This is a genomic window from Methylobacterium isbiliense (assembly GCF_022179325.1).
In the GTDB taxonomy this organism is placed as follows: Bacteria; Pseudomonadota; Alphaproteobacteria; order Rhizobiales; family Beijerinckiaceae; genus Methylobacterium; species Methylobacterium isbiliense.
In genome coordinates this window covers 1-53,714 of the sequence record NZ_BPQQ01000009.1, presented here as the reverse complement: position 1 = coordinate 53,714, position 53,714 = coordinate 1, and the positions used below count along the sequence as shown (strand labels likewise).

Annotated in this window: 58 protein-coding genes and 4 pseudogenes; 38 read left to right on the top strand and 24 right to left on the bottom strand. The window is 70.5% G+C overall.

Annotation, left to right across the window (positions count from 1 at the left end):
• Positions 1-67: 67 nt before the first annotated feature.
• Positions 68-307 carry a mechanosensitive ion channel domain-containing protein gene (locus MFF61_RS04320; RefSeq protein WP_170267753.1) on the top strand — a complete coding sequence of 80 codons (240 nt, stop codon included), beginning with the start codon at positions 68-70 and terminating at the stop codon, positions 305-307.
• Positions 308-655: 348 nt separating this feature from the next.
• On the opposite strand, the gene MFF61_RS04315 is transcribed toward MFF61_RS04320, so the two are convergent.
• Positions 656-1,426: a potassium channel family protein gene (locus tag MFF61_RS04315; protein ID WP_147025456.1), complete on the bottom strand. Its 771-nt coding sequence runs from the start codon at positions 1,424-1,426 to the stop codon at positions 656-658.
• A gap of 229 nt (positions 1,427-1,655) precedes the next feature.
• Here MFF61_RS04315 and nhaA point away from each other — a divergent pair, with 229 nt between their 5' ends.
• The 3 genes from nhaA (at position 1,656) to MFF61_RS04300 (ending at position 4,813) form a co-directional block, all read left to right on the top strand.
• The gene (nhaA, locus tag MFF61_RS04310; protein ID WP_147025455.1) at positions 1,656-2,873 is read left to right on the top strand and encodes a Na+/H+ antiporter NhaA; all 1,218 of its coding nucleotides are present in this window, start codon (positions 1,656-1,658) and stop codon (positions 2,871-2,873) included.
• 89 nt (positions 2,874-2,962) lie between these two features.
• Positions 2,963-3,442, top strand: coding sequence for an MgtC/SapB family protein (locus tag MFF61_RS04305; protein WP_017486776.1), 480 nt, complete (start codon positions 2,963-2,965; stop codon positions 3,440-3,442).
• Positions 3,443-3,508: 66 nt separating this feature from the next.
• Positions 3,509-4,813 carry a DUF2254 domain-containing protein gene (locus MFF61_RS04300; RefSeq protein ID WP_147025454.1) on the top strand — a complete coding sequence of 435 codons (1,305 nt, stop codon included), beginning with the start codon at positions 3,509-3,511 and terminating at the stop codon, positions 4,811-4,813.
• A gap of 448 nt (positions 4,814-5,261) precedes the next feature.
• Here MFF61_RS04300 and MFF61_RS04295 read toward each other — a convergent pair whose 3' ends face one another.
• The 6 genes from MFF61_RS04295 to MFF61_RS04275 all read right to left on the bottom strand — a co-directional run bounded on the left by MFF61_RS04295 (position 5,262) and on the right by MFF61_RS04275 (position 9,919).
• Entirely contained in the window at positions 5,262-5,927 is a 666-nt protein-coding gene (locus MFF61_RS04295; RefSeq protein WP_147025453.1) for a response regulator transcription factor, read from the bottom strand.
• 18 nt (positions 5,928-5,945) lie between these two features.
• Positions 5,946-8,018, bottom strand: a complete 2,073-nt coding sequence (locus MFF61_RS04290) for a sensor histidine kinase (protein ID WP_147025452.1) — start codon at positions 8,016-8,018, stop codon at positions 5,946-5,948.
• Positions 8,002-8,337, bottom strand: a complete 336-nt coding sequence (locus MFF61_RS04285; RefSeq protein WP_238233860.1) for a hypothetical protein — start codon at positions 8,335-8,337, stop codon at positions 8,002-8,004. Before MFF61_RS04285 ends, MFF61_RS04290 begins: the two co-directional genes overlap by 17 nt.
• Before the next feature lie 140 nt (positions 8,338-8,477).
• Positions 8,478-8,675: a ribosome modulation factor gene (locus tag MFF61_RS33975; protein WP_306421681.1), complete on the bottom strand. Its 198-nt coding sequence runs from the start codon at positions 8,673-8,675 to the stop codon at positions 8,478-8,480.
• A 204-nt stretch (positions 8,676-8,879) separates the two neighbouring features.
• Positions 8,880-9,377, bottom strand: coding sequence for a PRC-barrel domain-containing protein (locus MFF61_RS04280; RefSeq protein ID WP_147025450.1), 498 nt, complete (start codon positions 9,375-9,377; stop codon positions 8,880-8,882).
• A 119-nt stretch (positions 9,378-9,496) separates the two neighbouring features.
• Complete coding sequence (locus tag MFF61_RS04275; RefSeq protein WP_147025449.1) at positions 9,497-9,919, bottom strand: hypothetical protein; 423 nt, start codon at positions 9,917-9,919, stop codon at positions 9,497-9,499.
• Between the two features lie 873 nt (positions 9,920-10,792).
• Here MFF61_RS04275 and MFF61_RS04270 point away from each other — a divergent pair.
• The 4 genes from MFF61_RS04270 to MFF61_RS04255 all read left to right on the top strand — a co-directional run bounded on the left by MFF61_RS04270 (position 10,793) and on the right by MFF61_RS04255 (position 12,838).
• A complete protein-coding gene (locus tag MFF61_RS04270) occupies positions 10,793-10,960 on the top strand; it encodes a hypothetical protein (RefSeq protein WP_170267751.1) in 168 nt (55 codons plus the stop codon).
• Positions 10,961-11,082: 122 nt separating this feature from the next.
• A complete protein-coding gene (locus tag MFF61_RS04265) occupies positions 11,083-11,829 on the top strand; it encodes a MauE/DoxX family redox-associated membrane protein (RefSeq protein ID WP_147025447.1) in 747 nt (248 codons plus the stop codon).
• Positions 11,826-12,575 carry a DUF4396 domain-containing protein gene (locus MFF61_RS04260; protein WP_147025446.1) on the top strand — a complete coding sequence of 250 codons (750 nt, stop codon included), beginning with the start codon at positions 11,826-11,828 and terminating at the stop codon, positions 12,573-12,575. Before MFF61_RS04265 ends, MFF61_RS04260 begins: the two co-directional genes overlap by 4 nt.
• A 44-nt stretch (positions 12,576-12,619) precedes the next feature.
• Positions 12,620-12,838 carry a hypothetical protein gene (locus MFF61_RS04255; protein ID WP_147025445.1) on the top strand — a complete coding sequence of 73 codons (219 nt, stop codon included), beginning with the start codon at positions 12,620-12,622 and terminating at the stop codon, positions 12,836-12,838.
• 18 nt (positions 12,839-12,856) lie between these two features.
• Here the strand turns inward: MFF61_RS04255 and MFF61_RS04250 are convergent, their stop codons facing one another.
• Positions 12,857-13,468, bottom strand: coding sequence for a GSU2403 family nucleotidyltransferase fold protein (locus MFF61_RS04250; protein ID WP_174804895.1), 612 nt, complete (start codon positions 13,466-13,468; stop codon positions 12,857-12,859).
• Between the two features lie 36 nt (positions 13,469-13,504).
• A complete protein-coding gene (locus tag MFF61_RS04245) occupies positions 13,505-13,714 on the bottom strand; it encodes a hypothetical protein (RefSeq protein WP_238233859.1) in 210 nt (69 codons plus the stop codon).
• 393 nt (positions 13,715-14,107) lie between these two features.
• Between MFF61_RS04245 and MFF61_RS34015 the strand changes: the two are divergent.
• Positions 14,108-14,578, top strand: a pseudogene (locus MFF61_RS34015) (NAD(P)-binding protein); the annotation flags it as partial.
• A 72-nt stretch (positions 14,579-14,650) separates the two neighbouring features.
• On the opposite strand, the pseudogene MFF61_RS04235 reads toward MFF61_RS34015, so the two are convergent.
• From MFF61_RS04235 to MFF61_RS04225, 3 genes and pseudogenes are all read right to left on the bottom strand, one after another.
• Positions 14,651-14,875 (bottom strand): annotated as a pseudogene (locus MFF61_RS04235) (LexA family protein); the annotation flags it as partial.
• A gap of 593 nt (positions 14,876-15,468) precedes the next feature.
• Positions 15,469-15,666: pseudogene (locus MFF61_RS04230) on the bottom strand (response regulator); the annotation flags it as partial.
• Between the two features lie 157 nt (positions 15,667-15,823).
• Positions 15,824-16,069 (bottom strand): hypothetical protein, encoded by a 246-nt coding sequence (locus MFF61_RS04225; RefSeq protein WP_003604877.1) that lies wholly within the window; start codon positions 16,067-16,069, stop codon positions 15,824-15,826.
• A 308-nt stretch (positions 16,070-16,377) separates the two neighbouring features.
• Here MFF61_RS04225 and MFF61_RS04220 point away from each other — a divergent pair, with 308 nt between their 5' ends.
• The 3 genes from MFF61_RS04220 to MFF61_RS04210 all read left to right on the top strand — a co-directional run bounded on the left by MFF61_RS04220 (position 16,378) and on the right by MFF61_RS04210 (position 22,046).
• Positions 16,378-18,795 carry an MASE4 domain-containing protein gene (locus MFF61_RS04220; RefSeq protein WP_238233858.1) on the top strand — a complete coding sequence of 806 codons (2,418 nt, stop codon included), beginning with the start codon at positions 16,378-16,380 and terminating at the stop codon, positions 18,793-18,795.
• Positions 18,796-18,912: 117 nt separating this feature from the next.
• Positions 18,913-20,391: an HWE histidine kinase domain-containing protein gene (locus tag MFF61_RS04215; protein ID WP_283205964.1), complete on the top strand. Its 1,479-nt coding sequence runs from the start codon at positions 18,913-18,915 to the stop codon at positions 20,389-20,391.
• A gap of 119 nt (positions 20,392-20,510) precedes the next feature.
• Complete coding sequence (locus MFF61_RS04210; RefSeq protein WP_238233857.1) at positions 20,511-22,046, top strand: sensor domain-containing diguanylate cyclase; 1,536 nt, start codon at positions 20,511-20,513, stop codon at positions 22,044-22,046.
• A 249-nt stretch (positions 22,047-22,295) separates the two neighbouring features.
• On the opposite strand, the gene MFF61_RS04205 is transcribed toward MFF61_RS04210, so the two are convergent.
• Positions 22,296-23,132 (bottom strand): HWE histidine kinase domain-containing protein, encoded by an 837-nt coding sequence (locus tag MFF61_RS04205; protein WP_238233856.1) that lies wholly within the window; start codon positions 23,130-23,132, stop codon positions 22,296-22,298.
• A 540-nt stretch (positions 23,133-23,672) separates the two neighbouring features.
• On the opposite strand from MFF61_RS04205, the gene MFF61_RS04200 reads away from it, so the two are divergent.
• From MFF61_RS04200 to MFF61_RS04170, 7 genes are all read left to right on the top strand, one after another.
• Entirely contained in the window at positions 23,673-23,915 is a 243-nt protein-coding gene (locus MFF61_RS04200; RefSeq protein ID WP_003604884.1) for a hypothetical protein, read from the top strand.
• Positions 23,916-23,930: 15 nt separating this feature from the next.
• A complete protein-coding gene (locus MFF61_RS04195; RefSeq protein ID WP_238233855.1) occupies positions 23,931-24,806 on the top strand; it encodes a type 1 glutamine amidotransferase in 876 nt (291 codons plus the stop codon).
• 109 nt (positions 24,807-24,915) lie between these two features.
• Positions 24,916-25,620, top strand: a complete 705-nt coding sequence (gntA, locus tag MFF61_RS04190; protein WP_238233853.1) for a guanitoxin biosynthesis heme-dependent pre-guanitoxin N-hydroxylase GntA — start codon at positions 24,916-24,918, stop codon at positions 25,618-25,620.
• Entirely contained in the window at positions 25,610-26,281 is a 672-nt protein-coding gene (locus tag MFF61_RS04185; protein ID WP_238233852.1) for a DUF1989 domain-containing protein, read from the top strand. Before gntA ends, MFF61_RS04185 begins: the two co-directional genes overlap by 11 nt.
• A gap of 45 nt (positions 26,282-26,326) precedes the next feature.
• Positions 26,327-27,328, top strand: coding sequence for an SDR family oxidoreductase (locus MFF61_RS04180; RefSeq protein ID WP_238233851.1), 1,002 nt, complete (start codon positions 26,327-26,329; stop codon positions 27,326-27,328).
• Between the two features lie 83 nt (positions 27,329-27,411).
• Entirely contained in the window at positions 27,412-28,590 is a 1,179-nt protein-coding gene (locus MFF61_RS04175) for a zinc-dependent alcohol dehydrogenase (RefSeq protein ID WP_238233850.1), read from the top strand.
• 47 nt (positions 28,591-28,637) lie between these two features.
• Positions 28,638-29,714 (top strand): patatin-like phospholipase family protein, encoded by a 1,077-nt coding sequence (locus MFF61_RS04170; protein WP_238233849.1) that lies wholly within the window; start codon positions 28,638-28,640, stop codon positions 29,712-29,714.
• Between the two features lie 65 nt (positions 29,715-29,779).
• Here MFF61_RS04170 and MFF61_RS04165 read toward each other — a convergent pair whose 3' ends face one another.
• From MFF61_RS04165 to MFF61_RS04150, 4 genes are all read right to left on the bottom strand, one after another.
• Positions 29,780-31,525, bottom strand: coding sequence for a methyl-accepting chemotaxis protein (locus MFF61_RS04165; protein ID WP_238233848.1), 1,746 nt, complete (start codon positions 31,523-31,525; stop codon positions 29,780-29,782).
• Entirely contained in the window at positions 31,522-31,884 is a 363-nt protein-coding gene (locus MFF61_RS04160) for a hypothetical protein (RefSeq protein ID WP_238233847.1), read from the bottom strand. Before MFF61_RS04160 ends, MFF61_RS04165 begins: the two co-directional genes overlap by 4 nt.
• 82 nt (positions 31,885-31,966) lie before the next feature.
• Positions 31,967-34,354 carry a bifunctional diguanylate cyclase/phosphodiesterase gene (locus MFF61_RS04155; RefSeq protein ID WP_238233846.1) on the bottom strand — a complete coding sequence of 796 codons (2,388 nt, stop codon included), beginning with the start codon at positions 34,352-34,354 and terminating at the stop codon, positions 31,967-31,969.
• A 170-nt stretch (positions 34,355-34,524) separates the two neighbouring features.
• The gene (locus tag MFF61_RS04150; protein WP_238233845.1) at positions 34,525-34,728 is read right to left on the bottom strand and encodes a hypothetical protein; all 204 of its coding nucleotides are present in this window, start codon (positions 34,726-34,728) and stop codon (positions 34,525-34,527) included.
• Here MFF61_RS04150 and MFF61_RS04145 point away from each other — a divergent pair.
• Entirely contained in the window at positions 34,721-34,867 is a 147-nt protein-coding gene (locus tag MFF61_RS04145; RefSeq protein ID WP_238233844.1) for a hypothetical protein, read from the top strand. The two genes, MFF61_RS04150 and MFF61_RS04145, sit on opposite strands and share 8 nt — an antisense overlap.
• Positions 34,868-34,891: 24 nt before the next feature.
• Entirely contained in the window at positions 34,892-35,197 is a 306-nt protein-coding gene (locus MFF61_RS04140) for a DUF892 family protein (RefSeq protein ID WP_210161463.1), read from the top strand.
• Between the two features lie 127 nt (positions 35,198-35,324).
• Here MFF61_RS04140 and MFF61_RS04135 read toward each other — a convergent pair whose 3' ends face one another.
• Positions 35,325-35,798 (bottom strand): hypothetical protein, encoded by a 474-nt coding sequence (locus MFF61_RS04135; protein WP_043765999.1) that lies wholly within the window; start codon positions 35,796-35,798, stop codon positions 35,325-35,327.
• 539 nt (positions 35,799-36,337) lie between these two features.
• On the opposite strand from MFF61_RS04135, the gene MFF61_RS04130 reads away from it, so the two are divergent.
• Positions 36,338-36,610, top strand: coding sequence for a hypothetical protein (locus tag MFF61_RS04130; RefSeq protein ID WP_147025442.1), 273 nt, complete (start codon positions 36,338-36,340; stop codon positions 36,608-36,610).
• Between the two features lie 88 nt (positions 36,611-36,698).
• Here MFF61_RS04130 and MFF61_RS04125 read toward each other — a convergent pair whose 3' ends face one another.
• The 3 genes from MFF61_RS04125 to MFF61_RS04115 all read right to left on the bottom strand — a co-directional run bounded on the left by MFF61_RS04125 (position 36,699) and on the right by MFF61_RS04115 (position 38,380).
• Positions 36,699-36,887, bottom strand: coding sequence for a hypothetical protein (locus tag MFF61_RS04125; protein ID WP_109951700.1), 189 nt, complete (start codon positions 36,885-36,887; stop codon positions 36,699-36,701).
• A 160-nt stretch (positions 36,888-37,047) separates the two neighbouring features.
• Entirely contained in the window at positions 37,048-37,932 is an 885-nt protein-coding gene (locus tag MFF61_RS04120; RefSeq protein ID WP_238233843.1) for a serine/threonine-protein kinase, read from the bottom strand.
• Positions 37,925-38,380 carry a hypothetical protein gene (locus MFF61_RS04115; protein ID WP_091882029.1) on the bottom strand — a complete coding sequence of 152 codons (456 nt, stop codon included), beginning with the start codon at positions 38,378-38,380 and terminating at the stop codon, positions 37,925-37,927. The genes MFF61_RS04120 and MFF61_RS04115 overlap by 8 nt, the downstream gene beginning before the upstream one ends.
• A 364-nt stretch (positions 38,381-38,744) precedes the next feature.
• Here MFF61_RS04115 and MFF61_RS04110 point away from each other — a divergent pair, with 364 nt between their 5' ends.
• On the top strand, positions 38,745-39,410 hold the full coding sequence (locus tag MFF61_RS04110; protein ID WP_147025441.1) for a hypothetical protein: 666 nt from the start codon (positions 38,745-38,747) through the stop codon (positions 39,408-39,410).
• Positions 39,411-39,532: 122 nt separating this feature from the next.
• On the opposite strand, the gene arsH is transcribed toward MFF61_RS04110, so the two are convergent.
• A complete protein-coding gene (gene arsH / locus MFF61_RS04105) occupies positions 39,533-40,279 on the bottom strand; it encodes an arsenical resistance protein ArsH (protein ID WP_091882023.1) in 747 nt (248 codons plus the stop codon).
• A 50-nt stretch (positions 40,280-40,329) separates the two neighbouring features.
• Between arsH and MFF61_RS04100 the strand changes: the two genes are divergently transcribed.
• The 4 genes from MFF61_RS04100 to arsB are packed head-to-tail and all read left to right on the top strand — an operon-like array spanning position 40,330 to position 42,714.
• Positions 40,330-40,689 (top strand): ArsR/SmtB family transcription factor, encoded by a 360-nt coding sequence (locus MFF61_RS04100; protein WP_147025440.1) that lies wholly within the window; start codon positions 40,330-40,332, stop codon positions 40,687-40,689.
• The gene (locus MFF61_RS04095) at positions 40,682-41,209 is read left to right on the top strand and encodes an arsenate reductase ArsC (protein ID WP_147025439.1); all 528 of its coding nucleotides are present in this window, start codon (positions 40,682-40,684) and stop codon (positions 41,207-41,209) included. The genes MFF61_RS04100 and MFF61_RS04095 overlap by 8 nt, the downstream gene beginning before the upstream one ends.
• Positions 41,209-41,634: an arsenate reductase (glutaredoxin) gene (gene arsC / locus MFF61_RS04090; RefSeq protein ID WP_147025438.1), complete on the top strand. Its 426-nt coding sequence runs from the start codon at positions 41,209-41,211 to the stop codon at positions 41,632-41,634. The genes MFF61_RS04095 and arsC overlap by 1 nt, the downstream gene beginning before the upstream one ends.
• Positions 41,635-41,643: 9 nt before the next feature.
• A complete protein-coding gene (gene arsB, locus MFF61_RS04085) occupies positions 41,644-42,714 on the top strand; it encodes an ACR3 family arsenite efflux transporter (RefSeq protein WP_238233842.1) in 1,071 nt (356 codons plus the stop codon).
• A 1-nt stretch (position 42,715) separates the two neighbouring features.
• Here arsB and MFF61_RS04080 read toward each other — a convergent pair whose 3' ends face one another.
• Positions 42,716-43,303 (bottom strand): hypothetical protein, encoded by a 588-nt coding sequence (locus tag MFF61_RS04080; RefSeq protein ID WP_147025436.1) that lies wholly within the window; start codon positions 43,301-43,303, stop codon positions 42,716-42,718.
• Between the two features lie 100 nt (positions 43,304-43,403).
• Between MFF61_RS04080 and MFF61_RS04075 the strand changes: the two genes are divergently transcribed.
• On the top strand, positions 43,404-43,721 hold the full coding sequence (locus tag MFF61_RS04075) for an ArsR/SmtB family transcription factor (RefSeq protein WP_147025435.1): 318 nt from the start codon (positions 43,404-43,406) through the stop codon (positions 43,719-43,721).
• A 321-nt stretch (positions 43,722-44,042) separates the two neighbouring features.
• Entirely contained in the window at positions 44,043-45,239 is a 1,197-nt protein-coding gene (locus MFF61_RS04070; RefSeq protein WP_147025433.1) for an MFS transporter, read from the top strand.
• Between the two features lie 31 nt (positions 45,240-45,270).
• On the opposite strand, the gene MFF61_RS04065 is transcribed toward MFF61_RS04070, so the two are convergent.
• Positions 45,271-45,540, bottom strand: a complete 270-nt coding sequence (locus tag MFF61_RS04065) for a hypothetical protein (protein ID WP_238233841.1) — start codon at positions 45,538-45,540, stop codon at positions 45,271-45,273.
• A 148-nt stretch (positions 45,541-45,688) separates the two neighbouring features.
• Here MFF61_RS04065 and MFF61_RS04060 point away from each other — a divergent pair, with 148 nt between their 5' ends.
• The 9 genes and pseudogenes from MFF61_RS04060 to MFF61_RS04020 all read left to right on the top strand — a co-directional run.
• Positions 45,689-46,165 (top strand): DUF411 domain-containing protein, encoded by a 477-nt coding sequence (locus tag MFF61_RS04060; RefSeq protein WP_147025491.1) that lies wholly within the window; start codon positions 45,689-45,691, stop codon positions 46,163-46,165.
• A gap of 221 nt (positions 46,166-46,386) precedes the next feature.
• Positions 46,387-46,599 (top strand): heavy-metal-associated domain-containing protein, encoded by a 213-nt coding sequence (locus tag MFF61_RS04055; protein ID WP_147025431.1) that lies wholly within the window; start codon positions 46,387-46,389, stop codon positions 46,597-46,599.
• Positions 46,600-46,691: 92 nt separating this feature from the next.
• The gene (locus MFF61_RS04050) at positions 46,692-47,165 is read left to right on the top strand and encodes a hypothetical protein (RefSeq protein WP_147025430.1); all 474 of its coding nucleotides are present in this window, start codon (positions 46,692-46,694) and stop codon (positions 47,163-47,165) included.
• Between the two features lie 85 nt (positions 47,166-47,250).
• Positions 47,251-48,990, top strand: coding sequence for an efflux RND transporter periplasmic adaptor subunit (locus tag MFF61_RS04045; RefSeq protein ID WP_147025429.1), 1,740 nt, complete (start codon positions 47,251-47,253; stop codon positions 48,988-48,990).
• 13 nt (positions 48,991-49,003) lie between these two features.
• Positions 49,004-52,153 carry an efflux RND transporter permease subunit gene (locus MFF61_RS04040; protein WP_238233840.1) on the top strand — a complete coding sequence of 1,050 codons (3,150 nt, stop codon included), beginning with the start codon at positions 49,004-49,006 and terminating at the stop codon, positions 52,151-52,153.
• A 21-nt stretch (positions 52,154-52,174) separates the two neighbouring features.
• Positions 52,175-52,540: a hypothetical protein gene (locus MFF61_RS04035; RefSeq protein ID WP_147025427.1), complete on the top strand. Its 366-nt coding sequence runs from the start codon at positions 52,175-52,177 to the stop codon at positions 52,538-52,540.
• Positions 52,541-52,566: 26 nt separating this feature from the next.
• A complete protein-coding gene (gene copM / locus MFF61_RS04030) occupies positions 52,567-52,956 on the top strand; it encodes a CopM family metallochaperone (RefSeq protein ID WP_147025426.1) in 390 nt (129 codons plus the stop codon).
• Positions 52,957-53,136: 180 nt separating this feature from the next.
• Complete coding sequence (locus tag MFF61_RS04025; RefSeq protein WP_238233839.1) at positions 53,137-53,469, top strand: four-helix bundle copper-binding protein; 333 nt, start codon at positions 53,137-53,139, stop codon at positions 53,467-53,469.
• Positions 53,470-53,524: 55 nt separating this feature from the next.
• A pseudogene (locus tag MFF61_RS04020) lies at positions 53,525-53,714 on the top strand (DUF305 domain-containing protein); the annotation flags it as partial.

Below are 53,714 nucleotides of genomic sequence, written 5' to 3'. Positions count from 1 at the left end.
GCCCGTGCGACGGGTATGCCGAGTTGCAAGTATTCCCCGCACGGGTTGGTTCCTGGCGGGATGGGAAGTGAACGACGCGCTGCATAACCTGCTCGCCGACATCCTGAACCTGCTGACGCAGCCCTTCGTCATCGGCGACCAGATCCGGGCGGGCAGCCACGAGTACACTGTCGAGGACGCCTGTGTGCGGGCCACAGTGCTTCGCACCTACGACAACCAGCGTGTGCTGCCCCGAACGCGACGCTGTTCGTGGACAAGATCACGGTCATCACCGCGCACGAGAGGCGACACCTCGCCTTCCCGCTGACTAACCGAGGGCGTGCTGGCCGACCCGCCGCCCGAGGCCCAGGTCTGGGGGCTGGGAGCGGCCAGCGTCGACATGACCGCCCGGCTGTAAATCGATCCGCCCCGGCGTCGCGACGCGGTCGATGCCCTCGACCATGCCATCGCCGAGGAAGCGCCGAACGCCGCCGGCATCGACCTGCCGTACCCGACCAGCCAAGTGCTGTTCCACGACCAGGTCGAGGAGACCTACGGAAACCGCTCTCGTCTGTGCGAGGGCTTGCCCGCCGGCCGGAATCCCCCGCTCGGCCGCTGACAGGTCACATGGGAGCGAAGAGAGGCCGACGGGTAGGAACGCGCTTGAGCGCCCGCCTTAGTAGGCGCCCTCGTCAGGGATGTTCAGGCCGGTGCCGCAGGCCTTGCAGTGCACGGCGTCCGTCTCGTGCCGCTGCAGGCCGCAGGTCGGGCAGGGGAAGCGTACCTTGTAGGGCCGGAACAGCACCTGGGCGAGGCGCAGGAACAGCGTCACCCCGCAGATCATCACCACCACCGAGACGAGGCGACCGCCGGTCCCGTGCAGGGTGACGTCGCCGTAGCCCGTCGTCGTCAGCGAGGTGACCGTAAAGTAGAGCGCGTCGACGTAGTTGCCGATGGCCGGGTTGCGCCCGTGCTGCGTGGCGAAGACGATGCCGGTCATCACGAACACGAACACCGCGAGGTTCACCGCCGCGATGATCACCTCCTCGTTGCGGCGGAAGAACGGGAAGTCGGCGCGCAGCCGGTCGAGCAGCTGGTAAGTGCGCAGCAGCCTCAAGGTCCGCAGGATGCGCAGGAAGCCCGCGCCCTCGCCGACGATGGGCGCGAGGAACGAGGCGATGGCCGCGAGGTCGGCCCAGGTGGTCGGACGCAGGAACTCGCGGCCCGGCCGCGGGCAGATGGCCAGCCGCGACAGGAAGTCCGCGGTCACCGCCGCCCCGATCAGCACGTCGACGCCCTCCACGAGCGGTTCGCGCGGCATGAAAGAGGAGACGATGATGAACAGCAGCGTGGCGAGGTCGAAGGCGAGCAGGCCGTAGCGGAAGCGGTGGGCGCGGTCGGTGTCGCCTTCGTACAGGGCTCGAAGCCTCTCTGTCAGGTGTGGCATGCGCCTGGAAATGCTCACTCGCGGGGCTCGGAGGCCGAAACCCGTACACCGGACACGGTTCCGGCCACCTGAACGGGGTGCCGCCCGTCGCACCCGCCGTGTGTAGTCACCGGGGCCGGGTTGTGCCTGCGGCACGCCGATGCGATAGCCCGCACGAGGGTGCGCGGTCCGTCGGTCGGACCGGCAGGACGAGCGCTGGTCGGGCCGCCAGCGCCGGAGACCCGTGCCCGTGTCGTCCTCCCCCCATGCCGTTGCGCGGCCTCGCCGCCGTCCCATCTCGGCCCTGCGCGACACGCTCGTCAGCGAGGCCGGCGGCGGCCTCGTCCTGATGGCCAGCGCGGCGCTTGCGCTCGTGGTGGCGAACTCCGCCCTTGCGGACACCTACTTCGCCGCGCTCAAGGCCTATCTCGGCCCGCTCTCGGTCCTGCATTGGATAAACGACGCCCTGATGGCGGTGTTCTTCCTGCACGTCGGGCTGGAGATCAAGCGCGAGATGCTGGACGGGCGCCTGCGGACCTGGCCCGACCGTGTGCTGCCGGGGCTGGCCGCGGCGGGGGGAATGGCCGCCCCGGCCCTCGTATACGCCGCCGTGAACTGGTCCTCGCCCGAGACGTTGCGGGGCTGGGCGATCCCGGCCGCCACAGACATCGCCTTCGCCCTCGGCGTCCTGGCGCTGCTGGGATCGCGGGTGCCGGTATCGCTGAAGGTGTTCCTGACGGCGCTCGCCATCATCGACGACCTCGGCGCGGTGCTCATCATCGCGGTGTTCTACACCGCCGACCTGTCGCTGCCGATGCTGGGCGGGGCCGCTCTGGTCCTCGCCGTGCTGTACGGGCTGAACAAGGCCGGCGTGGCCCGCCTCTGGCCCTACCTCCTGCTCGGCGTGGTCCTGTGGGTCCTCGTACTCAGGTCCGGGGTCCACGCCACCGTCGCCGGGGTGCTCCTGGCGATGACGGTTCCGTTGCGGCTGAGCGTGGGCAAGCCGGACGACCCGACCTCGCCGCTGCACCGCCTCGAACACGCGGTGCAGCCGTGGTCGGCCTACCTGATCCTGCCGGTCTTCGGCTTCGCCAACGCGGGCGTGTCGCTGGCCGGGTTCGCCCCGCACATGCTGCTCGACCCGGTCACGCTCGGCGTGGCGCTCGGCCTGTTCGTCGGCAAGCAGGCCGGCGTGTTCGGGCTCGTGCTGGCTGCGGTGAGGCTGGGGCTGGCGCAGCGCCCGGCCCACGCGACCTGGGCGCAGGTCTACGGCGTCTCGCTCCTCTGCGGCGTCGGCTTCACCATGAGCCTGTTCATCGGCCTGCTGGCCTTCGCGGACGCGCCAGCCTTGGAGGCCGAGGTCAAGATCGGCGTGCTCGCCGGCTCGGTCGCGTGCATGGTGGCCGGGGCGCTCGTCCTCCTGGTCGCCACCCCGAGGGAACAACGTGCGCGGCCAAGCCCGGCCTGAACCGAGCGGGCCAATCCGGGAAAGGGGGCGGCCGGCGCGTGTTGAACCCTCGACACTCGCCAAACCTCCCGGGGGGACCGGACCCGTTCATGCTTCTCGACGCCACCGCCATCTCGTTGACGGACATCCTCCTCCGGCTCGGCTCGGCCACGGTCTGCGGGCTGGCGCTCGGCTTCGAGCGGGAGCGCAAGGGCAAGGACGCCGGCATCCGTACGCACGCCCTCGTCGCCTTGAGTTCCGCGGTCATCACCACCTCGGCCCTGAGCCTCTACGCCGAGGTGCAGGCCCGCGGCGGTGACGCCGATCCCCTGCGCGTCATTCAAGGGCTTGCGCAGGCCATCGGCTTCATCGCGGCCGGTATGATCTTCGTCGCCCGGGGCGACGCGGAGCGAACCGTCCGCAACCTCACGACGGCCGCCAGCGTGTGGCTCGCGGCCTCGGCCGGCATCGTGGCCGGCGCCGCGCAGTTCACGCTGCTCGCGGCGGCGATGGGCTTCGGGCTGGCCATCCTGGTGCTGATCACCGCGCTCAAGCGGGTCGGTCTCGCCCGGGAGGAAGCGGAGGATTGAGCCGATGTCGATGAGCGGGAAAGTGGCACCCGCCCGGGTTCGGGCGGCGGAACGGGAGGGGCGCCGGTGAGGGCGAGGATACGGGCCTGGATCGAGTTCCTGGGCGACCAATTCTGGCTGCGGCCGGCCCTCGTCGTGCTCGCCTGCATCGGTCTGGCGCAGGTCGCCGTGGGGCTGGAGACCGCGCACATCGCCGGTTACGACCCGTCCTCCCCGGACGCGGACTGGGGCTGGACCGGCGGCGCCGAGGGCGCGCGGGCGCTGCTCAGCGCGGTGGCTTCCTCCACCATCGGGGTGGCGGGCACCACCTTCTCCATCACCATCGCGGCGCTGACGCTGGCCTCGAACCAGATGGGACCGCGGCTGCTGCGCAACTTCGTGCGCGACGCCCGCAACCAACTCGTGCTCGGCATCTTCCTCGGCACCTTCGCCTACGCGCTGATGGTGCTGCGCACGGTGCGCACCGTCGAGGAGGAGACCTTCGTCCCGCACCTCGCCATCTCGGGTGCCGTGCTGCTGGCGCTGGTCTCTCTCGGGACGCTGGTGTGGTTCGTCCACCACGTCGCCACCAGCATCAACGTCGAGACGGTGGTCGACGCCGTCCACCGCGACCTCTGCGCGGCCGTCGAGGCTCGGACGCGCGACGAGGCCGATGTCCAGCCACCGACGGAAGCCCTGCGCGGCGGCCCGGTCGCGCCGGCGGACGGCGGCTACCTGCAGGCGGTCGACACGGATGGCCTCGCCGACTGGGCGCACGAGCGGCGCGTCGTCCTTGCCCTGAGGGTTCGTCCGGGCGATTTCGTGCCACGGGGATTCCCGGTCGCCTTCCTTTCCGCGGGCGTCGAGGACGCCGCCGAGGCCGTCGGCCGCGCGCTCACTTTCGGACGCCGCCCCGCGGCGTTGCAGGATCTCGAATACTCGGTGCGGCAACTCGTCGAAATCGCGGTGCGGGCGCTCTCGCCCGGCATCAACGACCCGATGACGGCGGGCAGCGTGCTGGACCACCTGGGCGACGCCCTGTGCCGGATCGCGCCGCGCCACCTGCCGACCGGGGCCGTCGCGCGCGAGGGTCGCATCGTGCTCGTCCATCCGGTGACGGACTACGACGGCCTGTGCGACGCGATGTTCCACATGATCCGCCAGAACGCCGCCGGCTCGGTCCACGTGCTCGCGCGGATGCTGGACGTCCTGACACGCGCCGCAGAGGTCGAGCGGCTGACCTCGCGCCTGACCAAGCTCGGGCGCCATGCCGACCTCGTCCTGGCCGCCGCGCGGCGCGACGTCGCCGACCCGAGCGACCTCGCCGACCTTGAGGAGCGGCACGCTCGCTTCGTCCGGGTGAGGACCGGAGCGGATCGATCCGTCGGGTGAATGAGCAATGCACGCTCGGTCGATGAAGGGCGTGGCGCCTGCGGGGTCGACCCGTCGGGATCAAGCGGCGGCTGTACAAGTTGAGCGAAGGACCGCGCCTGACGAGGATCCGATGATCGACAAGCCGAGATATGGTTCGACCCTGGCACGCTCGCTCGTGATCATCCCGTTGATGGCCTTCGCAGGAGGCTTGGTGCCGCAACCGGCCGCCGCGCAGGACGGGGGGCCGGTGGATCGCGCGCGGGCACTCACGAAGGACCGCACCCTACCTAAGGCAAAGCCCGGCGCGGTCGGGACTCCTCCGATCATCACGAGGAGGGGGTCGTCGGTCCGGGGTACGCCCGCCCCATCGAAGGCGCGCGACGCAAGGAGCCGATGATCGTCGGGAAACACTCTGCGGCAGGCCCGTTCGGGCCGTGGCGTGCGCGGCGGAGTGAAAGGTATGGCGCTACCGCAAGGCCAAGGCGTCGAACCAGCCGTTCGCGGCGCCGTAGCGGATGATCTCGGCGCGGGTCCGCAACCCGAGCTTCTCGGCGGCCCGAGCCTTGTAGGTCTCGACCGACTTCACGCTGACGTCGATGCGCCGGGCGATCTCCTTGTTGCTGAAGCCTTGCGCGATCAACCGCAAGGTCTCGGCTTCGCGCGGGCTCAGCGGCTCGCGGCCTTCCGCCGTGCCCGGGCGCCCGTCCGAGCCGGAAGTTTCCGCCAGGGCGTGGCCGGCAATGGAGGGGTCGAGATAGACGCCGCCGGAGGCCACGGCCCGGACCGCCCGGAGCAGGTCGTCCGCGGCCGAGCGTTTGAGGAGGTAGCCGCGCGCGCCGGCTCTCATCAGCGGCTGCACGTAGGCCGCGTCCTCGTGGACGGTCAGCACCAGCACCCGGGTGCCGGGGCATTCACCCTTCACCCGCTCCGTCAATTCGAGGCCGTTCAGTCCGGGCATCGAGACGTCGACCACGGCGACGTCGGGCGCGACGGCGCGGATCATCGGCAGCGCCTCTCCGCCGTCGGTGGCCTCGCCGACGAGCTCGACCTCCGGGTCGGCGTTGAGTAGCGCCCGGATGCCCGCGAGGACGACCGGATGGTCGTCGGCCAGGATGACGCGAATACGGTCCATGCTGTTCCCCCTCGTGGGTCAGGCGGCTGGCGTCACCGGGATGCGGACGAACAGCGTGGTGCCGACGCCCGGGGATGCCTCCAGTGCGAGCGTGCCGTTCAGGAGGGTCAAACGCTCGCGGATGCCCGAGAGACCCAGCCGCGGCTCGGTCGGCGTGCGCGCCTCGGACGGGGAGGTGCCGGAGCCGGGCTCGAAGCCGACGCCGTCGTCCTCGATGATCACCTGGACCTCGTCCGGGCGACGGTCGACACAGACGCTGACGGTCGCCGCGCGGGCGTGCTTGAGCACGTTGGTGAGCGCCTCCTGCACGATTCGGTAGACCGCGCTCTCGACGGCCGCTGGAAGGCGCGACGCATCCCCGACGAACTCCAGGTCGGATCGGACGCCGTGGCGCTGTCCCCACTCGCGCAGCAGCGTCGCCAGCGCCTCGCGCAGCCCGAGGTCGTCCAGGGCGGTCGGGCGCAGGTCGATGGCGGCGCGGTGGATGTCGCGCCCGATCTCGCCGGCGAGGCGCTGCAGCCACTGGATCTGCCGTCCGGCTTCGGCCGAGGTTTCCTGCGCGTCGAGCAGACGTTCCAACCCCTTGAGGCCGAGCGACAGGCCGGTCACCGTCTGGCCGACCTGGTCGTGCAGCTCGCGGGCGATCCGGCGCTGTTCGTTCTCCTGCGCCTCGCCGAGGCGGCGCAGCAGGTCGAGCCGCTCCGCCTCGGCCCGCTTGCGCGGCTCGATGTCCGAGACCACGCCGTAGACGAGGCCCGAGGGGTCCCCCTGCCGAAGCCGAGGCGCTCGCCCGGTCAGGCGCACCCAGCGCGACACCGAACCAGCCTGAAAGACCCGGAACTCCACATCGAGGGGCTTGCCCTCGGCGAGGCTTCGCCGCATCTCCGCCGCCATCCGCTCCCGGTCGCCGGCGTCGACCGCCCGGAAGGCGATGTCGGCATCCGCGGTCATTTCGCGCCCCTCCGGCACCTCCGCTTCCCAACCCAAGAGCTCGGCGGCGCGTCGGGAGGCCGTCACGGTCTCCTCGGCCGTATCCCACCGTAGGGTGCCGAGCTCCGCGGCCTCGGCGGCGACGGCGCCCTGCTCCTCGCTCGACCGCAGGGCGAGGGCGAAGCGCGCCTGCTCGCCCGCCCTCCGCTGGGCCATGTCGCGCCCGACCAGCCCGACCAATGCGAGGCCGAGGCCGATGCTCAGCACGCTGCCGCCGGCCAGCAGGAGGTAGGAACGCGAAACCGGCGCGTTCAGCGTGGCGACCGGCATACCGAAATGCACCGACCAGCCACCGGTGTCCTTCAGGGTGCGGTAGACGACCTCGACGTCCGGCCCTTCCAGCGTCGATCCGGTGTAGAAGCCCTGCGGCTCCCGCCGGATCGCCGCCAGCAGGGCGGCGCCGGCGGGGTGGCCGAGTTCCTCCGCCTCGGCCCGGGTGCGTGCGATGGTGTTGCCCGCCGCATCGACGATGGTTCCGACCCAGCCCTCCGGCGCGCCCGCGTCGCGAAGGATCGCGCTGACCGCGCTCGTGGCGAGACCGACCGAGAGGACGTGGCGGAGCGTTCCGTCCCGGACGACCGGCACCCGCAGCGCGACGAGGCGCTTGCCCGAGATCGGCCCGAGCGGCCCGATCCCGCCGACCACCGGCCGCCCCGTCCGTACCACCGCATCGAAGCTCGCGCGGTCGGCGGTGGGTCCGAGCTCGTCGTCAAGGGAGCGGAGCAGGTTGACGACCTGGACGCCGTCGGGACCGGCGAGCTCGACGGTCTCCCAGAGCGGGTGCTCCCGCCTCAGCCGCTCGGCCTCGGCATAGAAGGCGGTGAGGTCCGGCCGGTCGAGGCTCGCCGAGGCGGCCTCGGCTCGGAGGACCGCGATCTGCGTGGCGATGTCGGAGGCGACGCGCTCGGCCACCCGGGCCGCGCTCGCCACGGCGGCGCTGCGGGTCAGTCCACGTTCCTGTTGCGCCATGAGCGTCGCCACCCAGCCGCTGAGCAGCAGCACGGGAATGGCGGCCGCCACCGCGAGCGCGACAAAGGTCCTGCCGTTGCCGCGATGGATCTCGGGGCGGCCGGCATCGCCGTTCTCACGTCCGGCGGACATGCGGGGGCAACCGATCAGGCGGGGCCGTAGCGGACGTTCCCGCCGGTGAGACCGGCAGAGCCATGCTCTCCACCACAGGGTCGGCCGAGACCGCGCTGCCCTCGACAGGCATGCCGGCCATGCCGTCATCCGTCAGCACGCGCTGGTCGGTCACCGTCTGCTCGTCGCCGAGGAGGCGACGTCCCGACGCGATCACCTGCAGGACCTGGCGGTCGCCCCCGGTGGCGGCGTTCCGTTCCAGGTCCCGCTGCCGTTCGACGAGGTTCGGCGGCGCGGCCGCACAGTCCTGCAAGCCCGCCTCGACCAGGGCGGTGACCACCCGTTCGAGGCTCCCGAAGGTCCGGCCCTCGAACGAGCGGGGTCGCTTCCGTCCCATCGCCTCTCCGCCGCCTTCCCGACGGTCCTCAAATTTCTGCCTAAGGGCCAGGGAAACCAGGGGTCGAGAGAAAGGTCCGCGACCTAGACCAAGTTCGGGTCAACCGCCCCGTTCCTGGTCGCGGGGCCGCGAGCCGTCACGGCCGGATGGGGAACTCGCTCTGCGAAGTCCCAGGTCGATCCATCGTAACCCTCGTACCAGGCCCGGCGCTCGCGGGAGTCGGCCGGATGGGGGCATGCATCCCGCGGTCGCCCGAGAGCCCGGGCGCGGGATCCCTGCATGATGACGTCCATGAGCATCGCCACTCCCTCCACCGCCTCGACGTTTACGAAGTGGCTTCGAGTAGCGCCCGTATCCTAGCCGGCGACAAGCGGTTTCGCCGGGCGCCGCCGTTCTCACCGACGCCTGTCAGGTTCATCCCGACACCGCCCGGGCGCTGGAATGCTTGGGCGTGGCCCCGCGGACACGGGACCACGCATCGGGGGTCAGGAGTTCTTGTTGTACTTGAACTCGGGCGCGTTCTTCAGTGCGTCCTTGTCGGTGTCGACCATCGCCTTGAGCTTGCCGTCCGCCTTGTGCAGGAAGATCGACGAGGGGTCGACCAGCACGTAGCGCTCGCCCATGCCGAGGAAGCCGCCGACGCTGACGACGACGCCGGTGACCGTCTTGCCGTTGTCGATGACGAGATCCTCGACCTCGCCGATGGTCTCGTTCTTGTTGTTGTAGAGGTTCTTGCCGACGAGCTTCGACGAGGTCACCTCGGCCGGCTTGGCGGTGACGAACTTGATCTTGGCGGTCGCGGTGTCGGCCATGGTCATGCCGCCCATGCCGCCAGCCGAGGTCGGCATCGCGGTGCCGGCCGGCGGCGTTTTCATCTGGTTGGTCTGAGCGTCGGCGGGCGGCTGGGCCGCCTTGTCCTGGGCGAGCGCGGGGCTGGCGAGCACGGAACTCGCGAGGAAGACGCCGAGTGCGAGGTTCTTCATCGGTTTCACCTTTCTATGCTGACGTGGGCTCGACCCGTCCCGAGGTCGGACCGGCGCACGCCGAGGGAGTCGGGAATGGGTGGAGACCCGGCGGGAATGCCGGGTCTCCTCGACGGAGGTCAGTAGCCGCAGGTGCAGTAGGAGCCGCGGGCGCCGTATCCGTATCCGACCGGGGCATAACCGTAGCCGCCGTATCCCCCGTAGTAGGCCGGCCGGACCGCCGTTGCGGCGAGGCCGAGCCCGAGGCCGGCAGCCAGGCCGAGACCGGGATAGCCGCGGCGGTAGCCGTAGCGTCGCCCGTAGCCGTAGCGCGAACCTCCGAAACCGACGCGACGGTACCCGCCGAAGCCGCGGCGATAGCCACGGAAGCCGACCGAACGGTGTCCACGGAAGCCGTGGCGGACGCCTCGGAAGCCGCCGTGGTGGCCGGCGAAACCGCCATGGTGGAAGCCATGGCCCCTGCCGAAGGGCCGCGCCTCGCTCGACGGCGAGAACAGTATCAGGCTCGATACGGCCGCGAGGGCCAGTGCGAGACGTTTCATCGGGTATCAGCTCCGTCATGGTGGTGACTGACCCTTGCGGGCCACGACCGTGACGGGTTCGACGGGGTGGCCTATGCCTTAGCCCGCGGGCCGGACGTTGCTGCGCCGGACCGCCGGGGACGCTCGGGCTCGGCGTCCCTCTCCCCGCCCATAGGGTGATTTGTGGCGCCGGGGATGGGCGCGCAGTCGGAGAAGACCGTATTCCTGTCAGGACAAACCTGACACGCCTCTGGGCGCGTCCTCGGGGTCGGCTTGCGCGGCCGGTTTGGTTCACGAAAGCTTAAACCGGAGCCGCCGACCCTGCCGCCATCGTGCGGGCGGCGGTGCCCGTCCGATCCGGTCACAGGGACGAGGGAGAGACATGAGGGCAACCATCGTTCGGAAGGCTCGGCTCGCTTGGGGAAGACGGGCGGAGACCGGAAGCGCGGTCGGCACGGGCGACGCCCAGGTGCCGACGATCCCGGCGGACGTGTCCATCGAGGACTGGGCACGCCTCGGCGGTGGCCTGGCATCGGCCGAAGCCGACCTCCGATGCGTCCTTGGCGGCACTGCCACTGGCGGCCGCGGCATCCGATATCCAGGTCATGTCGTGTCGCCATCGCCCTGACGCCGGATCGGGCCCGTCGGTCCTGCAGGCCCCGTCGACCTGCCGACGGTGGCGGCGCTGGCCGAGCGAGCTGCCGGGTCCGGCCAACGACAACGGCGACGGCTCCACCCCGTGGCCGCTGTCGGCTGCGTGCGGGATGGCGGTGGGTCTGCTCCTGCTCGTCGGCCTGGCCGGTATCCTCGTGTCCTGATGCCGGTCGTTCGCGAACGCCGACGGTCTAGCCCGATTCGCACGCCCCGGAGCGAACCGGGCGAAGGAGACCCATCATGTCCCGTTCCATGCTTCGCAAAGGCCACTGGCGGAAGCTCGCCTTCGGACCATGCCCTGCGGCGCCGCGCGCCTCCGATGTGGTCCTGGCCGTAGTCGCGACGTCCTTGCTCGCGGGTCTCTGCCTGCTGGCGGTGGCCAACGTTGCCGGCGATTTGGCAGGCTGACCGTCACCGGTTTCGGCGGGCCTCCGGGCGGAGCCGGCAGACGCATCATTGCCGCCCGTGCCCGATCCGACGGTTCGCGGGTTGTCCCTCGAACAGGACCGCCGGCAACGAGGAGCCGATCCATGCTCGACACCACCCGCAGGGCCATCGTCTATCGCATGGTCATGGAGAAGCACGTCTGCCCGTTCGGCCTGAAGACCAAGGACCTGCTCGAACGCGAGGGCTTCACGGTCGACGACCACTGGCTGACGACGCGCGAGGAGACCGACGCCTTCAAGGCCGAGCACGGCGTGAAGACCACCCCGCAGACCTTCATCAGCGGGCGGCGCATCGGTGGCTACGACGACCTGCGCCGCCACCTCGACAGGGAGGTTCAGGACCCGAACGCGACGAGCTACACGCCCGTCGTCGCCGTGTTCGCGATGACCGCCTTGATGGCGTTGGCGGCGAGCTACGCCGCCTACGGCACGCCGCTGACGATGCGGGCGGGCGAGTGGTTCATCGCCTTCAGCATGTGCGTGCTGGCCATCCTCAAGCTGCAAGACGTCGAGACCTTCTCCTCGATGTTCCTGGGCTACGACCTGCTGGCGCAGCGCTGGGTGCGCTACGCCTACGCCTACCCCTTCCTGGAGGGCATCGCCGGCGTCCTGATGGTGGCGGGCGCCCTGAACTGGCTCTCCATCCCGGTGGCGCTGTTCATCGGCACGATCGGGGCGGCCTCGGTGTTCAAGGCGGTCTACCTCGACAAGCGCGAGATCAAGTGCGCCTGCGTCGGCGGGGCGAGCAAGGTGCCGCTCGGCTTCGTCTCGCTGACCGAGAACCTGATGATGGTCGCCATGGCCGTCTGGATGCTGGTGGCGCACCATTGAGCGCCGCCTTCGCCGCCCCGGGCTGGCTCCATGCCGTCTCGATTGCCGCGCTGCTGCTGGGGGCCGCCTGCGCGCTGCTGCTGTCGGTGGAGGTGGTCCGGCACCCACAGCACATGACCGTGATGAACGTGGTCTGGCCAGTCAGCGCCCTATTCGGGTCGGTGGCCGTGGTCTGGGCCTACTTCCGCTACGGCCGCCTCGCGACGATGGAGGCGCACCACCACGCGAAGGAGCGGGGCGAGGAGCCGCCGAACATGACCGGCACGCCGTTCCCGGTGATGGTGGGCAAGGGCGCGCTCCACTGCGGCAGCGGCTGCATGCTGGGCGACGTCGCCGCCGAGTGGCTGGCCTTCCTGGTTCCGGCGGTGGCGGTCTGGTTCGGCTGGCAGTGGGCCTTCGAGGAGAAGATGTACGCCGTGTGGGCGCTGGACTTCGTCTTCGCCTACGCGCTCGGGATCGTGTTCCAGTATTACGCCATCGTGCCGATGCGGGGCCTTTCGCCAGGCGAGGGCCTGGTGGCTGCCCTCAAGGCCGACACCCTGTCGCTGATCGCCTGGCAGGTGGGGATGTACGGCCTGATGGCGCTGGTGCAGTTCTGGCTCTTCCCGCGCCTGGCCGGGCAGCGGGCGCCGGTTCACTCGGTCGAGTTCTGGTTCGCCATGCAGCTCGCCATGGTCGCGGGGTTCCTGACCAGCTACCCGGTGAACTGGTGGCTCGTCGGCTCCGGTATCAAGGAGCGGATGTGAGGGGCACCCCCTCCGGTGTCCCATTCAAGCGAGGAGTAAAGACCATGAAGCAAATCGCACTGGCTTCGGCCGCCCTGCTGCTGCTGGCGGCGTCCCCGGCGATGGCGATGTCCTGCTGCGGCGGCGGCAAGGGCAAGGGCGCCATGATGTGCGGCAAGCCCGGCATGAAGGGCGGCATGGCCATGAACCAAGGCGCCACGAAGGGGAAGAAGGGCGGCTGCTGCTGCGAGGGCATGTCCATGAACATGACCCGGCGCGGCTAGGGCGGCCCGACGGAGCGTTCACGTCCTCGGCGCGGCAACGGACGAGGACGGGATATCGAGGTCCCGCGCCGGGGAAGGCGCGGGATGTTGCCGCCTTGCCTGCCAGCGGTCGAAGACCTCCCGCAGGGGGCCGGGGAGCGCGCCCGCGAAGCCCTCGTGCAGGGGAAAGCCAGGCATTCCCGCCGCCAGCGCTTCGAGCAGTGTCGCGCCATCACGGGCGTCGCGCTCGCGATCCGCCGGGTCACGGCCGGTCCGCCGGGCCAGCCAGAGCTTGCGCAGGGCGAAGGTCCGCGGTTCCGGCGCGACGATCTGGGCGGGGATCCCCTCGACGGAGACCACGACGCGGGCGACGGTCTGGCCGCCGAGAAGCCATTCCGCTCCCTCGGGCTCCGCCCCCAGGTCGGGCCGGTGCAGGCGCACCTCGTGGCCGGCCGGGTTTCTGACCGGGCCGGCCCTGCCGCGGGATGCCCGGTACGGACTCCCGCAAAAGGTCATGAGGACGTCGAACGCCGCCGTGTCGGCGTCCTCCGGTCCGGCGACCAATTCGAGCGGCGCGCCGGCAGGAAAGGCCTGTCCGATCCGCGAGCCGGCGGCCAGCCCGTAGGTGATCGGCGCCTCGGGCCCGATCACGAGGAGCGGGTCGCCGAGGAAGCCCTGGCGGGCGGCTTAGCGCAGCACGGCGGCCGTGTTCGACCCGACGGTGGGCAGCCCGAGGTAGAGGCACTCGCGTCCGGCGGCGAGAAGCTCCCCCCGGCTGTGGGCCAGCTCCGCGTCGCGGCCCCGCGTCGGGTCGGAGGAGAGGAGGGCGAGGTGCGCCTCGTAGCGGTCGCCGAGCAAGGCGGCGCCATGGACCTCCTCGGGGGTGAGAGCGCCCACCCTCACCGGACGCCGACCGGCATCAGGACGGGGGCGCCGATACCATCGCGGGACCGGTCGGCCATGCCGGCGCGACGAGGGAAGGACGGGATGATCTTCACCTCGCGAAGCCACGTTTAATGTAGCACAACCTCCTGATGTCGTGGCCGCCGCTGCTAGGTCCGCTTCCTCCTACTGAGCAGACCTCTGGGCCGGCACGCTTGAATGTCCGCAAGGGGTCAGGAGTTCGCACGCTGATGGTTCTGCTGTGCGCCACTTCCGGACCTTCTGCCACAGCCGCTGGAATGGCCGCTCTTCGCTCGCAAGCGGTCTCTGCGCGGAGTGGTCGAGCCAAGAGGCCACAAGATCTTTAGGCTAGGAACGCCGCGCTCGCTGCCCAAGTCCAGGCCGCTGATGACGAGGCCGCCACGTTCAGATCCGCCTGGCGCAGGTCGAGAACCAGTTCGACCAGTTCCGCGTCGAGGAGTTCTGGGACGGCGTCATGCAGGAGATAGCCGAGCTCCCCGTCGAGCAGGGCCCCCTGACGCCGTCGGAGATCCTGCCGGGGCTCAGGGCTGTGACGGTCCGCGGTGCCTGCAAAGCAGGCTGAAGCCAGGATCGTCCACTGGATGGATGGCCGGCCCAGCGCCTAAACGCCTGGAACGATGCTGGTCCCTGCAAGCCCTGCCGCTTGTCCCGCGCGATGCTCGATCTCACCTTCGGCGCATGTACAACGAGTACGACGTCATCATCGTGGGGGCAGGCGCCGCCGGCATCGGCGCGGCGCGGAGGCTCGCGGATCAGGGGAAGGCGGCGCTGCTGCTTGAGGCCTCGTCGCGCCTCGGGGGACGCGCGTTCACCCAGGATCTCGGGGGATACCCGCTCGACCTCGGCTGCGAATGGCTGCACTCGGGTGACCGCAACGCCTGGGTCGGCATCGCCGAGGCATCCGGCTTCCCGGTCGACCACCCCGAGGTCGCCGTCGAAGAGGCGGGCGAGCATCATGCTGTCGCCGGCAACCCGCACCAGGAAGGTGGCCGGCCGGTTGGCGATCAGCAGCCTCTGCAGGTCGATCTCCTCCTCGACGAAGTCGTCGGCTGGGCTCGGGAAGCCGGCACGCACGGGTTTCGCCAGGATGGGGATGGGTGTCGGCAACCCGACCATGACGCCCGAGACCTGCATGCGCGCGATCCGAATCCAACGGAACAAAAGTGGAACACAACGGCCGGGTCCCGCCAAGCGTCCCAGCTTGGCCTCCGGCATGCGGCGTGAAGGGGTGTGGATAACGGGGATAGACCGCTGGAGCCCGTTGCCGGACCCACCCAGGAACGCATCAGGAACGTCGCCGGACCGTCGACGTTGAGCTGCGCCGGGGCGGGCCGGACCGCCTCACGTCTCCGTCCCGCGATACCGGGGGTATCCGCCATGAAGCGCCTCGCCATCTTCCTCGACGGCACCTGGAACACGCTCAACAACAGCCTCGGACGCCAACGCCCTTGAGAACGCGCCCGGCCTGCGCTGCCTGACCGGCAGCAGGGCCGAGCCGGTCCCCCTCGATGCGGCGCAGTCCGCGCTGGCCGAACTCGACCGGGGCGCCGAGCCCGGGGCGAGGGCCGCGCCGGTCGGCACGCCCCTGCCGCGTCGGTGTGCGCGCCCTCTGACGAACCTGGGCCGGTACGTGCGTCCCCGGCGCCGGGACGACGATGACCCGCCGCCCTGTCCGGCGGCGGCCATGCCGCGGCCCCGGACGCCTCCGGGTTCCGAGGCGGTCGCCCTCACGGCGTGTGGATGAGGTCCCGGATCCGCGAGCCGAGCGCGTCCATCGCGAACGGCTTTGTCAGGACCTGCATGCCGGGGCTGAGGTGTCCGTAGCCGACCGCCGCGTTCTCGGCGTAGCCGGTGATGAACAGGACCTTCAGGCCCGGACGGCGCTCGCGCTCGGCGTCGGCCATCTGCCGCCCGTTCATCCCGCCGGCAGGCGGCGGGCGCAAGCAGTCGAACCATTGCAGCGAGCGGCCCGTGAGGCGAAAGGTTTCGTCCCCGGCCGGTCCCGGCCTCGTACGGGGCCGGGCGGCTGGACGGCACCGGCGATCCCATGATCGCGGGAATGGCGCGGCGAGCTACAACGTGTCAGGCCGACAGGCGCCGTGCGTTGGCCGCGACCAGCTCCCGGTATCGCGCGACCACTTGGCAGTGGGTGCCGCCGGCCAGCAGCGTGTTGGCGGCTTCCATCGCGGCCACGATCTTCTCGCCGACCATCGACACCATCTCCGCCTGCGCCTCGGCCCCGCCCCAAGCGATGCGCACCAGCCGCAACTCGATGACCCGCTGCGCCTCGACGGCGAGCAGGAACGCGGCACAGAAGGGATTCGGCATCCGGATCTCCGATGGGACGTTCGCAACCGACAACTTCGGAGGACGCCCGCGGTCTCCCCGGACGGCTACGCAGGTGGGATCGTGGCTCGAAACCCGGTCGCGCGCTCGGGCGTCCCTGAACCGGCAGCAGCCCGCCGCCGCAACGCGCGGCGAACCTGCTCCCGAACCTCGACGGCGCCGCCGAGCCCCCGGTTGATCCGCACCCGGAAGCCCGTCAAATGGCGCCCACTCCGGAGCCATGCTAACCCCTCGACCTTGCGAGCGAGTTGCCGGCTGGTCGGCCATCGCGCATCGGGACGGAGCTGGCGATGCACGCGACCTCGGCCGACCCGACGCTTGAAACCCTCGCCACGGCCCGGGCCGGCTTGAGGCAGCGTCTGCTCGCCGGCCTCGTCAGCCTCGTCTCCGGTGCGGTCACGCTGGCGCTCCTGCCTTTCGCGAACCTGCCCATCCCGCCGATGCCGGGCTTCGTGCCCGTCTACCAATCGGCCCTGGTCGTGGTCTACGGCCTGACGACCTTCCTCTTCCTCACCCAGTACCGACGTACCCGCTCGGCGTCCCTGCTCGTGCTCGGGACCGGCAGCCTCTACGTGACGCTGGTCGTGTTCCTGCAGATGCTATCCTTCCCCAACGTGCTCGCACCGGGGCGCATCCTGGGCTCCGGTCCCGACACCACGACCTGGCTCTGGACGTTCTGGCATGTCGGGCCGCCGCTCTGCGCGTTGCCCTACGCCATCCTGGAGGGCGACGGGCGCAGCCGGACGGTCGCGCCGGCGCGCGCCGCCGCGGTCGCCCTGCTCGCGATAGCCGCGACGGTCGCGGCGGCCGCGCTCACGGCCGTGGTCGTCACGCGTTACGTCCACCTCCTGCCGAAGTGCGTCGAGGGCGACGACTACTGGCTGCTGACCACCTCGGGCGTCGGCCCGGCCGTCGTCGCCTTGACGGTTCTCGCCCTCGCAGTGCTGTGCTGGACCACGCGCCTGCGCACCGTCCTGCAGCTCTGGCTGGCCGTCTCCCTGCTCCTGCTCGTGTTCGACAACATGATCACGCTGCCGGGCGCGGCACGCGGCACGGTCGGCTGGTTCACGGGGCGGCTGGAGGCGCTCGTCGCGGGCTTCATCCTGCTGGGCGTCTACCTACGCGAGGTCGATTTCCTGTACGCCCGCGCCGAGGCCACCGCACAGGAGCGCGAGGCGCGAAGGGCGGAGCTGCAGCTGGCGCGCGACAACCTCGCCCTCGCGCTCGAAGCGGCCGAGATGGGCGACTGGGAGCTCGACCTGCGCACCGGCTTCTCGCGCCGGACCCCGCGGCACGACGCGATCTTCGGCTACCGTGAGCCGGTCGAGAGCTGGGACGTCGAGACCTTTCTTGGGCATGTGGTACCGGAAGACAGGGACGCTGTCCGGACCGCGCTCGAAGGCGTGGGCGGGAGCGGGCGCCTCGACCTCAACTGCCGCATCCGCCACGCCGGCGACGGCTCGATCCGACGGATCACGGTACGGGGCAAGGCCTACCGCGACGAGGCCGATCAAGCCCGGACAGTGGCCGGCATCGTCATGGACACCACACATCAGCACGAGGCCGAGGAGCGGCTCAACCAGGCCCAGAAGATGGAGGCCATCGGCCAGCTCACGGGCGGCGTGGCACACGACTTCAACAACCTGCTCACCGTCATCGTGGGCAACCTCGACATGATCGTGCGCAAGCCCGACAACGCACAGCGCGTGGAGCGCTTGGCGGCCTCGGCAATGACGGCGGCCAAGCGCGGGGCCGAGGTCACCGAGAAGCTGCTGTCCTTCTCGCGCCGGCAGGTGCTGCGGCCGGAGACGGTCAACCCGAACCGGCTGCTCAAGGACTTCCGGGCCCTGCTCCAGCGCGCGGTGGGCGAGACCATCGAGGTCCGGCTCGACCTCGACGCCAGCCTCGACCCGGTGCGGCTCGACCCCGGCCAGTTCGAGAGCGCGGTGCTCAACCTCGCGGTCAACGCGCGCGACGCGATGCCGGGCGGCGGGACGCTGACGGTGAGGACCTGCAACGCGCACCTCGACCCGCACGAGACGGCGGACCGGCCGGACCTGCGGCCTGGGGCCTACGTGCTCGTCTCGGTCTCTGACACCGGTCACGGGATGGATGACGCCACGCTCGCCCGCGCGTTCGAGCCTTTCTTCACCACGAAAGACGTCGGCAAGGGCACCGGCCTCGGCCTCAGCCAAGTCTACGGTTTCGTGCGGCAGGCCGGCGGCCACGCGCAGATCAAGAGCGAGGCCAGCCGCGGCACGTCCATCGAGCTCTACCTGCCGCGCTCGGTCGAGAAGGAGGCGCAGAACCGACCGGACGGGCCTATGCCCCTGCGCCGCGCCGCTTCGGGCGAGGTGGTGCTGGTGGTCGAGGATGAGCCGGCGGTGCTGGAAATGGCCGTCGAGAGCCTGGGCGAGCTCGGCTACCGGACGCTGACCGCGACGCAGGCCGAGCAGGCCCTGGAGCGGCTTGGCGGCCCGGAGCGGATCGACATCATGTTCTCGGACGTCGTGATGCCCGGCGGCATGAACGGTGTGCAGCTATCGGTGGAGGCGCGTCGCCTGCGCCCCGGCCTGCGAGTGCTGCTCGCCTCCGGCTACACGGGCACGGCGCTCGGCGAGCAGGGCGTGCCGGCCGACCTGCCGCTTCTCAGCAAGCCCTACCGGCGCGACGAGCTCGCGAACAAGCTCCGGGTCATCCTGGGCTGAACGGCGTGTCTGACCACCGACCCGACCGATCGATCACGCTTGCCGCCAAGTCGTGGACCTGTGCTACGGTCATGCCAGGAACCGGGACCCGGAGTACGGGCACCGACGGGCTGTGACGTGACGGACTACCGGGAACACGACCGCATCGACGCGGAGCTGACGCGGTCGGACGCGAGCTCCGACCCGTTCGCGGCCGCCGTGCGGGCGACGCGGATGCCGATGCTCGTCACCGACCCGAACCGGCCCGACAATCCCATCGTCTTCGCCAACGCGGCCTTCACGAAGCTGACCGGCTACACCCGCGACGAGATCCTCGGTCGGAACTGCCGCTTCCTCCAGGGTCCGGAGACCAACCCCTACGACGTCGCCCGAATACGGGACGCCATCGAGCGGCGCGTGCCCATCGAGATCGAGCTGCTCAACCACAAGAAGGACGGCGAGGTCTTCTGGAACCGCCTGCTGGTCTCGCCGGTGTTCGACCGCGACGGTGCGCTGACCTACTTCTTCGCCTCGCAGTTCGACGTCACGCTGGAGCGGAACAAGCTCGTGCGCCTCCAAGGCGAGCTCGCCGCGTTGGAGGACGAGGTCGCACGGCGCAAGGCGGAGCTCGCCCGGACCGATGACCGCATGCGGTTCGCCCTCAAGGCCGGCCGGATCGGCTCCTGGACGCTCGACCTCGCCGACCGCCGGCTGGAGGCGTCCGACATCTGCAAGGAGAACTTCGGTCGGAGCGCGAGCGAGCCGTTCCCGTACGAGGAGCTGCTCGCCGCCATCGTGCCGGCCGACCGGGAGCGGATGCAGGAGGCGGTGCAAACCTCGATCGCCGAGCGCGGAGACTACGACATCGAGTACCGCGCTCGCACGCCGAACGGCGAGGAGCGCTGGCTGCACGTCCGCGGGCAGACATTCTACGACCCGGAGGGCCAGCCTCTGAGCATGGCCGGGGTGTCCATCGACGTCACGGAACGCAAGCGCGGCGAAGAGCACCGCCGCCTCCTGGCGGACGAGCTCACGCATCGGGTCAAGAACTCGATGGCGACGATGCAGTCCATCGCCCACCAGACGCTGCGCAACGCGGGCGGCCTGGACGAGGCGCGCGAGACACTCGACGCACGCCTCGCGTCCCTGGCGGCGGCCCACGACGCCCTGATCCGTGGGGATTGGGGAGGAGCGACGCTGGGCGAGATCGTCGAGCGGGCCTTGCAACCGTTCCGGAGCGGCGCCGCCAGGCGCTTCACCGTCGCCGGTCCGGAGGTCTGGCTGTCGCCGCGGGCGAGCCTGGCGTTCGTGATGGCGTTGCACGAGCTGGCGACGAACGCGGTGAAGTACGGTGCCCTGTCGAACGATTCCGGCCGGGTGGTCCTCGACTGGGGGATCGTGGAGGGACGGCAGCCACCGCACCTCTGGCTGCGCTGGGAGGAGATCGGCGGCCCACCCGTCGCGAAGCCGAAGCGGAACGGCTTCGGCTCGCGCATGATCGAGCGGGCACTGGCGATGGAGCTCGGCGGCACGGCTCGGATCGCGTATCGCCCGGGCGGAGTGGTGTTCACCGTCGAGGCCCCGGCGCCCGAGGTCGCCGTCGCAAGCCAAGCGTAGGCGTCGAAGGTGACGATCGACGTCGGCGGCGTGCCGCGGCGCCGCACACGTAATGCCGGCGTAAGGCTTCGTGTGCCAGAACCCATGCGACGAAGAGAACGCCTGGGGAATGCCCGCCGATGGACCTGCCGCCCCGCCTCGCGAAGCGGCTGAGCTCCGCCCGCACCTGGATCGCGCTCGGCGTCCTGGCGCCCCTCGGCATGCTGGTCGTGTCCGGCCTGATGCTGCTCGACCTGCGCCGCGACGCCTGGGTGCAGGCGGAGCAGACCTCGAAGAACCTGCTGCAGGTCATCGAGCGGGACATTGCCCGCAACGTCGAGATCTTCGACCTGTCCCTGCAGGGCGTGCAGGAGAACCTCCGCGCCTCCGAACTCGACGCGGTGAGCCCGGCGATGCGCCAGCTCGTTCTGTTCGACCGTTCGGCGACGGCCCGGGACATGGGCGTCATGCTCGTCATCGACGAGCGCGGCGACATCGCGGTCGACGCCGGGGCGCTGCCGCCCCGCAAGGGCAACTACGCCGACCGCGACTACTTCCGCGTCCATGCGGAGCGGGGCGACCTCGGCCTCCACATCGGGCGGCCGCTCGTCTCCCGGCTGACGGGCGAGCGCATGCTTCCGTTCAGCCGCCGCATCTCGAAGCCCGACGGATCCTTCGGCGGCGTGGTGCTCGGCACCCTGAAGCTCGCCTACTTCAGCCGGCTCTTCGACCAGCTCGGCCTCGGCCGCGAGGGCGCGATCAACCTGTACCTGCGCGACGGCACGCGCATCATGCGCCAACCCTACGAGGAGGCGGACATCGGCGTGAACATCGCCGGAGCCCCCACCTTCAGGCGGTTCGTGAGCGCCTCTTCGGGCAGCTTCGTCGGCACCTCCGTCCGGGACGGGGTCGAGCGGCACTACGCCTTCACCCAGATCGGAGATCTGCCTCTGGTGCTCAACGTCGCCCTCGCCACCGACGACATCGAGGCGGGCTGGCGCGCCAAGGCCGCCGTCATCGGCGCGATCGTGCTGGTGCTGTGCGGCCTGACCGCGACCCTGTCGCTCTCGTTCGGACGCGAGCTGAGTCGCCGGGACGCGATGCAGGCCGAGCTCGCCACGCTGTCGCGTACGGACAGCCTCACGGGCTTGGCGAACCGGCGCCGGTTCGACGAGGTGTTCGAGACGGCCTGGGCCAGCGCACGGCGCACGGGCAAGCCTCTGTCGCTCCTCATCGTCGACGCCGACCACTTCAAGCGCTTCAACGACCGGTACGGCCACGCGGTCGGCGACGCGGTGCTCAAGGGGCTCGCCCGCTGCCTGTCGGCGAGCGTGCACCGACCCGACGACCTCGTGGCGCGGGTCGGCGGCGAGGAATTCGCGATCCTGCTGCCCGATACCGACGTGGAAGGCGCCGAGCGGGTCGCCGGGAAGGTGCACGCGATGGTCGGGACGCTCGTGGTCGCCTCCGCGGCCATCGGCGCGGGCTCGGTCACGGTCAGCGTCGGCCTGGCGGGCGGCGTCGGCGGGGCGGGCGTGGAGGCGGAGACGGTGTACCGCGCGGCGGATGCGGCGCTCTACGCCGCCAAAAAAGGCGGACGCAACCAGACCCGGAGCGCGACGGCGGCTGGCCAAGGCGCCGAACGGCCAGCTTCCCTGCGCCTGGTCCAGGCTTGATCCGGCACGCGCTCCCATCCGGTTGCCGAGGCCGGCAACGGGCCGGGAACCGACCTCGGCGCGCATCGGAGCCCATCAGGCGGCGGTGCCAGGTAGCGGCATCCGGACCGAGACCCGCAGGCCGTCCGGCGCGAAGTCGACATCGACCTCGGCTCGTGTCTGCGTCGCCAGGACCTTGTTGAGCAGGCGGTGGCCGAAGCCCTCGCGCGTGGGATGCGGGGCCGGAGGACCGTCGTGCTCGGTCCAGTCCTAGCGCAAGGCGCGTCCGGCAGGTCCCTCCTCGACCCACCAGGCCACCTGGAGCCGACCGGTCGGAGCGGCGAGCGACCCGTGGCGGAGGGCGTTGGTCGTCAGCTCGTGCAGGGCCATGCCGACCGGCACGGCGAGCTCCGACGGGAGCACGACCGCCGGGCCCTCCAAGGTCAGGCGCCCGCGCTCGTCGTAGGGGTCGAGTTCGGCGCGCAGCAGCCCCTCGAACGAGGCGGCTTGGGCGAGATCCTCGGTGATCAGCGCGTGCGTCCGGGCCAGCGACGTGGTGCGCCCGGACAGGGCCCGAGTGAATTCGGAGACCGAGAGCGACGAGCGCATGGTCGCGTTCAGGACGGCCTGCACCGTCGCCAGCGTGTTCTTCACGCGATGGTGAAGCTCCCGCACCAGCAACGCCTGCCGATCCTCGCCGGCGCGTCGGCCGGTGACGTCTCGCTGGGCGGAGACCCAGTGCGTGATGCGGCCTTCGGTGTCGCGCACGGGCGTGATCAGCCACTCCACCACGTAGGTCGTCCCGTCCTTGCGGTAGTTCAGCGCCTCGCCCTGGGCCATCTCGCCGGCCTTCATGGCGGCTTGCAACCCGTCCAGGACGGCCCGGTCGGTGCCGGGACCCTGGAGGAAGCGCGGGGACCGCCCAAGGACCTCCTCGGCCTCGTAGCCTGTCATGCGGGTGAAGGCCGGGTTGGCGTACTCGATACGCGGACCCGGCTCGTCGATGTCGGCCGAGGTGATGAGGATCGCCTCGCCGGTGGCCTCGACCGCCGCGCGCAGCAGCCTGGGATCCGGCGCACCCGTTCCCGTCCCGACACGTCCGGCCACCCCACCCTCCAGGATAAGCCGTCGCGTGTCGGCTCTCGAACCTCACGAGACCCTCGACAGGTCCCGGGAGCGTAACGTGGAAGCGGGTCTCGGGTTGCCGCGCCTCGTGCCCAGCGCTGCGCCCCATCGTCCCAGGCGGGAAGGCCGGCGACGAGGATCCCGTCGTTACGGACGTCATCATCGCCCCGGGGCAGGGCCTTGCCGTGGAACGCGGCGGCCGGCGATGACTTCCCATCCCGGTTCATGGAGGCGGGCATGGCGGATAAGAAGGGGGCACGGCAGCGCGACGGCCAAGAAGGCGAACGCGAAGGCGAGCCACGAGGGCAAGTCCAACCCGCGGACCTCCTCGACCGCGCAGGCCGAGCTCGGCAAGAAGGGCGGCAAGGGCAAGTAAGCCGGCGCGGCGCGTGACGTCGGGGCGGCGTAGCCGGGGCCGCATGCCGCAGGTGCGGGGCCAGGACGTTTCGGTGCCGCCGAGGTTGATCCAGGCGGCGCTGCCTTGCTGGGACAGCCGGACCGACCGACGAGGCAAGGGTTACCGTGCCGGACCGAGATGAACAGGGCCGCCCTTACCGGCGGCGCCTCGACGAGATGATGGCTTTTCGCCCCTCGCCGCCCTTCCCCGACCTGGAGGTCGCGCTGTTCCGGCGGTTACAGGCCTTCGACGTGGAAGCCCGGACGGCGGGCGCCTCGCGAGAGACCCTCGGCGCTATCTCGGCCGCACGGACCTCTTTGGGATCGTCTGACCTGAAGCAGTGGCTCCCCATGCCGCGCGGCAACTGAGGACACGTCGGAATCGTGCGATCATCCCACCCGCCGCTCCGCTTCCTCGTAGCCGAGAGCGAGACCCAGCAGGCCCGCGAGAAGCGTCGCGAGAGCGTCGGTCGGTCTTCCGGCGAGACCTACCTGGACATCCTGCACAGGCTCGTGCCGGACGCCGCGTGCGACCGCATCCAGCCCGCGGACACCGATGCCGCGCTCCCGCCAGGCCTGTCGCTCACGGGCTACGACGCGGTGCTCCTCACGGGCTCGCCGCTGCACCTCTACGAGGAGACACCCGAGACACGGCGCACGGTCGCCTTCATGCGGGCCGTGTTCGCCTCCGGCACGCCGGCCTTCGGCTCGTGCGCCGGGCTGCAGGTCGCCACCGTCGCGGCCGGGGGCAGCGTGCGCCCGAACGCGCGGAGGCTGGAGGCCGGCTTCGCGCGGCGGATCACGCCGACCGGGGAAGGTCGCGCGCACCCGCTTCTGGCGGGCCGGCCGGCCGCCTACGACGCGCCCGCCATCCACACGGACGAGGTCGAGGCGTTGCCGCCGGGGGCCACCCTGCTCGCCGGCAATCGCTTGACCGCCGTGCAGGCCGCCGAGATCCGCTTCGATGGCGGCGTGTTCTGGGGCGTGCAGTACCACCCCGAGATCGGCCTCGACGAGGTGGCCGGCGCCCTGCGCCGCCAAGCGGACAGCTTGGTCGAGGCGGGCCTCGCGCGGGACGGGGAGGACGTCGAGGCCTACGCGTGGCAGGTCGACGGCCTGCATGCGGATCCCACACGGCGCGACCTCGCTTGGCGCCTCGGCCTGGACGAGCAGGTCACCGACGAGCGCCTCAGGCAGACGGAGATGCGCAACTTCGTCGAGGCCCTCGGGCGGGGGAGACCGCTGGCTGTGGATAGCTAGGACCGGTCCGAGGCCGCGCGGAACGCGGCGGAGGCGGCGCCGTTGCCTGAGGCCCCGCCATCCCACGCGGGTTTCGCGGCCATCCATGCGACGTGCGTGCCGAGTTCCGATGCAACTGCCTAGAGACGACCAGAACCACCCTCGGGCCGAAGCCTTCCGAGCCTTCATCCGCGATGCCGGCTTCCCCTGCGTCGGAGCCAAGTCGGCGCTGACCAAGGGCCAGATGCGGGTCCTGGTCGCCCGCGACATCACCTCGGCCTGGGACGACATGCGCATCTACCCGGCGCTGATGGCGTTCGCGGCCCGCTACCGCCGCCGGCCCGACCTCTCCCAGAGCTTCGCCGTCATTTTCGAGGGACCCGGCGACCTCGACGAGGCCGGCTTCGAGCGGCACCTCTGGGACCGGGTGCAGTCGCTCGCCGACAAGGATGCCTGGCTCGGCCATCCCTGGGACGGTCGCGTCGCGCAGGAGCCAGACAGCCCGCACTTCTCCCTGAGCTTCGCCGGCGAGGCGTTCTTCGTCGTCGGGCTGCACCCGCATGCCAGCCGCCCGGCACGCCGGTTCTCCTCGCCCGCCCTGGTGTTCAACCTGCATGCCCAGTTCGAGCAGCTCCGCGCGGCCGGCCGCTACGAGAAGCTGCGCTCCTCCATCCTGCAGCGGGACGAGGCGCTCGCCGGTTCGGTCAACCCGATGCTGGCGCGGCACGGTGAGATATCGGAGGCGCGCCAGTACAGCGGCCGGGTCGTGGACGCGGGCTGGCGGTGCCCCTTCCGGCCGCGTGGCGCGAACCCCGGGGGCGCCGATGTGCGCTGACGCCGGCACCCACGAGATCGCGCCGCGCTCGGGCGTCGCCTTCACCCTCGACAAGGGCGACCGCCTCACCGTCATTGACCCGCGCGGCGAGCAGGTGGCCGACCTCCTCGCCTTCAACCGTCACGACCTCGACGAGGTGATCTCCTCCGGTCGCACGCTCGACTACGCGAGCCGGATCTACTTGACGACCGGCGACCCGCTCTACTCGAACCGCTCGAACGTGCTTCTGCGCATCGTCGAGGATACGGTCGGTCGGCACGACTTCCTGCTGACGCCGTGCTCGGCCGACACCTTCCGCATCATCTACGGCGACGCGGACCCGCACCGGGGCTGCTTCGGCAACCTCGCGCACGCACTCGCCCCTTACGGGGTCGCCGCCGACCGCATCCCGGTGGCGTTCAACTGCTTCATGAACGTGCCGGTGGACGGTGCGACGGGGACGTTCACGGTCGAGCCGCCGCTCAGCCGGGCCGGCGACCACATCACCTTCGAGGCGGAAAGGGACCTGGTCATCGGCTTGACCGCCTGCTCGGCGCTCCAATCGAACAACGGCAGCTTCAAGCCCATCCACTACCGGATCGAGCGTGGCCGCCCAGGCGAACCAAGTGAGGGGGCGAGCGAAAGCGTCGCCGACCGCAACGCTTTGCCTCCTGGCGCGTAGCCTCGCCAGGCCCCCACCCCGGGGCCGGCGAGGAGCGAACCGGACATGACGCATAAGCCGCTGCGCGAGCAGGTCATCGTGATCACCGGCGCGTCGAGCGGCATCGGTTTGGCCACCGCCCGCATGGCCGCCGAGCGCGGCGCCCGGGTCGTCCTCGCCGCCCGCAGCGGGGAGGTCCTGGCTCAAGTCGCCACCGAGCTCGGCCCGAAGGCTGCCTACGTGGTGGCCGACGTGGGTCGTCGCGAGGACGTCCGGGCCATCGCCGACAAGGCCATCGCGACGTTCGGCGGCTTCGACACCTGGGTCAACGTGGCCGGCCTGACCGTCTACGGCCCCCTAAGCGAGATTGCCTACGAGGATCACCAGCGCCTCATCCAGACCAACCTCTGGGGGACGGTGAACGGCTCGCTGGTCGCGGCGGAGCACCTGCGCCAGCGTGGCGGGGCGCTGATCAACGTCGGCAGCATCGCTTCCGACCTCGCCTTCCCGTTCCAGGGTCTCTACGCCACCTCGAAGCACGCGGTGAAGGGCTTCACCGACACGTTGCGCATGGAGCTCATCGCCGAGGGAGCACCGGTCTCCGTCACCCTGGTGAAGCCCGCCTCCATCGACACGCCCCTACCGAATAGGGCGCGCAACTACATGGACCGTCAGCCTACCCTGCCGCCGCCGATCTACCCGCCCGAGGAGGTGGCCAACGCCATCCTGCACGCCGCCGTGCACCCGCAGCGCGACATCGTCGTGGGCGGCGGCGGCAAGCTGTTCGTGATGGGCAAGGAGTTCGCGCCGGGCGCCTACGACGAGCTCGCGCCGGCCATCATAGCGCTGCAGAAGCGGTCTGAGCCTCCACGGGATCCGCAGGGCGCCCTGCACGCCCCGCGGCATGCCGGCGAGGTGCGCGGGGACCCGCCGGTCTACGTCATGCGCACCAGCGCCTACACCCGGGCGACCCTGCATCCGCTCGCGACGGCCGGCGTGCTCGCAGCAGGCTTGGCCGCGACGGCCGCCGTGATCCTCGGCACGCGATCCAGGCCGCGCCATCGCTGACCTTGGGTGCCTCGCCGCGCCGGAACCGAGCCGCGACCGACCTTCTTACCGACCCGATACGCGACGATCGGAGACGACCGACCATGAAAGCACTCACGTGGCAGAGCCGGGGCAAGATCACCTGCGAGACGGTGCCGGACCCGAAGATCGAGCATGGGCGAGACGTCATCATCAAGGTGACCGCCTGCGCGATCTGCGGCTCCGACCTGCACCTGATGGGCGGGTTCATGCCGACGATGGAGTGCGGCGACGTCCTCGGCCACGAGACCATGGGCGAGGTCATCGAGGTCGGTAAGGACAACCACACGCTCAAGGTCGGCGACCGCATCGTGGTGCCCTTCACCATCTGCTGCGGCGAGTGCCGCCAGTGCAAGTGGGGCAACTGGAGCTGCTGCGAGCGCACCAACCCGAACGGCAAGCTGCAGGCCGAGACCTACGGCTACCCGCTGGCCGGCCTGTTCGGCTTCTCCCACATCACCGGCGGCTTCGCCGGCGGGCAGGCCGAGTACCTGCGGGTGCCCTACGCCGACGTCGGGCCGATCGTCGTCCCCGAGGGCCTCACCGACGAGCAGGTGCTGTTCCTCTCTGACATCTTCCCGACCGCCTACCAGGCCGCCGAGCACTGCGACATCGGCCCGGAGGACACCGTCGCCATCTGGGGCTGCGGCCCGGTCGGCGTGCTGGCGGTGAAGTGCTGCTACCTGCTGGGCGCCAAGCGCGTCATCGCCATCGACAGCGTGCCCGAGCGCCTGGCGCTCGCCCGCGAGGCCGGCGCGGAGACCATCGACCTGTCGAGCCAGAACGTGCAGGACACGCTCATGGAGATGACCCACGGCCTCGGGCCCGATTCGGTCATCGAGGCGGTCGGCATGGAATCGCACGGGGCCGATACCACGCTCCAGAAGGTCTCCTCCACCATCATGGAGCATACGGTCAGCCTGGAGCGGCCTTTCGCGCTCAACCAGGCCATCCTCGCCTGCAGGCCCGGCGGCAACGTCTCGATGCCCGGTGTTTTTGCCGGTCCGGTGGGCCCCGTCGCCCTCGGCGTGCTCATGAACAAGGGCCTGACCCTGAAGACGGGTCAGACCCACATGGTGCGGTACATGAAGCCGCTCCTGGAGCGCATCCAGAAGGGCGAGATCGACCCCTCCTTCATCATCAGCCATCGCTCCACGAACCTGGAGGAAGGGCCGGCACTCTACGAAGCGTTCCGCGACAAGACCGACAACTGCACCAAAGTGGTGTTCAAGCCGCACGGCTGACGCCGGCCGGGTCCCGGCCGCGAACGGCCTCAACGCACGAAGGCACGATGGTGGACGACACACGCGACCTCGCCCTGGTCTTTGCCGGCGGCAACGCCGTCGGCGCCTACCATGCCGGGACCTACGAGGCGCTGCACGAACATGGGCTCAGGCCCGATTGGGTCGTAGGCGCATCCATCGGCGCGGTGACGGCCGCCATCGTCGCGGGCAACGCCCCCGAGGACAGGGTCGCCAATCTCCGGATGTTCTGGGACGAGGCGACCCAGGCCACGGGCCCGAGCCCGACCGGGCTGCTCAAGCCGCGCCAGGTCTACAACGGGCTGCACGCCCTCCTGGCGCTCGCCTGGGGACGCCCGAGCATCTTCGGCCACCGGTTGCCCGGCCCATGGTCGGCGCTGCCATGGGTGCCGAACGACGTGGCCCTGTTCGACAACAGGCCGCTTCTCCGGACCTTGGAGCGCCTCGTCGATTTCGAGTGGTTGAACAGGGGCGACACCCGCCTGACGGTGGGCTGCGTCGACGTCGAGACTGGCGAGGAGGTCTACTTCGACACCGCCCGCCAGGAGGTCCGGCCCGAGCACATCCTAGCCAGCACGGCGATCCTGCCCGCCTTCCCGCCCGTGGAGGTGGACGGGCGCGTCCTGTGCGACGCGGGCTACACCAACAACCTGCCCCTCGACCCGCTCTTCGAGACCGAGCCCGAGCGGGACCTCCTCTGCATCGCCTCGGACCTGTTCTCCCTGCGGGCGCCGCGTCCCGCCTCCCTCGACGCGGTGCTGGAACGCGCCAACGACCTCATCTTCGCCAGCGCGCCGCGCCGGGCGGTTGCAGGCCTCAGGCGCGAGTACGAGTTGCGCGAGCGGCTCGATCCCGAGGGACCGGCGGTGACGCTGCTCCACCTCGTCTATCAGGCCGGTGCCGACGAGCTCGCGGCCAAGAGCTTCGACTTCTCGCCCTCGTCCATCCGCGACCGCTGGGCCGCGGGCGGAAGGGACGCGGTGCGTGGCTTGGGGTTGTTGAGGGCGGACAAGCGTGCGAGCGGCCGCTTCGAGTATCTCACCCTTCCCGACAGCCTCGGCACCCGGAAAGCCGCGGAGCCTCGGGCCGCTTCCGCGGTGGCGTAACGTCGGCGGTGCCGAAGGTAGCCGACCTCGTGGCGGTCGGCGAGCCGGCCAGGCGCGGGCTCCCGTCAGGCCGCCACGCCGAGGCCCCCTTCGAGGGCCGGGTGGCGCAAGCCGGCGCGGACGTCGAGCCCCGCCGTGCCGCCCTCGCTCCACGCGACCGCCGCCGGCGTGCGCCCCCCGTCGGCCGTCTCGAACTCGACCGCCTCGCCGGGCGCAAGTTGCGGAGCGCCCGCGATGCGGGCACCGTGGGAGGAGACCTCCGCGAGGCGGACCGAATGCCGCCGCCCCCGCACGTGCAGGAAGGCCGCCTCGTCGACGGCGACACGAACCGTGCCGCGGCGCTCCTCCAGGTCGGTCGTCACCCGTTGCACGAACTGGGTCACCGAACGCGCGAGGTCGGCCGCGACCGCCTTGAGGGACTCGGACGCGGACACGGCGCTGTCGGCGTGCCGCTGCGTCTCCCGGGTGGCCTGCGAGACCGAGACGGCTCCGGCGTGCGCCTCGGAACTGCCCTGGGCGACCTGCGCCACGGTGCGGGAGATCTCCTGCGTCGCCGCCCGCTGCTGGTCGACCGACACGGCAATCGACGTGGTCAGGGCGTTCACCTCCTGCGTGGCCGAGGCCATCGCGTGGACGGAGCCGACGGTTCGCCGCGTCGAGGCCTGGATGGCCTCTACCTGGGACACGATCTCGTCGGCCGCCCGCATGGTCTGGCCCGACAGCGCCTTCACCTCCGAGGCCACCACCGCGAAGCCGCGGCCGGCTGCGCCGGCGCGCGCCGCCTCGATGGTGGCGTTGAGCGCCAGGAGGTTGGTCTGGTCGGCCACCGACTTGATCAGGCCCATGACTGTGCCGATGCGGTCGGCCACGACGGCGAGCTGCTCGACCTCCTCGTTCGTGTTCCGCGCGATCTCGGTCATGCGCGCGATGAGCTGGCTCGCCCGCTCCGTCTGGCCGGCGATGTCGGAGATGGAGGCGCTGAGTTCCTCGGCCCCCGCCGAGACCGAGAGCACGTTCTGCGCCGTCGCCGACGCCGTGGCCTCGGAGGCGGCCGCCTGACGGCTCGAATGCTCGGCGACGCCGCTGAGGGCGAGCGCGGTCTCGCGCATGCCGCCGGTCTCGCGTTCGACCGTGCGCTCGATCTCGACGAGGGCGTCGCGGAACTCGGCGACGACCTCGCCGAGGCGGCGCTGGCGGTGGGCCTCCAGGTTACGGTCCTGGCCGGCTGCCGCCTCGGCGCGGCGCTGCGCCAGCACGCTGTCGGCGGCCTGCCGGGTGGCCGCCTCTGCGGAGGCTAGCGCCTTCGCGAGCTGGCGGGCGGCCAGCACCAGGGCGGCGGCCTCGGTGACGAGGACGACGGCATGCAGCACGACGCGCAGGTACTCGGCCCCGTTCGGGAACACCGCGGCTGGGTAGAGTACGTTCAACGCGAGGTGGTGGACGGCCACGACGCCGGCCGCCATGAGGATGGACGACCAGCAGCACCAGCCGGCGGCGACCGCGAGGGCGGCGAAGAACACCATGTGCAGGTCGATCTGCAGGTGCGTGCCCGAGGCGGCCAGCACCAGCAGGCCGACCAGCATCATCAAGGAGGCCGACGAGAGGTGGCGCGTGATGGCCGCCGCCCCGTGCCGGCGGGCGGCGGCGAGGGTCGCGCCGGGCAGGAGGACCGCGAGGACCGTCACGGGCACGGGCATGACGTCTCGCCACCAGGCGAATGCCGTGACGATGACGGCGAGCACGCCGAGCGCGCCGAGCATCACCGGCAGGAAGGCGAGGCGAAGGCGGTCGAGGCTGCCGCTGTCGGTCATGACGGGGATGGTCCGGTGAGGATCGGGGGAGGCCGGTAGCCCGGGAGGCAGGCGCCCAGGGGTCCGGCGGCGAGGACGATGAAGGCGCCGGCCCGGCGCAGGTCGGCGGCGGCGTCGCCCCCGGAGGCGTCGAGCACCGCGACGTGCCCGCCGGTGGAGAGCCACAGGATGGAGGCGCCCGAGGCGGCGACGGCCTTGGGGATTGGGGCGTCGGGGAAGAGGGTTAGGACCGCGACGGGCTCGCCGGGGCGTGGCGCGAGGGCGAGGGCGACCGGGGCGAGGCCGCAGCCGGCGACCAGGGCGCATGTCAAAGCGGCGACCCGGAGCGGCGGGAGTGTCGTGGACGTGTCTCGTGTCATGCGCCCCTTCATGCCCGCCCCCGTCCTAGCCGACCCGACACCCTGATACGGGCGAGATCGACGCTCGCCCCCGCCGACAGGCTCAGGCGCGTTTTCGGTCGTCGGCGATGACGGGAACCGTGCCATGCGTGTGCTGGGCGAACTCTCCGATGGGCGACGGGCGGCCCATCAGGTAGCCCTGGGCGGCGTGGCACTGCTCGGCAGCGAGGAAGCCGAGCTCGGCGTCGGTCTCGACGCCTTCCGCCAGCACCGGCAGGCCGAGACCGCGCCCCAGGCCAAGCACCGAGCGCACGATGGCCGCGGTCTGCTCGTTGCTGTCGACGGAGCGCACGAACGAGCCGTCGATCTTGATCTTGTCGAACGGGAACGAGCGCAGGTTCGAGAGCGACGAGTAGCCAGTGCCGAAGTCGTCCATGGCGATGCGCAGCCCCAGCGACTTCAACTGCCTCAAGGTCAGCAGCGCTCGGTTCGGGTCGCTGATCAGGGCAGTCTCGGTCACCTCGACCTCAAGGCGACCGGGCGCCAGCCCGGTCTTGAGCAGCACCTCGTGCACCAGCCCGACGAAGTGCGGGCTGTGGATCTGCACCGCCGAGACGTTGACGGCGATGGACAGCGGGTTTGACCAGGTCGCTGCCTCCCGGCAGGCCTCGCGCAGCACCCACTCGCCGATCTGCAGGATGGCGTCGCTCTCCTCGGCGATCGGGATGAACAGGGCGGGCGAGACGTAGCCGCGCTCCGGGTGCTTCCAGCGCAGTAGCGCCTCGAAGCCGATGACGGCGCCCGAGCCGACGTCCGTCTGCGGCTGGTAGACGAGCTGCATCTCGCCGCGGGCCACGGCGTGGCGCAGGTCGTGTTCGAGGAGACGGCGCTCGCGGACCTCGACGCCCATCCTCGCCTCGAAGAAGCGGTAGGTGCCCCGGCCTTCCGACTTGGCGCGGTAGAGGGCCGTGTCGGCGTAGCTCAGGAGGGCCGCGCGCTCCTGCGCGTCGTCCGGGTAGAGGGCGACGCCGATGCTGGTGGCGATCTGCGGGCCGCCCGCGTCCGTCCGGCCGGAGCGCAGCGCCTCCAGGATGCGCTCGGCGAGACGGCCGGCCTCCGACGGGCCGCCGCAGGGCATCAGCACGGCGAACTCGTCGCCGCCGAGCCGGGCCATCATCTGGGTGTCGTCGAGCTCGGCCGAGACGATCCGGGCGACGCTCTCCAGCATCGCGTCGCCGGCGGCGTGACCGAACAGGTCGTTGACCTCCTTGAAGCGGTCGAGGTCGAGGCAGAGCACCGCGAGCTTGCGCCCGCCCGCGTCGGCGGCGCGCATCTCCTGGTCGAGGCGCTTGCCGAAGCTGGCCCGGTTGGCCAGCCCGGTGAGGGCGTCGTGGTGGGCGAGGAACTGGATCTGGCGCTCGGCCTGGCGCCGCGCCCGCAGGTCGCGCACGGCGACGGCGTAGTGCGGTCGACCGGCATGATCGACCGGCTGCATAATGATCTCGACCGGCACGAGCGTGCCGTCGGCCTGGCGAAGCTCGGCCTCGACCGGGCGCTCGGGCTGGCCGGCGAGCGCGAGCCGGGCCGCGTCGCCCGGCAGGTACGCCGACAGGGCCGTGCCCGCGAGCGCACCGGGCGGCAGGCCGACCAGCTTGGCGAAGCTGCGGTTGGCGCTGACGATCGCGTCGCCGGTGCAGACGACGAGACCCTCGACCGCGGCGTTGGCGAGGCTGTGCAGGCGGTCGGCCTCCACCTTGGCGTGACGGCGGTCGCGCACGTCGAGCGCGAGTGCGGCCCCGGCCAGGAGCAGGATGGCGAAGCTCGCGAGGGCCACGGCAACCGCGAGCCACGCGTTCGGGATCGCGGCCTCCGATACGGCGAGCGTCGGGTCGGGCGCAATCGTGACCGCACCCATGGCGGTGAAGTGGTGGCTGCAGATGGCAAGCAGCAGCAGGAGCGCCGCCGGCACCTGGCGAACGAGGCCGCGGGCGCCGAGCTGGGCCGCCAGGGCGGCGCCGCCGAGGATGCCGCCCAGCGCGAGCGAGACGCCAACGGTTGCGGGATCCCACGCCTTGTGGCCGGCCACCTCGTAGGCGGCCATGCCGGTATAGTGCATCGCCGCGATGCCGAGGCCGAGGATCGCGCCGCCGGCCCAGGCCGCGGCCCGGCCGCCGACGAGGGCGGCGAGGGACAGGCCGGAGCCGACCAAGGCGACGGCGATGGCGAGGGACAGGCCGGTGAGCGCGACATCGTAGCCGCTCGGCACGCCCGGCGCGAAGGCGAGCATGGCGATGAAGTGGGTCGCCCAGATGCCGGAGCCGCCCGCCGTCGCCGCGACGGCGAGCCACCCGGCCTGGGCCCACCCGGCCGCCCTGCGCGCGTGGCTGACGAGGCAGACTGTCGTCAGTGCCGAGAGGGCGCAGATCCCGGCCGCCAAGGCGACGAGCCGGAAGTCATGGGCTTCGACGAGGCAACCGACGACGGTGAGCATGGGGCGACCCCGCGGATGTTTCGATCCGCAAGATGGGCCATGCCGGTGTAGAACGATTTAATCGGGCGCGATCCCCGGACGATCCGGAGGTCGAGGATCCGCGCGACGGGAGCGTCGTACGGTCGCGGGAGCCGCCTACGAGCATGCCTCGGCGGCCGTCCCGAGGTCCCTCAACTGTCGGCCTTCGAGCCGCTTAGCGTCAGGTCGAGGTAGATCTTGGTGACCGGCTCAATCAGACCCACGATTTCCTCGGCTGCCTTGGTCTCCTCCTCGACCGCGGCACGGAAGAACGGGCGGCTTGCTTTTCGGGTGTTCTCCGTGGTGTCGGCCGCATCCTGCGTTGACGCGCCTACCCGGAGGATGACGATGAGCAACGACGCACTCAAGACGCTCGTGGCCCAGGGGCTCGCCGCCATGACGAACGGCGGCAAGGTCGCCGCGCAGGCCACCGACGAGATCCGGAACGACGCCTACCATCCCGACCTCAAGGCCGCCCTGAAGCAAGGCAACTAAACCTCGCAGCAGTGAGCGAAGCGCATCGACCAAGCCCTGCAGGAGGCAGGCGGCAGCGGCGAGCGGAAGAACTCAGTGCTGGAAGGCCTCTACGACGTCAGCCGCGAGACCCGCCAGCAGGCGCCCGACGGCGCCTCGCGCGACCTCGGCATCATCGCTAACGGGCAACTGGCGCTGCACTACTGGATCACGGCCTTCGGCACGATCCGCGCGTATGCCGAACAACTTGGCCTGAGCGGGATCGGGCAGGCGATGCAGACCTCGCTGGACGAGGCCAAGGCCGCCAACGAGCGGCACAACGAGATCGCCGCCACGATTATGGGTGCCTGAGCGACCGACCAACCCTTGGGGTCCCCCGACGCGCGGCATCCGGCTCCAACGCATGCTGCGCGAAGCCGGTGTGATCCACCTAGTAAGCCGACGCCGCTCGATACGCTTGAGCCGACGCTAGGCCGCCTCAAGGCGATGCTCGGTACCTTTTCGTCTCCGCGGACGCGACCACCAACGCGGCGAGGCCGACGGCGGCAACGTCCTCGGCAAGCCCCCGGGCTCGTCCTGCCGATGTCCGCGAGTCCCCGCCCCGGGCGCCGTGCCCGAGGAGCGTGCCGACGACCGCGCCTGCGACGCCGGCCAGGGCGCCGTACTCGGGCGATGCGCACCGGCCGGACAAGGCCCAGCCTCCGACCGCGCCGATCGCGAGCCGGAGCGCGAACGAGGGCGGGATGCGGCGGTCGGGTGCGAACGGCATCTTGTCGTCGGCCATCTCGGCAGCGGTGGCCGTCGTGGCGAGCGCCCGCGCGCCCGGCCTGCTGGGGATCAGGTCGCCGCGCGTCCGGTCCTGCGATGCCGCCCACGTCAGCGCGGCGCAGGCGGACATGCTGCGCATCCCCGCCACGAACCCGATGCCGAGCGAGGCTCCATATCTCTGCACGATCGCTGCCCGCTGCCCGCGTTGCGCCGACCGGATGTCAGAGCGGCTGCGCCAGCCGGTGTTCCGAGCGCGCGACGCCGGGCGTCATCTCGGCGGAGTGAGACCGCCACGTTGCCTGAACTCGCTGAAGCCCGCCCGCTACATGCGGCCGCTTGATGGGCCACAACCTGCTGATGTCGTGACCGTCCCGGGGAAGTCCGCTTCTCCGCTCGAAGCAGACGCTTCATCCGGCCAGCCGCTAGGTCTGCAAAGGGTCACTTTGAGGCATTCACCTGAGCGGCGTAGGACGTCCGCTTGCCCTTAGCTTGAGCCCCTAAGAGGACAGGCCGCTTGCGGCCAGGATCGGTCGTTCTGGGCCAATCAGATGGCCGATAAGCAGACAATCCGAAGGCCCGAGAAGGGTCGGGAGCGGCGGTCCAAGTCCGACTAGCCCGAAGTCGGCTCTCGGCGCTTCGTTGCTCATCGACGATGCTTAGGCGAACGGGAGCGAACCACCCTGCGCCTACCTAGAGAATGCGCCTTAGGGTGTGAAGCCGCCTATGGCGCCCGAGATGCGTCCGCCCCTACCCGCACCCGGCCGCTACTGCGCGCCGGGCATGCCCGACATTACCATCGGCCCAGGCCCTGACGTCGGCATCGACCTGATGGATTGCCGGCACGCGACAATCCCCGGCGGCCGCGTCCGAGCCGCGCGCTGCTACGGCATGGGTGGGGCGGAGGTCCCGTATGATGTGGATCTCGTCGTGCGCTCGGACGGCGCCCTGGAGCACGACGGCACGGTCTACAGCCGGCCTTGCGGTGCAAAGCGGTGACTTCGTCGCGCCGGTGCGGGGCCGGTCGCTCGCCCCGTCTCACGTCCGGACGGCCCGAATGCGATCCGCGGCGCAGTCGCGCGGATCTCTATGTGTTGTCTCGACGGCCCTGAGGTCGGAAATCCACGTAGAAGTCGTCGCCGATGGGGGCGGCCAGGAAGTCCCGCTCCGGCTTCCGGTTCGCCTGATCGCCCTTTTCGCCCGCGCAGGCGGCCGGGCGCCCAGCAAGGCTGGAGCGCCTGACGTATCGGCTCGGGTCGTTCTTGATCTTGGCCATCAGTAGGAACCTAGCAGCCGCTCCACGTCCCGCTCGGAGATTTTGGTCTGGCATGCGGCGGTCACGCGCTGCCGCCGTCCGCCGTCCTTCGTCTTGTAGCACTCGGAGCTCCCGTCCCCGTTTACGGTGAACTCGTACGACGTTCCGTTTTCGTTCTTCCCTAAACTCTCTTATCAGCTGTTGCCTCCAGGCGCCAGTCCAGCAGGCAGCCGTCGATGTCGGCCAGTGCGTTGGCCACGTCTAGGGCGGAACCGTATCGATCGGAGGGCTCTGTCTCCAGGCAGGCGCGGACGACCTTGCGGAGCTTCGACGGGATGTGCGGCGCGAACGCCCGGCGGTCAGGGAACCGCCCGTTCCGGACGTCATACCGGAAGCCGGCCCGGTCGAAACCGGGTCCCGGCGGACCGTACTTCGCCAGCTGCGCGTGGAAGGCCTCGTTCCCGTTGCACATCCGGTAGAGGGTCAGCCCGAACTGGTAGATGTCGAAGGTGAGGTCGAACCGATCCTCCGCCAGGGCCTCGGGCGGGATCATGGGGGTGTAGTGCCGGTCCTGCTCGGCCTTCCCGACGAAGTTCATCTGCTTGGCCTGCCCGAAATCCGACACCAGCGCCTCGCCCCGGTCCGACAGCAGGATGTTGTCGGGCTTCACGTCGAAGTGGACGAGCTTCTTCGAGTGGATGTGGTGAAGCCCGCTCAGGACTTGGCAGGCGACCGTGACGATCTCGCGGACGGTCATGTAGCGGCCCGTGATGAGGCCCTTCACCGAGCCGCGGCGGTAGAACGGCATCGCTAGGTAGATATGGTCTTCGTCGTAGCAGGCGTAGTGGATCTGAACGACGTTCTGATGAGCGCTCGCGTAGAGGGCCTGCGACTCCGCGAAGAACTCGGCCGGCGAGGCCAGGCTCGCCTTCGCGATCCGCTTCGTTACGATCTCCGCGTTGAGCTGGTGATCGCGCGAGAGGAAGGTCTCCGAGTTGCGGCCGTCCGCGCCGATGTCCCGCACCCGCTCAAAGGTCAGCTCGGCCTTGTTGTACGGCTTAAGCATTTTCGGCCCCCATGGCGTACAGGATCGCCTCCCGCTCCTCCTTCGACATCTTTCCCCAGTTCTCGATGCCGTACCCGTCCTCGCCGTCGGCGAGTGGCTTGAACCGCGTCCGCTCGATGCCAAGGCGGGCCGCCCCGGTGGCGATCGGGCCCGCGAAATAGGCCGAGAGCTCGCTGCTGGCGAAGGCCTCTTGAATGACGCCCTCGATCTGGACGCGGTCGATGCTGAGGGACTGCGCGCTGGGCTCGGTGAGCCGCACGCCGGCCCTCTCGACCCGGAACTCGCGCAGGACGTCCAGGAGGTTGCTGCGCAGGTACTTCAGCCCGTCGGGGGTCCCAAAGGCCGCCGGGATCCTGATCTCCTCGACGTTGATGACCGTCTTGGCGTCCGTGTCGTAGACCGCGAAGGTGACCACGCGTGGCGCCGCCCTGATCCCGATCGTGATCACCGCATCCCCCCAGTTGCCGCCCTGTCGAGCTTGGTGCCGGGCTTTTCGCACGGACGCGCGTGCGAAGGCCAGGAGCGGGGCGCGGGACGGGCGCAAGCGCCGCGGCGCGTCCGATGGGGCCCGCAGGCCGAAGCCCCGTCCGGTGCGGGATAACCAGACGCCCGATCGCGGGATGCCAGTTGCCGAGCGTGGTCGCGACGGCTACATTCCAAACCGGAGCCGATGCCCGGGCTGCAAGCGACCCAAAAGGCGGCGAACTCGATCTCGGATCGATACCTGAACGGCAACCATCTCTGCCGGCGCAGGGTGATCATCAAGCGCTTGTGACCACCCACTCAAGACGCCGGTGTGAAATGGATGTGCCATGTCCCTTCCCAAGGACTGCGCGGACCACCTGCGCGCGCGCTATCGCCTCCTGACCGGCAACAAGCTGGGCTCCTCTCACGCGCACGAACTCGTGGCCGCATTCTTCGGATACAAGACGGCCGCGGCGCTCCGAGCGGAAACCAGGTTTCCCCTGAGCGACATCGGCAAGGCCGAAATCCTCATCCCGGACCTGCGCCTAATGGACGAGCGAGTCGGAACGCTCCGGGGGCTTCCCGCCGACCTGCCCGGCGTCGAGGATCTCACGTCCGAGCTGTGCGACTTCCTCGCGAGCCAGGGCCACTTCGACGGCCGGTTCTGGAGGTCCAGGCATCTGAGCGACGATGTCAACGCGTTCGTCCAGGACGACCCGATGATGATCGAGGGGGCCCTGGACGGCGAGATCGCCTCGACGAACGCCTACTTCGATGAGCTCTACATCGAGGAATACGATTTCAAGCCGAGTGACGACGCGCTGGTCGCGACCCTGACCGGATCGCTGAACGGCGAGAACGACCAGGATCGGGCGTTCCATGGCGACAAGATCGTCTTCACGACTGTGATGACGTTCGAGCGCGTCGCAGGGCGGATCGCCTACATGGAACCGGAGCTTGAGACCGACGGCAAGGTGGACGACTCGATGTATTACGACGAGGACTTCGCCTGATGCCTTAGCCCGCTCCCGGTCGAGGAACAGGCGCGGCATAGCACGCGCCTGCTCCGTCGCGCCTACCGCGCCCACTCGTGAGGGCCGGAGTCCAGCGAACGATCATCGTCGACGACGCAAGCCTAGGGCTTGGCGAAACCGATGTCGGAAGCGATGGCCTTGAGCCGTTCCGGCTCGCGCTCCTTGCGCTCGCTGTAGCGGTCGACGAGGTAGTCGGCCCTCCCGCGGGTCAGGAGCGTGAACTTCATCAGCTCCTCGCATACGTCGACCACGCGCTCGTACAGGGGGCCCGGCTTCATGCGGCCGGCGTCGTCGAACTCCTTGTAGGCCATTGGCACGGACGACTGGTTCGGGATGGTGATCATCCGCATCCAGCGCCCGAGCACCCGCAGAGAGTTCACGGCGTTAAAGCTCTGCGAGCCGCCCGAGACCTGCATCACCGCGAGCGTCCGCCCCTGGGTCGGCCGGACCGAGCCCTCGCTCAAGGGCAGCCAGTCGATCTGGCTCTTCATCACGCCAGTCAGGTTGCCGTGGCGCTCCGGCGAGACCCAGACCTGGCCCTCGGACCAGATCGAGAGCTGCCGCAGCTCCTGCACCTTCGGGTGGTCGGCGGTGGCGTCGTCGGGCAGCGGCAGCCCGTGGGCGTCGTAGATCCGCACCTCGCCACCCATCGCTTCCAGCAGGCGCGCCGCCTCGTAGGCCAGGAAGCGGCTGAACGAGCGCGCGCGCAGCGAGCCGTAGAGGATCAGGAAGCGCGGCGCGTGGGCGAGCGGCATCGACGCCTCCACGCGCTCGGCGGTCGGCACCTCGAAATGCGCCTCGGAGAGGTTGGGCATCCCGTCGGCGAACGGCTGCTGGGGCTTGTCCAAGGCGCTTGATTCCTCTACGTTTCAACAGGAGTTGATATGTAGGTCATTCGATGGACGAACGGCAAGCCCTCGCCGCCTTCGCGGCGCTCGGACAGGAGCATCGCCTGCGGGTCGTGCGCGCCCTGGTCACGGCCGGTCCCGACGGCCTCGCGGCCGGAGTGCTCGCGGAGACCGTGGGCGTCGCCGGCAACAACCTGTCCTTCCACCTGAAGGAGCTCTCGCATGCCGGGCTGATCACGTCCCGCCGCGAGGGCAAGTCGGTCATCTACAGCGCCGCCTATGCCGGCCTGTCCGACCTCGTCCAGTTCCTCATGCGCGACTGCTGCCAGGGCCACCCGGAGGTGTGCAACCCGGCCGTCGCCGCGCTCGCCGCCTGCGACTGCACCACCGGGGACACCCTCCATGCCTGAGCCCGCCTACAACGTCCTGTTCCTCTGCACCGGCAACTCGGCCCGCTCGATCCTGGCCGAGGCCATGCTCAACAAGGAGGGCGGCGGGCGCTTCCGCGCCTTCTCGGCCGGCAGCCAACCGAAGGGCGAGCCGCACCCGCTGGCGCTGCAGGTCCTGCGGGAGAGCGACTACCCGACCGAGGGCCTGCGCTCGAAGTCGTGGGACGAGTTCGCCGGGCCCGACGCCCCCGTCATGGATTTCGTCTTCACCGTCTGTGACAACGCCGCCGGCGAGGCGTGCCCGTACTGGCCCGGCCAGCCGGTGACGGCCCACTGGGGCATCGAGGACCCCGCGGCGGCGGAGGGCTCGGAGATGGAGCGCAAGCGCGCATTCGTCACCGCCCAGCGCTACCTAAAGAATCGGATCGCGGCCTTCGTTGCCCTGCCGCTCGGCAGCCTCGACCAGGTCGCCCTGTCGTCGAAGGTCCGGGAGATCGGCCAGCTCGCCGGCGCCACCTCGGCCCGCCCGGAGGTCGCGTGATGGACGTCGTCATCTACCACAACCCCGCCTGCGGCACGTCGCGCAACACCCTGGCGATGATCCGCAACGCCGGCGTCGAGCCGCACGTGGTCGAGTACCTGAAGACGCCTCCGAGCCGGGCGCTCATCAAGCAACTGCTCGCCCGTGCCGGCCTCTCGGTCCGGGACGTGCTGCGCGAGAAAGGCACGCCCTACGCGGAACTCGGCCTCGCCAATCGGTCGCTGACCGACGAGCAGCTCCTCGACGCGATCGAGGCCCATCCGGTCCTGCTGAACCGCCCGCTCGTGGTCAGCCCGAAGGGCGTGCGCCTGTGCCGGCCGTCCGAGGCTGTGCTGGATCTGCTTCCCGCCCAGCAGGGCGAACTCGTGAAGGAGGACGGCGAGCGCGTCGTCGACGAGCACGGCCGCCGCGTCGCCACCGCCTGAGGAAGCCCGATGTCCCTGTTCGAACGCTACCTGACCGTCTGGGTTGCCCTCTGCATCGTGGCCGGCATCGCGCTCGGCCACGTCATGCCAGGCTTCTTCCACGCCGTCGGCGCGGCCGAGGTCGCCAAGGTGAACCTGCCGGTCGCCGCCCTGATCTGGCTCATGGTCATCCCCATGCTGCTCAAGATCGACTTCGCCTCGCTGCGGCAGGTCGGGCGGCACTGGCGCGGCATCGGCGTGACGTTGTTCATCAACTGGGCCGTTAAGCCCTTCTCGATGGCCGCGCTCGGCTGGCTGTTCATCGGCTACCTGTTCCGGCCCTACCTGCCGGCCGACCAGATCGACAGCTACATCGCCGGGCTCATCATCCTGGCGGCGGCGCCCTGCACCGCGATGGTGTTCGTGTGGTCGAACCTGACCCGGGGCGAGCCGCACTTCACCTTGAGCCAGGTGGCGCTGAACGACACGATCATGGTGGTGGCCTTCGCGCCGATCGTCGGCCTGCTGCTCGGGCTCTCCGCCATCACGGTGCCCTGGGGCACGCTGGTTCTGTCGGTGGTGCTCTACATCGTCATCCCGGTGATCATCGCCCAGGTCGTGCGCCGCGCCCTCCTCGCCTCGGGCGGGCAGGCGGCGCTGGACCGACTCCTCGCCAGGCTCGGGCCGGCCTCGCTCATGGCGCTCCTGGCCACCCTGGTGCTGCTGTTCGGCTTCCAGGGCGAGCAGATCCTGGCGCAGCCAGCGGTGATCGGCCTGCTCGCGGTCCCCATCCTCATCCAGGTCTACCTGAACTCCGGACTGGCCTACCTCCTGAACCGCGCCGCGGGCGAGCAGCACTGCGTGGCCGGCCCGTCGGCGCTGATCGGCGCCTCGAACTTCTTCGAGTTGGCGGTGGCCGCCGCGATCAGCCTGTTCGGCTTCAACTCGGGCGCAGCGCTGGCCACCGTGGTCGGCGTCCTCATCGAGGTGCCGGTCATGCTCTCGGTGGTGTGGATCGTGAACCGGAGCCAAGGCTGGTACGAGCGCGGGGCCGTCCGGCTGCCAGCGTCACGGAGCAGCCGGACGGAAGCGGCGGAGTAAATCAGTACGGATTATGGACGAAGCCGAGCACCCGCCCCTCTACGATGCTGAAGATGGGCAAGCCGGGAAAGTCCTTGCGGACGTCATCCATCGTCAGGTTTCTGAAGTTGGTGGGGTACTTGGCATCCGGTCCAAGCGGCCCCGTCCGCTCGGCCACTTGAGCATACCTGCCGGGCGCGAAGTAGATGCCGACGCAGTCGGCATCCGCGACCGTCCATTCGTTGTGCTCGCCGGTGGGTGTGAAGGCAGAGGGCAGGTTCTGCATGGTGAGCGGCACCGTTCTTCCCTTGGAGCGCTCGCCCGTAGCATCATCGTAAGTGGTGCCGCCATCTCCGGTGACGACACCCTTCACGGACGCAAACGTACGAGGCTTGATGACGATGCCGACCGAGCCATACGTGGCCTGATGAGCGGGCCAGATGAGGGAACACGGCAGTGTTCCAATGCCACGGTCGAGCACTTGGATCGCGTTCTGCAGGTCGTCTGGATAGACCCGCTCCTTCGGATCCTGACCCTTACCAGGACGAGAGCAATGGACGAGGAGAGCGTCATGGCTGCGGAGGGCAGCGAGAAGGTTTGCGTGGGTCATGTCCGTGCATAGGCTACGAGGCGACCGGCGGCGGCCCCGTTATTCGATGGATGCCGAATAAGGCATTGCACGCCGACGCGTTCCATGGCCATGTATTTCCATGAACGTCGAACAAGCGGCCAAGCAGCTTGAGGCCCTGGGCAGTCCCGCCCGGCTCCGGATCTACCGGGCGCTCGTGCGGGCCGGGCATGCCGGGCTGCCGGTGCGCCGGCTGCAGGACCGCGTCGGCATCCCCGCCGCCTCGACGCTGTCGCACCACCTCCACCGGCTCATCCTGACCGGCCTAGTCTCGCAGGAGCGGCAGGCCACCACCTTGATCTGCCGCGCCGTCTACCCCGCCATGGACGACCTCGTCGGGTTCCTCGCGGACGAGTGCTGCGCCGACGAGACCTGCTCCGGGACGGGCGAGGCGGCCTGACGACGTGCCCGTTATTTCGATAATTCCGGAACCTGCGGAGCAGCGCATGCCAGAGACGACGCCGCTACCGGGCGCAGTCGTCGGCGCCGGCCGGGTCGGTCTGGCGGCGGCCGCTCGCCTCCCTGCGCGGGGCTACGAGGCGGGCCCGTGGACGAGCCGGGCCCCGCCCGGGGACGGCTTCCCGACCGGCCAAGAGATCATGGGCCGCTGCCTGGCGGCGCTGGCCGCCACGCCCTGGTCGGCCGGTTCGGATGGATGCCGCGGCGCCGAACCCGAGGCGAAGGCGGCGACCGGCCCGCGGTGCGGTCGCGGGGTGCCGACATGAGCGGGCGAGGCAGGCTGGCCGTCATCTCGGCCCTGGGGGTGGTGGAGATCCTCGCCTGGGGTTCGTCGTTCTACCTGCCGGCGGTGCTCGCCGGTCCCATCGCCGCCGACACGGGCTGGCCACTCGCCTGGGTGGTCGGCGGCCTGTCCGTCGGGCTCCTGGTGGCGGCAATCGCCTCGCCCCGCGTGGGAATCGCCATCCACCGGCACGGGGGACGCCCGGTCCTGGCATCGGCCGCCCTGCTGCTGGCGGCGGGCCACGTCGTGATCGGCTTGGCGCCGAACCTGCCCGTGTTCCTGTCCGGTTGGCTCGTCATCGGGCTCGGCATGGGCTGCGGCCTCTACGACCCGGCCTTCGCGACCCTGGGCCGCCTCTACGGCGCGGAGGCGCGCCCGGCCATCACGAAGCTGACCCTCTGGGGCGGGTTCGCCAGCACCGTCTGCTGGCCGCTCTCGGCCTTCCTCGTCGACCATGTCGGCTGGCGCGGCGCCTGCCTCGCCTATGCCGGGCTGCACCTCGCCGTGACCCTGCCGCTGGTGCTCGGGCTGATCCCGCCGGCGCCCGTGGCGGCACCCGGTGCGGAGGTGACGCGCGGGCATGGCGAGCCGCTGACGCCGCGCGAGCGGCGGGCCTTCCTGCTGATGGCCGGCGTGCTGGTGCTAGGCGGCACGGTGATGACGCTAATCTCGGTGCACCTGATCACCCTGCTCCAGGCCCGCGGCGTCGCGCTCGCCGCGGCCGTGTCCTACGGCGCCTTGATCGGCCCAGCCCAGGTCGGCGCCCGCATCGTCGAGATGGCTGCGAAGGGGCGGCACCACCCGCTCTGGACGCTGACCGCGGCCATGGTGCTGGTGGCAGCCGGCCTGGCGGTCCTCGCGGCCGGCGTGCCGGCGGTCGGCGTCGCCCTGGCGCTCTACGGGGCCGGCAACGGGATCTACTCCATCGCCCGGGGCACGGTGCCGCTCGCCCTGTTTGGCCCGGTCCGCTACCCGGTGCTCGTTGGACGCTTGGCGCGGCCGGGCTTGATCGCGCAGGCCGTGGCACCCTCCCTCGGCGCGGTGGCGCTCACCTACGGCGGCGCCGACGCGGCCTACGGCGTGCTGGTGGCGCTCGCGCTGGCGAATCTCGGCATGGCGATAGCCTTGTGGGGGGCGCGGCCGGACGTCGTCGAGGGAAGCGACGCCGTTTGCTGAACGGAGGCTGCGCGCAGGCTTCAGAACCGGTTCAACGCGACTTGCCCAGTCTGGAGACATCTAAACCGAGGAGGGTCCTTCCATGAAGCTTCGCATCGCAGGCCTGGTCGCCGCCGCCCTCGTGCTCCTCCCTGGCGCCGCATCCGCGCAGTGGTACGATCACGGTCCGGGCCATCGCCACCACCATCATTGGGACCACCATCATCACCATGGCCACGGCCACCGCCATGGCTACGAGCGGCATCACCATCACGGCTACGACCGCCCCGTTCACTTCGACCGAGGCCATCACCATCACCATCACGGCTACTGACGCCGGGGCGCCGACTTGTGGCGCGCCATTTCGCTCGGCCGGTCGCAAGCCCTGACGCGTCCGGGAGGCGAGGCTTGACCCTCCCATCGTGGGAAGCCGTATCGTGCCCTCGATAATGGGAGCGTGGGTGCGAACGATGAAGGCCGACACGAGGACGACGCGCCGGGCGCTGCTCGCGGGACTGGCGGCGGGCATGGCCGTGGGGCCGCGGGCCCTCGCCGCGGGCCTGCCCGAGGTCGCGGTGACGAAGGACCCGACCTGCGGCTGCTGCGAAAAGTGGGTCACCCACCTGCGGGAGGCCGGCTTCGTGGTGACGGTGACCGTGGGGCCCGTGAACCCGGTGAAGGCCCGCCTCGGTGTGCCGCGGGACCTCGCCTCCTGCCACACCGCCCAGGTCGGCGGCTACGCAATCGAGGGGCACGTGCCGGCCGGCGCGATCAAGCGCCTGCTCGCCGAGAAGCCGAAGGGAACGGGTCTGGCCGTACCGGGCATGCCGGTCGGCTCGCCCGGCATGGAGGTCGACGGCATGGAGCCGGCCACTTACGATGTGGTCCTGTTCGGTCCGGAAGGCCGGTACACCTTTGCCCGATACCGGGGTGAGGAGCTTGTCTGAACGTGCCGCGTGAGCACGGTGCCGGTGAGGACCGACTCCGGCGCGCAAAGTCCCTCAAAACGACAAGCCGGTCCGTTATGTGGCTTTAAACGACGATTCCCATGGCCGGGCTGCCGTTATGTGGTGCTCGCCGCGGCGGCGACCGGCCTGAAGGTAGGGGCCTTGACCTTCCCACTATGGGAAGCCCCATCTGGGTGTGACGTCATCCAAGGGAGTGCGTCATGCATAGCTTCAAGGTCGAGAAGATGGGCTGCGGCGGCTGCGCCAAGTCGGTGACCCGCGCGGTCCAGGGCATCGAGCCGAACGCCCGGGTCGAGGTCGACCTCAGGACCAAGCTCGTCACGGTGTCGGGAGCGTCCGTCCCGGCAGACCGGATCGCTCAGGTCATCGCCGCCGCCGGCTACCCGGCCGAGCCGCTGCTCGCCGCCGCTTGAAACGCCGCGACGGCAACCAAACCTTCATCCCGGCATTCACGTCTCAACGGCGGACATAGTCCCGCCACCGGAATCGGTGTAAGCCAGAACTCATGAGCCTCGACCGGCAAATCGTGCGCCTGATGGCGGCGATGATCCTCGCGATCATCGCCTACGTCGCGCCGTCCGCCGTCCAGGCCCACGAGGGGCACGCGCACCACGGCCACCACGCCGCGGCGCAGCCGAAGGTCGCCCCTTCTCCGACGCCCAAGGCTGTTGCGCCCGCGGTCTCCGTGGCTCCCAAGGTCGCCGTCCGGGCCGTCCTGCCGGCATGGGCCAGGGTCGCGCTCGCCCCGGCCACGGTCGACGGCGCGCGCATCGAGCCGAGCCAGGACAAGTGCTGCCCGGTCGGCTGCAAGACCCGCTGCTGCGGGACGATGGCCTGCTGCGCCACCGGCGTCCTGTCCGGGCCCTATGCCCTGTCGCCGGCCCTGTTCCGAACCGTCACGCTGATCCCGCGCGACGTCGCCGGCCGTTCGGGCCCCGTCCCCGAGGCCCTGCCCAAGCCCCCACGAACCCTCGCGTGAAGTAGGGCGCGCCTGAGGCGCGCGACGCCCGGATTGCGCCCGAGAACGGCGCCGTCCGGACTTCCCGACGCGAGGATTTCTGTTCATGTCGACCCGTTTTGCCGCCGCCCTGCGCGCGGTGGCGCTGCTTGCCGCCGTCCTGGCGGGGCCGGCGCTCGCCCACGAGGGCCACGACCACGGCGCCGCCCAGCCCCCTGTCTCGAAGACCATCGCCCCGCGCGGCGAGGCGCTCTCGGACGCCTTCGAGCTCGTCGCCATCCCGCGCGACGGGACCCTGACGCTGTTCCTCGACCGCTTCCGGACGAACGAGCCGGTGCCCGGCGCGACCATCGAGGTCGAGACGCCGGACGGTCCCAAGGTCGCGACCGCCACGACCGACGGCGGCTACGCGCTGCCGGCCCCGTGGCTGTCGAAGCCCGGCCGGCACGAGCTCCTCGCGACCGTCACGGCCGGCGACGCGGTCGATGTGCTGACCGTGGCGGTCACCGTGCCCGACCCGAAGGTCGCCGCGGCCGCGGCGCCTGCCAAGCCGGCCCCGGCTCAGGCTGCCCTGGCGCGCCTGTCCGAGGTCGCCCACGACGTCCGGGAGCGGCTCACGGCCAAGGACCCGGCCCTGGTGGCCGCGGTCGCCGTCGCCTTCCTGCTCGGCGTGCTCGTGACGGCGCTCGCACGCGGGCGCCGTGGCGCGCCGGCGGTGGCGCTGGTCGCCATCGGCATCACCATCGTCCTCGGCACCGCCGCCTTCGCGCACGGCGACGAGGATCACGGCGCGCCCGTGCAGGGCGCCGCCCTGATCGAGCCGCGCCAGACCACGCCGGCCTCGTCGGACCTCGCGCAGCGCCTGCCCGACGGCTCCGTCTTCGTGCCGAAACCGACCCAGCGCCTGCTGGTCCTGCGCACTACCATGACCGAGCAGGGCAGCTTCCACCGCTCGGTCGAGCTGCCCGGCCGCATCATCCCGGACCCGAACGCCAGCGGGGTCGTGCAGTCCTCGGTCGGCGGCCGTCTCTCGCCGCCGCCGTCCGGCCTGTTCCCGCGCCTCGGCACGAAGGTGCGCAAGGGCGACGTGCTCGCGACCGTGACACCGCCGGTCCAGGCCGTCGACGTCTCCGACATGCGCCAGCGCCAGGGCGAACTCGACCAGCAGATCGCCATCGTCGAGCGTCGGGTCGAGCGTTTCAGGAAACTCGCCACGACCGGCGCCGTCGCCCAGACCCAGCTCGACGACGCGGTCGCCGAGCTCAACGGGCTGCACGACCGCCGCGCGGCTCTCGACAAGATCAGGCAACAGCCCGAGACCCTGGTCGCCCCCGTCGACGGCGTGGTGGCGCAGGCGACCGCGGTGGCCGGCCAGATGGCGGCACCCGGCGCCATGGTCTTCCAGATCGTCGACCCGAACCGCCTCTGGGTCGAGGCCCTCAGCTTCGACGCCCTGACGGCGGCCCAGAACGCCACGGCGCGGCTCGCCGACGGACGCGCCCTGAAGCTCGCCTACCAGGGCACGGGCCTCGCGGACCGCAACCAGGCCATCCCGGTGCAGTTCGCGGTGCAGGGCGACGCCTCCGGCCTGCGCGTCGGCCAGTTCGTCACCGTGCTGGCCGGGACCGACACCGAGCAGTCCGGCCTGGCGCTGCCGCGCGCGGCGGTCGTGCGCACCGGCAACGGGCAGGACGTCGTCTACGAGCACACCACCGCCGAGCGCTTCGAGGCCCGGCCCGTGCGGGTCGAGCCGCTCGACGGCGGCCGCGTGCTGGTCGCCGAGGGGATCGGACCCGGCAAGCGGGTCGTGACCCAGGGCGCCGAGCTCCTCGACCAGGTGCGCTGAGGAGGCAGGCCAGATGTTCACGTTCCTCGTCAGCCAGTCGGTCCGCAACCGCCTGCTCGTCCTCGCCATGGCCACGGTGCTGGTGCTCTTCGGCGCCTTCACCGCGACCAAGCTGCCGGTGGACGTCTTCCCCGACCTCAACAAGCCCACCGTCACCATCATGACGGAGGCCGAGGGCTACGCCCCCCAGGAGGTCGAGCAGCTCGTCACCTACCCCATCGAGACCCGGATGAACGGGCTGCCGGGGGTGACCCGGGTGCGCTCGGTCTCGGGCGTGGGGCTGTCCATCACCTACGTCGAGTTCGACTGGGGCACGGACATCTACCGCAACCGCCAGCAGGTCGCGGAGCGGCTGTCCCTGGTGCAGGACCAGCTGCCCCGGGGCGTGACCCCGGTCATGGGGCCGATCTCCTCGATCATGGGCCAGATCCTGCTGGTGGCGGTGACCGGCGAGACCGCGACCCCGATGCAGGTGCGCGAGGTCGCCGACTTCACCATCCGGCCGCGGCTCCTGACCATTCCGGGCGTGGCGCAGGTCATCCCCATCGGCGGCGAGGTGCGCCAGTTCCGGGTCAGCCCGAACCCGGCCGCCATGCGCTCGCTCGGGGTGACGAACGCCCAGCTCGAAACGGCGCTGGCGCAGTTCGGCACCAACGCCGGCGGCGGCTTCACCGACCAGCATTCCCGCGAGTACCTCATCCGGAACATCGGCCGGACCATGAGCCTCGACGACCTGCGCAACCTCGTGGTCGCGACGGTCGCCGAGACGCCGGTCCACTTGCGCCAGGTGGCCGAGGTCTCCTTCGCCGCCCGGACGAAGCGGGGCGACGCCGGCTACATGGCCAAGCCCTCGGTCATCGTCTCGGTCGAGAAGCAGCCCGACGTCGACACCGTGCGGCTGACCCGCAGCATCGAGACCGCCCTGAAGGAGATGTCGCCGACCCTGCCGGCCGGCATCCGTGCCGACCAGGTCCTGTTCCGGCAGGCCGACTTCATCGAGACCTCGATCCGCAACGTCGAGCGCGTCCTGTTGGAGGCGGTGCTGGTGGTGGCGGTGGTGCTGTTCGCCTTCCTGCTGAACGTGCGCACCACGGCCATCTCGCTGCTCGCCATCCCGGTCTCGGTGCTGACGACCGCCGTGGTGTTCCACCTGTTCGGGCTGTCCATCAACACCATGACGCTCGGGGGCTTGGCCATCGCCATCGGCGAGCTCGTCGACGACGCGGTGGTCGACGTCGAGAACATCTACCGGCGGCTCGGCGAGAACCGGCGGGCGGGCAACCCGAAAAGCGTGTTCCAGGTGGTGGTGGAGGCCTCGAACGAGGTGCGCTCTGGCATCGTCTACGCGACGCTCATCATCATCCTGGTGTTCGTGCCGCTCTTCGCGCTGTCGGGCATCGAGGGCCAGCTCTTCGCCCCGCTGGGGCAGGCCTACATCATCTCGATCCTGGCGAGCCTACTCACCTCCATCACCCTGACGCCGGTGCTGGCGTCCCTGCTGCTGCCGGGCTTGAAGAACCTGGAGGAGCACGACAGCCGCTTCCTGAAGCTGCTCAAGCGCGGCAACGCCGGCCTGCTGCGGGTCGCCTTCCGCCACAAGGGCCTGCTGGTCGGCACCGTCGCGGCGGCGGTGGTGGCCGCGGGCGTGGCCGCCTGGAACCTGCCGCGGGCCTTCCTGCCGCCGTTCAACGAGGGCTCGTTCACGGTCAACATGACCTTCAACCCGGGGATCTCGCTCGCCGAGAGCAACCGGGTCGGGCTGATCGCCGAACGGCTGCTGCTGGACATCCCGGGCGTGAAGGCGGTCGGCCGCCGCACCGGCCGTGCCGAGCTCGACGAGCACGCCGAGGGCGTCCACTCGTCCGAGATCGAGGTGGCGCTCGACGAAGGCGCCAAGCGTCCGAAGGAGGCGCTCGTCGCCGACATCCGCGGGCGCCTCGCGGCCCTACCGGTGGCCGTCAACGTCGGCCAGCCGATCTCGCACCGGCTCGACCACATGCTCTCGGGCGTGCGGGCCGAGATCGCGCTCAAGGTGTTCGGCGAGGACCTCGACGCCCTGCGCCGGGTCGCCAACTCCCTGCGCGACCGGATGGCCGCGATCCCGGGGCTCGTCGACCTGCAGGTCGAGCGGCAGGTGCGCATCCCGCAGCTTGAGGTGCGGGTCGATTACACCCGGGCGGCCCTCTACGGCGTCCAGCCGGCCGCGGTCGTCGAGCAGATCAGCCGCCTCTCGAACGGGCGGGTGGTCTCGACGGTCGTCGACGGCGTGCGCCGCTTCGACGTGGTCCTGCGCCTTTCGGAGAATCGCCGGACCACGACCGGGCTGGGCGACCTGCTGCTGGAGACGCCCTCGGGCTGGGTGCCGGCGCGGCAGGTGGCCGACATCCGCGAGACCGACGGGCCGAACCAGATCCTGCGCGAGAACGCCCGGCGCCGCATCGTCGTCCAGGCCAACACCAACGGCGAGAGCGACATGGCCACCATCGTGGCGGCCATCCGCGAGGCCGTGGCGAAGGAGCCGCTGCCGCCCGGCTTCTTCACCAGCCTGGAGGGCACCTTCCAGGCGCAGGAGGAGGCGAGCCGGACCATCGCGGCGCTGTCGGCGCTGTCCCTCGCCCTGGTCTTCGCCATCCTCTACAGCCGATACCGCTCGGCCGCGCTGGCGCTCATCATCATGGGCAACGTGCCGCTCGCCCTGATCGGCTCGGTGGCGGCGCTGTGGCTGGTCGGGCAGCCGCTGTCGGTGGCGTCGATGATCGGCTTCATCACGCTAACCGGCATCGCCGCGCGCAACGGCATCCTGAAGATCAGCCACTACCTGAACCTGTCGCTGCACGAGGGCGTGCCGTTCGGCCCCGACCTCGTCGTGCGCGGCAGCCTGGAGCGGCTGACCCCGGTGCTGATGACGGCGCTCTCGGCCGGCGTCGCCCTGGTGCCGCTGCTCTACGATGCCGCGAGCCCGGGCAAGGAGATCCTGCACCCGGTCGCGGTGACGATCTTCGGCGGCCTCGTCAGCGCGACGCTGCTCGACACCTTCCTGACCCCCGTCCTGTTCCTGCGCTTCGGACGCAAGCCGCTGGAGCGGCTGCGCGCCCTCCACGCCGAAGCACCGGTCCACCCATCCCCGGACGGCGCGCGCCCGCGCCAGGCCGAGGCCTACTGAACCCCGAGAGGAGACCTGAGCATGATCCTACCGCGAGTGACCCTGGTCGCCGGCCTGCTCGCCGCCACGACCGTGTATGCCCACGAGACCTCCGGCCAGCACGGCGGCCGGGTAGCGGACGCCGGCAAGTTCCACGTCGAGCTCGTCGCCAAGGGCGAGACCGTAGACGTGTTCGTGTCCGACGAGGGCCAGAAGCCTGTCCCGGCCGCGGGCTTCAAGGGCACGGCCATCCTCGTCGTCGGCGGCAAGCCGACCCGCGTGCCCCTGGAGCCCGCCGACGGCAACCGCCTCACCGGCAAGGCCGCCGCGGCGCTCGGCGACAGCCCGAAGGGCGCCGTGCAGCTCACCGGCCCGGACGGCGCAACCGCCAGCGGCAAGTTCAACTGATCCCACGCACCAGGAAGACCCCTTCGATGAAGACCCTGACCTCGACCCTCGCCGCGGCGGCCCTGACCCTCGGCCTCTCGGGCATCGCCCTGGCGCACGAGGCCCACGACCATGCCGGGCACGACCACGCCGCGATGACGGCGACGGACAAGTCGGACACGCCGGCCACGAAGGCGTTCCGGGACGTCGGCGCCGAAATGCACCGGGACATGGACATCCGCTACACGAACGACGTCGACGTCGACTTCGTGCGCGGCATGATCCCCCACCACAAGGGGGCCGTCGCCATGGCCAAGGTCGCGCTGGAGCACTCGAAGAACCCCGAAATCCGGAAGCTGGCCGAGGAGATCATCAAGGCTCAGGACGTCGAGATCGCCCAGATGGAGGCCTTCCTCAAAAAGAAGGGCACCCAGTGAGGTCGCCCTCGCGCAGGTAGGCGAAGCTCCCAAATCCGTGATCGTACAGAGTATTTATTTCTGAACGCTTCGCGGATTGAGGAGTTTGATATCCAGGTTGTAGCTAGCTGGTTGAGTTAATACTTTATCAGATCTCTAGCTGTGCCCTCATTCGCAAATACAAGCGAGAAGGATATCTGAATGAGCCACGTGTCGAGCGAGATGCAATCCTGCATCGACGAGTGCCTGCGCTGCTACCAGACCTGCCTGGGCATGGCTTCGAACCACTGCCTGCCGGCCGGGGGCAAGCACGTCGAGCCGGGGCATTTCCGGCTGATGCTGGCCTGCGCGGAGATCTGCCGGACCTCGGCGCACTTCATGCTGATCGGCCTGCCGGAGCACAAGCACACCTGCCGGGCCTGCGCCGAGATCTGCGAGGCCTGCGCCAGGAGCTGCGAGCAGGTCGGCGACATGCAGGACTGCGTCGCGCAGTGCCGGGCCTGCGCCGAGAGCTGCCGGAAGATGGCCGCCTGAACCCGACGCGGCGGCTCGACCGGCCGCCCCCGCCAACCGACCTGAGGAGGCAATCTTGTTCGTTCGCACCCTGACCCTCGCCGCGACTTTGGCGCTCGCCGGCACCGGGGCGGCCTTCGCCGCCGACCACGACCACGGCTCCATGCAGGGGCCCTCGTTCGAGCTGCCCGCGGCCTGCAAGGCGGCGTCGGCTGCCAAGGAGGATTCGATGAAGGACATGCAGGGTCACATGTCCCAGGCCATGC

What these genes read in the sequence shown, in the direction of transcription:
- MFF61_RS04035 (WP_147025427.1), top strand. Translation starts at nt 52,175, where the DNA reads ATGATCCTACCGCGAGTGACCCTGGTCGCCGGCCTGCTCGCCGCCACG.
- MFF61_RS04065 (WP_238233841.1), bottom strand. Translation starts at nt 45,540, where the DNA reads ATGGTGATGGTGATGGCCTCGGTCGAAGTGAACGGGGCGGTCGTAGCC.
- MFF61_RS04275 (WP_147025449.1), bottom strand. Translation starts at nt 9,919, where the DNA reads ATGAAACGTCTCGCACTGGCCCTCGCGGCCGTATCGAGCCTGATACTG.
- MFF61_RS04225 (WP_003604877.1), bottom strand. Translation starts at nt 16,069, where the DNA reads ATGCCGAATCCCTTCTGTGCCGCGTTCCTGCTCGCCGTCGAGGCGCAG.
- MFF61_RS04280 (WP_147025450.1), bottom strand. Translation starts at nt 9,377, where the DNA reads ATGAAGAACCTCGCACTCGGCGTCTTCCTCGCGAGTTCCGTGCTCGCC.
- MFF61_RS04290 (WP_147025452.1), bottom strand. Translation starts at nt 8,018, where the DNA reads ATGTCCGCCGGACGTGAGAACGGCGATGCCGGCCGCCCCGAGATCCAT.
- MFF61_RS04055 (WP_147025431.1), top strand. Translation starts at nt 46,387, where the DNA reads ATGCATAGCTTCAAGGTCGAGAAGATGGGCTGCGGCGGCTGCGCCAAG.
- MFF61_RS04130 (WP_147025442.1), top strand. Translation starts at nt 36,338, where the DNA reads ATGGCGCCCGAGATGCGTCCGCCCCTACCCGCACCCGGCCGCTACTGC.
- MFF61_RS04040 (WP_238233840.1), top strand. Translation starts at nt 49,004, where the DNA reads ATGTTCACGTTCCTCGTCAGCCAGTCGGTCCGCAACCGCCTGCTCGTC.
- MFF61_RS33975 (WP_306421681.1), bottom strand. Translation starts at nt 8,675, where the DNA reads ATGCAGGGATCCCGCGCCCGGGCTCTCGGGCGACCGCGGGATGCATGC.
- MFF61_RS04220 (WP_238233858.1), top strand. Translation starts at nt 16,378, where the DNA reads ATGCACGCGACCTCGGCCGACCCGACGCTTGAAACCCTCGCCACGGCC.
- MFF61_RS04265 (WP_147025447.1), top strand. Translation starts at nt 11,083, where the DNA reads ATGCTCGACACCACCCGCAGGGCCATCGTCTATCGCATGGTCATGGAG.
- MFF61_RS04080 (WP_147025436.1), bottom strand. Translation starts at nt 43,303, where the DNA reads ATGACCCACGCAAACCTTCTCGCTGCCCTCCGCAGCCATGACGCTCTC.
- MFF61_RS04155 (WP_238233846.1), bottom strand. Translation starts at nt 34,354, where the DNA reads ATGCTCACCGTCGTCGGTTGCCTCGTCGAAGCCCATGACTTCCGGCTC.
- MFF61_RS04270 (WP_170267751.1), top strand. Translation starts at nt 10,793, where the DNA reads ATGTCCCGTTCCATGCTTCGCAAAGGCCACTGGCGGAAGCTCGCCTTC.
- MFF61_RS04045 (WP_147025429.1), top strand. Translation starts at nt 47,251, where the DNA reads ATGTCGACCCGTTTTGCCGCCGCCCTGCGCGCGGTGGCGCTGCTTGCC.
- MFF61_RS04165 (WP_238233848.1), bottom strand. Translation starts at nt 31,525, where the DNA reads ATGACCGACAGCGGCAGCCTCGACCGCCTTCGCCTCGCCTTCCTGCCG.
- MFF61_RS04120 (WP_238233843.1), bottom strand. Translation starts at nt 37,932, where the DNA reads ATGCTTAAGCCGTACAACAAGGCCGAGCTGACCTTTGAGCGGGTGCGG.
- copM (WP_147025426.1), top strand. Translation starts at nt 52,567, where the DNA reads ATGAAGACCCTGACCTCGACCCTCGCCGCGGCGGCCCTGACCCTCGGC.
- MFF61_RS04180 (WP_238233851.1), top strand. Translation starts at nt 26,327, where the DNA reads ATGACGCATAAGCCGCTGCGCGAGCAGGTCATCGTGATCACCGGCGCG.
- MFF61_RS04255 (WP_147025445.1), top strand. Translation starts at nt 12,620, where the DNA reads ATGAAGCAAATCGCACTGGCTTCGGCCGCCCTGCTGCTGCTGGCGGCG.
- MFF61_RS04110 (WP_147025441.1), top strand. Translation starts at nt 38,745, where the DNA reads ATGTCCCTTCCCAAGGACTGCGCGGACCACCTGCGCGCGCGCTATCGC.
- MFF61_RS04025 (WP_238233839.1), top strand. Translation starts at nt 53,137, where the DNA reads ATGAGCCACGTGTCGAGCGAGATGCAATCCTGCATCGACGAGTGCCTG.
- MFF61_RS04060 (WP_147025491.1), top strand. Translation starts at nt 45,689, where the DNA reads ATGAAGGCCGACACGAGGACGACGCGCCGGGCGCTGCTCGCGGGACTG.
- MFF61_RS04185 (WP_238233852.1), top strand. Translation starts at nt 25,610, where the DNA reads ATGTGCGCTGACGCCGGCACCCACGAGATCGCGCCGCGCTCGGGCGTC.
- MFF61_RS04100 (WP_147025440.1), top strand. Translation starts at nt 40,330, where the DNA reads ATGGACGAACGGCAAGCCCTCGCCGCCTTCGCGGCGCTCGGACAGGAG.
- MFF61_RS04125 (WP_109951700.1), bottom strand. Translation starts at nt 36,887, where the DNA reads ATGGCCAAGATCAAGAACGACCCGAGCCGATACGTCAGGCGCTCCAGC.
- MFF61_RS04145 (WP_238233844.1), top strand. Translation starts at nt 34,721, where the DNA reads ATGAGCAACGACGCACTCAAGACGCTCGTGGCCCAGGGGCTCGCCGCC.
- MFF61_RS04175 (WP_238233850.1), top strand. Translation starts at nt 27,412, where the DNA reads ATGAAAGCACTCACGTGGCAGAGCCGGGGCAAGATCACCTGCGAGACG.
- gntA (WP_238233853.1), top strand. Translation starts at nt 24,916, where the DNA reads ATGCAACTGCCTAGAGACGACCAGAACCACCCTCGGGCCGAAGCCTTC.
- MFF61_RS04295 (WP_147025453.1), bottom strand. Translation starts at nt 5,927, where the DNA reads ATGGACCGTATTCGCGTCATCCTGGCCGACGACCATCCGGTCGTCCTC.
- MFF61_RS04160 (WP_238233847.1), bottom strand. Translation starts at nt 31,884, where the DNA reads ATGACACGAGACACGTCCACGACACTCCCGCCGCTCCGGGTCGCCGCT.
- arsB (WP_238233842.1), top strand. Translation starts at nt 41,644, where the DNA reads ATGTCCCTGTTCGAACGCTACCTGACCGTCTGGGTTGCCCTCTGCATC.
- MFF61_RS04305 (WP_017486776.1), top strand. Translation starts at nt 2,963, where the DNA reads ATGCTTCTCGACGCCACCGCCATCTCGTTGACGGACATCCTCCTCCGG.
- MFF61_RS04210 (WP_238233857.1), top strand. Translation starts at nt 20,511, where the DNA reads ATGGACCTGCCGCCCCGCCTCGCGAAGCGGCTGAGCTCCGCCCGCACC.
- MFF61_RS04050 (WP_147025430.1), top strand. Translation starts at nt 46,692, where the DNA reads ATGAGCCTCGACCGGCAAATCGTGCGCCTGATGGCGGCGATGATCCTC.
- arsC (WP_147025438.1), top strand. Translation starts at nt 41,209, where the DNA reads ATGGACGTCGTCATCTACCACAACCCCGCCTGCGGCACGTCGCGCAAC.
- MFF61_RS04095 (WP_147025439.1), top strand. Translation starts at nt 40,682, where the DNA reads ATGCCTGAGCCCGCCTACAACGTCCTGTTCCTCTGCACCGGCAACTCG.
- MFF61_RS04170 (WP_238233849.1), top strand. Translation starts at nt 28,638, where the DNA reads ATGGTGGACGACACACGCGACCTCGCCCTGGTCTTTGCCGGCGGCAAC.
- MFF61_RS04075 (WP_147025435.1), top strand. Translation starts at nt 43,404, where the DNA reads ATGAACGTCGAACAAGCGGCCAAGCAGCTTGAGGCCCTGGGCAGTCCC.
- MFF61_RS04070 (WP_147025433.1), top strand. Translation starts at nt 44,043, where the DNA reads ATGAGCGGGCGAGGCAGGCTGGCCGTCATCTCGGCCCTGGGGGTGGTG.
- MFF61_RS04315 (WP_147025456.1), bottom strand. Translation starts at nt 1,426, where the DNA reads ATGCCACACCTGACAGAGAGGCTTCGAGCCCTGTACGAAGGCGACACC.